Annotated in this window: 53 protein-coding genes and 1 pseudogene (2 of these 54 running past the window's edge); 32 read left to right on the top strand and 22 right to left on the bottom strand. The window is 68.5% G+C overall.

The features are described from left to right. On the bottom strand, window positions 1-43 hold the start of the coding sequence (locus tag CFB47_RS26505) for a DHA2 family efflux MFS transporter permease subunit (RefSeq protein ID WP_089462797.1). The gene continues 1,487 nt to the left of window position 1, outside the view; 43 of the gene's 1,530 nt are visible here — the first part of the coding sequence; its start codon is at window positions 41-43; the stop codon falls past the left edge of the window. Window positions 44-166: 123 nt separating this feature from the next. On the opposite strand from CFB47_RS26505, the gene CFB47_RS26500 reads away from it, so the two are divergent. Then, window positions 167-607: a MarR family winged helix-turn-helix transcriptional regulator gene (locus tag CFB47_RS26500; RefSeq protein ID WP_089458005.1), complete on the top strand. Its 441-nt coding sequence runs from the start codon at window positions 167-169 to the stop codon at window positions 605-607. A 256-nt stretch (window positions 608-863) separates the two neighbouring features. On the opposite strand, the gene CFB47_RS26495 is transcribed toward CFB47_RS26500, so the two are convergent. Continuing rightward, window positions 864-1,361, bottom strand: coding sequence for a DUF2938 domain-containing protein (locus CFB47_RS26495; RefSeq protein WP_089458006.1), 498 nt, complete (start codon window positions 1,359-1,361; stop codon window positions 864-866). 140 nt (window positions 1,362-1,501) lie between these two features. Here CFB47_RS26495 and CFB47_RS26490 point away from each other — a divergent pair, with 140 nt between their 5' ends. Next, window positions 1,502-1,927, top strand: coding sequence for a helix-turn-helix domain-containing protein (locus CFB47_RS26490; protein WP_089442706.1), 426 nt, complete (start codon window positions 1,502-1,504; stop codon window positions 1,925-1,927). Window positions 1,928-2,126: 199 nt separating this feature from the next. Further along, window positions 2,127-2,813 (top strand): hypothetical protein, encoded by a 687-nt coding sequence (locus CFB47_RS26485; protein WP_143330868.1) that lies wholly within the window; start codon window positions 2,127-2,129, stop codon window positions 2,811-2,813. Between the two features lies 1 nt (window position 2,814). On the opposite strand, the gene CFB47_RS26480 is transcribed toward CFB47_RS26485, so the two are convergent. Together CFB47_RS26480 and CFB47_RS26475 are read right to left on the bottom strand one after the other, a co-directional pair. Continuing rightward, entirely contained in the window at window positions 2,815-3,717 is a 903-nt protein-coding gene (locus CFB47_RS26480) for a helix-hairpin-helix domain-containing protein (protein ID WP_089462795.1), read from the bottom strand. Between the two features lie 181 nt (window positions 3,718-3,898). After that, complete coding sequence (locus tag CFB47_RS26475; RefSeq protein ID WP_089462794.1) at window positions 3,899-5,434, bottom strand: sigma-70 family RNA polymerase sigma factor; 1,536 nt, start codon at window positions 5,432-5,434, stop codon at window positions 3,899-3,901. Window positions 5,435-5,730: 296 nt separating this feature from the next. Here CFB47_RS26475 and CFB47_RS26470 point away from each other — a divergent pair, with 296 nt between their 5' ends. Next, a complete protein-coding gene (locus CFB47_RS26470; RefSeq protein ID WP_089462793.1) occupies window positions 5,731-6,159 on the top strand; it encodes a hypothetical protein in 429 nt (142 codons plus the stop codon). 33 nt (window positions 6,160-6,192) lie between these two features. Next, window positions 6,193-7,047 (top strand): SH3 domain-containing protein, encoded by an 855-nt coding sequence (locus tag CFB47_RS40710; RefSeq protein WP_143330867.1) that lies wholly within the window; start codon window positions 6,193-6,195, stop codon window positions 7,045-7,047. A gap of 147 nt (window positions 7,048-7,194) precedes the next feature. On the opposite strand, the gene ilvD is transcribed toward CFB47_RS40710, so the two are convergent. From ilvD to CFB47_RS26440, 5 genes are all read right to left on the bottom strand, one after another. Next, window positions 7,195-9,054, bottom strand: coding sequence for a dihydroxy-acid dehydratase (ilvD, locus tag CFB47_RS26460; RefSeq protein ID WP_089442700.1), 1,860 nt, complete (start codon window positions 9,052-9,054; stop codon window positions 7,195-7,197). A 348-nt stretch (window positions 9,055-9,402) separates the two neighbouring features. Next, window positions 9,403-10,425 (bottom strand): Ldh family oxidoreductase, encoded by a 1,023-nt coding sequence (locus CFB47_RS26455; protein WP_089442699.1) that lies wholly within the window; start codon window positions 10,423-10,425, stop codon window positions 9,403-9,405. Between the two features lies 1 nt (window position 10,426). Next, window positions 10,427-12,010 carry an aldehyde dehydrogenase (NADP(+)) gene (locus CFB47_RS26450; protein ID WP_089462792.1) on the bottom strand — a complete coding sequence of 528 codons (1,584 nt, stop codon included), beginning with the start codon at window positions 12,008-12,010 and terminating at the stop codon, window positions 10,427-10,429. A 75-nt stretch (window positions 12,011-12,085) separates the two neighbouring features. Further along, the gene (locus CFB47_RS26445) at window positions 12,086-13,711 is read right to left on the bottom strand and encodes an APC family permease (protein WP_089442697.1); all 1,626 of its coding nucleotides are present in this window, start codon (window positions 13,709-13,711) and stop codon (window positions 12,086-12,088) included. Window positions 13,712-13,940: 229 nt separating this feature from the next. Next, on the bottom strand, window positions 13,941-14,861 hold the full coding sequence (locus CFB47_RS26440; RefSeq protein WP_006484863.1) for a dihydrodipicolinate synthase family protein: 921 nt from the start codon (window positions 14,859-14,861) through the stop codon (window positions 13,941-13,943). Window positions 14,862-15,112: 251 nt separating this feature from the next. Here CFB47_RS26440 and CFB47_RS26435 point away from each other — a divergent pair, with 251 nt between their 5' ends. The 4 genes from CFB47_RS26435 to CFB47_RS26420 all read left to right on the top strand — a co-directional run bounded on the left by CFB47_RS26435 (window position 15,113) and on the right by CFB47_RS26420 (window position 18,932). Beyond that, on the top strand, window positions 15,113-16,045 hold the full coding sequence (locus CFB47_RS26435) for a 4-hydroxyproline epimerase (RefSeq protein ID WP_089458965.1): 933 nt from the start codon (window positions 15,113-15,115) through the stop codon (window positions 16,043-16,045). Next, window positions 16,042-17,169: an FAD-binding oxidoreductase gene (locus tag CFB47_RS26430; RefSeq protein ID WP_089462791.1), complete on the top strand. Its 1,128-nt coding sequence runs from the start codon at window positions 16,042-16,044 to the stop codon at window positions 17,167-17,169. The genes CFB47_RS26435 and CFB47_RS26430 overlap by 4 nt, the downstream gene beginning before the upstream one ends. 258 nt (window positions 17,170-17,427) lie before the next feature. Next, window positions 17,428-17,661, top strand: coding sequence for a 2Fe-2S iron-sulfur cluster-binding protein (locus CFB47_RS26425; protein WP_089462790.1), 234 nt, complete (start codon window positions 17,428-17,430; stop codon window positions 17,659-17,661). Beyond that, window positions 17,658-18,932, top strand: coding sequence for an FAD/NAD(P)-binding oxidoreductase (locus CFB47_RS26420; protein WP_089462789.1), 1,275 nt, complete (start codon window positions 17,658-17,660; stop codon window positions 18,930-18,932). The genes CFB47_RS26425 and CFB47_RS26420 overlap by 4 nt, the downstream gene beginning before the upstream one ends. Window positions 18,933-19,047: 115 nt before the next feature. On the opposite strand, the gene CFB47_RS26415 is transcribed toward CFB47_RS26420, so the two are convergent. Next, complete coding sequence (locus CFB47_RS26415; protein WP_089462788.1) at window positions 19,048-19,992, bottom strand: LysR family transcriptional regulator; 945 nt, start codon at window positions 19,990-19,992, stop codon at window positions 19,048-19,050. 163 nt (window positions 19,993-20,155) lie between these two features. Here CFB47_RS26415 and gtdA point away from each other — a divergent pair, with 163 nt between their 5' ends. The 9 genes and pseudogenes from gtdA to CFB47_RS26370 form a co-directional block, all read left to right on the top strand. Beyond that, window positions 20,156-21,199, top strand: a complete 1,044-nt coding sequence (gene gtdA, locus CFB47_RS26410; RefSeq protein ID WP_089462787.1) for a gentisate 1,2-dioxygenase — start codon at window positions 20,156-20,158, stop codon at window positions 21,197-21,199. Window positions 21,200-21,296: 97 nt separating this feature from the next. Next, on the top strand, window positions 21,297-21,995 hold the full coding sequence (locus CFB47_RS26405) for a fumarylacetoacetate hydrolase family protein (RefSeq protein WP_089462786.1): 699 nt from the start codon (window positions 21,297-21,299) through the stop codon (window positions 21,993-21,995). A 25-nt stretch (window positions 21,996-22,020) separates the two neighbouring features. After that, a complete protein-coding gene (maiA, locus tag CFB47_RS26400; RefSeq protein ID WP_089462785.1) occupies window positions 22,021-22,662 on the top strand; it encodes a maleylacetoacetate isomerase in 642 nt (213 codons plus the stop codon). A gap of 19 nt (window positions 22,663-22,681) precedes the next feature. Further along, window positions 22,682-23,890, top strand: a complete 1,209-nt coding sequence (locus tag CFB47_RS26395; protein WP_089463559.1) for a 3-hydroxybenzoate 6-monooxygenase — start codon at window positions 22,682-22,684, stop codon at window positions 23,888-23,890. Window positions 23,891-23,969: 79 nt separating this feature from the next. Further along, entirely contained in the window at window positions 23,970-25,334 is a 1,365-nt protein-coding gene (locus CFB47_RS26390) for an aromatic acid/H+ symport family MFS transporter (RefSeq protein ID WP_089462784.1), read from the top strand. A 98-nt stretch (window positions 25,335-25,432) separates the two neighbouring features. Further along, window positions 25,433-25,783, top strand: coding sequence for a helix-turn-helix transcriptional regulator (locus CFB47_RS26385; RefSeq protein WP_089463558.1), 351 nt, complete (start codon window positions 25,433-25,435; stop codon window positions 25,781-25,783). Beyond that, a complete protein-coding gene (locus CFB47_RS26380) occupies window positions 25,773-26,207 on the top strand; it encodes a YeeE/YedE family protein (RefSeq protein WP_089462783.1) in 435 nt (144 codons plus the stop codon). The genes CFB47_RS26385 and CFB47_RS26380 overlap by 11 nt, the downstream gene beginning before the upstream one ends. Window position 26,208: 1 nt before the next feature. Then, the gene (locus CFB47_RS26375; protein ID WP_089442686.1) at window positions 26,209-26,631 is read left to right on the top strand and encodes a DUF6691 family protein; all 423 of its coding nucleotides are present in this window, start codon (window positions 26,209-26,211) and stop codon (window positions 26,629-26,631) included. Between the two features lie 50 nt (window positions 26,632-26,681). Then, a pseudogene (locus tag CFB47_RS26370) lies at window positions 26,682-26,978 on the top strand (PLP-dependent aminotransferase family protein); the annotation flags it as partial. An 81-nt stretch (window positions 26,979-27,059) separates the two neighbouring features. On the opposite strand, the gene CFB47_RS26365 reads toward CFB47_RS26370, so the two are convergent. From CFB47_RS26365 to CFB47_RS26355, 3 genes are all read right to left on the bottom strand, one after another. After that, window positions 27,060-27,335: a hypothetical protein gene (locus CFB47_RS26365; RefSeq protein WP_011355479.1), complete on the bottom strand. Its 276-nt coding sequence runs from the start codon at window positions 27,333-27,335 to the stop codon at window positions 27,060-27,062. A gap of 95 nt (window positions 27,336-27,430) precedes the next feature. Next, on the bottom strand, window positions 27,431-28,768 hold the full coding sequence (locus CFB47_RS26360; RefSeq protein WP_256946797.1) for a cytochrome-c peroxidase: 1,338 nt from the start codon (window positions 28,766-28,768) through the stop codon (window positions 27,431-27,433). Window positions 28,769-28,824: 56 nt separating this feature from the next. Further along, window positions 28,825-30,288, bottom strand: a complete 1,464-nt coding sequence (locus CFB47_RS26355) for a metallophosphoesterase (protein WP_089462782.1) — start codon at window positions 30,286-30,288, stop codon at window positions 28,825-28,827. Between the two features lie 193 nt (window positions 30,289-30,481). On the opposite strand from CFB47_RS26355, the gene CFB47_RS26350 reads away from it, so the two are divergent. Beyond that, window positions 30,482-31,330 carry a class I SAM-dependent methyltransferase gene (locus CFB47_RS26350; protein WP_089462781.1) on the top strand — a complete coding sequence of 283 codons (849 nt, stop codon included), beginning with the start codon at window positions 30,482-30,484 and terminating at the stop codon, window positions 31,328-31,330. Between the two features lie 99 nt (window positions 31,331-31,429). Here CFB47_RS26350 and CFB47_RS26345 read toward each other — a convergent pair whose 3' ends face one another. From CFB47_RS26345 to CFB47_RS26325, 5 genes are all read right to left on the bottom strand, one after another. Further along, window positions 31,430-31,741 carry a hypothetical protein gene (locus CFB47_RS26345; RefSeq protein ID WP_089442683.1) on the bottom strand — a complete coding sequence of 104 codons (312 nt, stop codon included), beginning with the start codon at window positions 31,739-31,741 and terminating at the stop codon, window positions 31,430-31,432. Window positions 31,742-31,793: 52 nt separating this feature from the next. Then, entirely contained in the window at window positions 31,794-33,815 is a 2,022-nt protein-coding gene (locus tag CFB47_RS26340) for a BCCT family transporter (protein WP_089462780.1), read from the bottom strand. Between the two features lie 316 nt (window positions 33,816-34,131). Then, a complete protein-coding gene (locus CFB47_RS26335; protein WP_089462779.1) occupies window positions 34,132-35,319 on the bottom strand; it encodes a porin in 1,188 nt (395 codons plus the stop codon). Window positions 35,320-35,430: 111 nt separating this feature from the next. Then, a complete protein-coding gene (locus CFB47_RS26330) occupies window positions 35,431-37,851 on the bottom strand; it encodes a glycoside hydrolase family 31 protein (RefSeq protein WP_089462778.1) in 2,421 nt (806 codons plus the stop codon). A gap of 27 nt (window positions 37,852-37,878) precedes the next feature. Further along, window positions 37,879-39,150: an MFS transporter gene (locus tag CFB47_RS26325; RefSeq protein ID WP_089442679.1), complete on the bottom strand. Its 1,272-nt coding sequence runs from the start codon at window positions 39,148-39,150 to the stop codon at window positions 37,879-37,881. 468 nt (window positions 39,151-39,618) lie between these two features. Here CFB47_RS26325 and CFB47_RS26320 point away from each other — a divergent pair, with 468 nt between their 5' ends. The 8 genes from CFB47_RS26320 to CFB47_RS26285 all read left to right on the top strand — a co-directional run bounded on the left by CFB47_RS26320 (window position 39,619) and on the right by CFB47_RS26285 (window position 48,963). After that, complete coding sequence (locus CFB47_RS26320) at window positions 39,619-40,563, top strand: MurR/RpiR family transcriptional regulator (RefSeq protein WP_089462777.1); 945 nt, start codon at window positions 39,619-39,621, stop codon at window positions 40,561-40,563. Further along, a complete protein-coding gene (locus CFB47_RS26315) occupies window positions 40,560-41,561 on the top strand; it encodes an isoaspartyl peptidase/L-asparaginase family protein (RefSeq protein WP_089462776.1) in 1,002 nt (333 codons plus the stop codon). Before CFB47_RS26320 ends, CFB47_RS26315 begins: the two co-directional genes overlap by 4 nt. Before the next feature lie 29 nt (window positions 41,562-41,590). Further along, window positions 41,591-43,498 carry a dipeptide ABC transporter ATP-binding protein gene (locus CFB47_RS26310; protein ID WP_089462775.1) on the top strand — a complete coding sequence of 636 codons (1,908 nt, stop codon included), beginning with the start codon at window positions 41,591-41,593 and terminating at the stop codon, window positions 43,496-43,498. Between the two features lie 95 nt (window positions 43,499-43,593). Then, window positions 43,594-45,156, top strand: a complete 1,563-nt coding sequence (gene gsiB, locus CFB47_RS26305; RefSeq protein ID WP_089458027.1) for a glutathione ABC transporter substrate-binding protein GsiB — start codon at window positions 43,594-43,596, stop codon at window positions 45,154-45,156. Window positions 45,157-45,235: 79 nt separating this feature from the next. Beyond that, window positions 45,236-46,156 (top strand): glutathione ABC transporter permease GsiC, encoded by a 921-nt coding sequence (gene gsiC, locus CFB47_RS26300; RefSeq protein ID WP_085037810.1) that lies wholly within the window; start codon window positions 45,236-45,238, stop codon window positions 46,154-46,156. Between the two features lie 7 nt (window positions 46,157-46,163). Continuing rightward, window positions 46,164-47,057, top strand: coding sequence for a glutathione ABC transporter permease GsiD (gene gsiD / locus CFB47_RS26295; RefSeq protein ID WP_089462774.1), 894 nt, complete (start codon window positions 46,164-46,166; stop codon window positions 47,055-47,057). Then, entirely contained in the window at window positions 47,057-48,139 is a 1,083-nt protein-coding gene (locus CFB47_RS26290) for a P1 family peptidase (protein WP_089462773.1), read from the top strand. Before gsiD ends, CFB47_RS26290 begins: the two co-directional genes overlap by 1 nt. Then, window positions 48,136-48,963: a M55 family metallopeptidase gene (locus tag CFB47_RS26285; protein ID WP_089462772.1), complete on the top strand. Its 828-nt coding sequence runs from the start codon at window positions 48,136-48,138 to the stop codon at window positions 48,961-48,963. Before CFB47_RS26290 ends, CFB47_RS26285 begins: the two co-directional genes overlap by 4 nt. A gap of 38 nt (window positions 48,964-49,001) precedes the next feature. Here CFB47_RS26285 and CFB47_RS26280 read toward each other — a convergent pair whose 3' ends face one another. Next, window positions 49,002-49,781 carry an alpha/beta fold hydrolase gene (locus tag CFB47_RS26280; protein WP_089462771.1) on the bottom strand — a complete coding sequence of 260 codons (780 nt, stop codon included), beginning with the start codon at window positions 49,779-49,781 and terminating at the stop codon, window positions 49,002-49,004. 142 nt (window positions 49,782-49,923) lie between these two features. Here CFB47_RS26280 and CFB47_RS26275 point away from each other — a divergent pair, with 142 nt between their 5' ends. After that, window positions 49,924-50,703 (top strand): helix-turn-helix domain-containing protein, encoded by a 780-nt coding sequence (locus CFB47_RS26275; protein WP_089462770.1) that lies wholly within the window; start codon window positions 49,924-49,926, stop codon window positions 50,701-50,703. Window positions 50,704-51,160: 457 nt separating this feature from the next. Here CFB47_RS26275 and pcaG read toward each other — a convergent pair whose 3' ends face one another. The 3 genes from pcaG to CFB47_RS26260 all read right to left on the bottom strand — a co-directional run bounded on the left by pcaG (window position 51,161) and on the right by CFB47_RS26260 (window position 53,305). Further along, window positions 51,161-51,754 (bottom strand): protocatechuate 3,4-dioxygenase subunit alpha, encoded by a 594-nt coding sequence (pcaG, locus tag CFB47_RS26270; RefSeq protein ID WP_089458034.1) that lies wholly within the window; start codon window positions 51,752-51,754, stop codon window positions 51,161-51,163. 3 nt (window positions 51,755-51,757) lie between these two features. Beyond that, window positions 51,758-52,465 carry a protocatechuate 3,4-dioxygenase subunit beta gene (pcaH, locus tag CFB47_RS26265; RefSeq protein WP_089462769.1) on the bottom strand — a complete coding sequence of 236 codons (708 nt, stop codon included), beginning with the start codon at window positions 52,463-52,465 and terminating at the stop codon, window positions 51,758-51,760. Between the two features lie 273 nt (window positions 52,466-52,738). Next, complete coding sequence (locus CFB47_RS26260) at window positions 52,739-53,305, bottom strand: YiiX/YebB-like N1pC/P60 family cysteine hydrolase (RefSeq protein ID WP_089462768.1); 567 nt, start codon at window positions 53,303-53,305, stop codon at window positions 52,739-52,741. A 120-nt stretch (window positions 53,306-53,425) separates the two neighbouring features. Between CFB47_RS26260 and CFB47_RS26255 the strand changes: the two genes are divergently transcribed. From CFB47_RS26255 to CFB47_RS26240, 4 genes are all read left to right on the top strand, one after another. Next, entirely contained in the window at window positions 53,426-54,163 is a 738-nt protein-coding gene (locus CFB47_RS26255) for a helix-turn-helix transcriptional regulator (RefSeq protein WP_089442668.1), read from the top strand. An 84-nt stretch (window positions 54,164-54,247) separates the two neighbouring features. Further along, window positions 54,248-55,234: a pca operon transcription factor PcaQ gene (gene pcaQ, locus CFB47_RS26250; protein ID WP_089462767.1), complete on the top strand. Its 987-nt coding sequence runs from the start codon at window positions 54,248-54,250 to the stop codon at window positions 55,232-55,234. Window positions 55,235-55,344: 110 nt separating this feature from the next. Further along, the gene (locus tag CFB47_RS26245) at window positions 55,345-55,704 is read left to right on the top strand and encodes a type II toxin-antitoxin system RelE/ParE family toxin (protein WP_089442666.1); all 360 of its coding nucleotides are present in this window, start codon (window positions 55,345-55,347) and stop codon (window positions 55,702-55,704) included. Window positions 55,705-55,776: 72 nt separating this feature from the next. Beyond that, a protein-coding gene (locus CFB47_RS26240) for an XRE family transcriptional regulator (protein ID WP_011658604.1) crosses the window boundary here: on the top strand, window positions 55,777-55,855 show its start. It continues 218 nt past the right edge of the window; only the first 79 of its 297 coding nucleotides appear in the window; its start codon is at window positions 55,777-55,779; the stop codon falls past the right edge of the window.

The following is a 55,855-nucleotide window of genomic DNA, read 5'->3' as shown; positions in this document are numbered from 1 at the left end:
GGTTCAGGGCGGGCGAGGCGGGGGCGTCGGCGGCGGGGTTCAAGCGGGGTGTCTCCGTGGGGCGGTCGCCGTGGGCGGCGATCCGGTATGGCTCGAATTATAAGCACGCTTATTATATATCCGCTTATCGCCGAGGCATGGCCGGCTTGACCCCTATAATCGCCGCATGGACAAGACTTACGAGAACCGGATCGGCTATCTGATCGCCGACGTCGCCCGCCTGAACGGACGCCTGTTCGACCGGCGCGCGAAGCGCATCGGGCTGACCCGGGCGCAAAGCCGCGTGCTCGCGTACCTGACGTGGAAGGGCGAGATGAATCAGGCGCGGCTCGCCGAATGGCTCGAGATCGCGCCGATTTCGCTCACGCGGTTGCTCGACCGGATGGAAAGCTACGGCTGGATCGAGCGCGTCGCGAACGACGACGACCGCCGCGCATTCACGATCCGGCTGACCGACAAGTCGCGCGAGATCTTTCCGCAGATGCTCGAAGTGGGTGACACCGTCGCCGACGACGGGCTGCGCGGCTTCACGCCCGACGAGCGCGACACGCTGGTGCGGCTGCTCGGGCGCGTGCGCCACAACCTGATCGATTGCGGCGGGGAGTGAGGTAGGCCGCCATTCGGGCGGGCCGGATGAACGACCTGAAAACACCGGGTGGCAGCGCGCGAGCCCGCCGCGTTTGCGCCCATGCCGGCACGCGGCGTGGTCATTGCCGTTGCGCTGGTGCCGATGTCCGGCGTGGCCTTTGTCCGGCTGGCACGGGACGCGACGCCCGTCAGGCTCGACACAGCGCTTGCGTGGGTGTCGATGTCCGCTCGGTTGAGCCGACGCCAGTTGTCAAGGCCTTGGGGCGTCCATGTGCTCAACGGGCCAGCGCCGCGAGCGTGTACGCCGCAAGATAGAGCCCCACTCCGTACGACAGATGCGCGACGACGCTGCGCCGGCGCGCGACGCCCGGCTGTGGTGTGCGCGACGCCGCGATGCCGAGACCGAACGCCGGCTGCATCACGAAGAACGGGGCGACGACGCTCGCGAGCCCGGCGACGAGGGCCGGCAGCGGCGTCGGTGCGTCGATCCACCCTTGGCCGGCGATCAGGAGAGGCAGTGCAGCGAACGCGATGCCGATCGCGTAATGGGCGACCCAGCCGAGCGCGCGTTCGCCGGGAACGGGTGCCGAGGCGACGATCGACGCATGCCCGAACCGGCCGTGCATCATGTGACCGATCCAGCGGCCGACCAGTGCATAGTCGAGCGACGGAATGCCGAATGCACGCCGCCGGAATAGCGTCCACAGATCCATCACGAGCGTGGCGCCCGTGCCGATCAGCAGCAGGTCGAGCAGGAGGGCGGGCAGGCTCATCGCGTCCCTCCGCAGAGAAGGGAACAGGCTGCGTCGCGCAGCGGAATACAGCGTGGTCTCAACGGTTTCATGGCAGTCGGGGCTTGTCTTCATGGAGTCGAACGACTATCTTGCAACTTCAAGTTCACTTGAGGTCAAGCATGAGCCGGCTGGACATTGCAGAGGTGGCGCGACGCTCGGGATTGCCCGCGTCGACGCTGCGCTATTACGAGGAAAAAGGGCTGATCGTGCCGATCGGCCGCCACGGGCTGCGGCGGCAATACGACGAGTCGGTGCTGGAGCGCCTGGCGCTGATCGCACTGGGCCGCGAGGCCGGTTTTTCGCTCGACGACATCCTCGCGATGGTCGGCACGGACGGCCTGCCTGCGATCGATCGCGCGAAGCTCGACGGCAAGGCCGACGAACTCGATCGCACGATCCGCCGTCTCGGCGCCGTGCGCGATGCGTTGCGGCATGCGGCCGTGTGCCCGGCATCGAACCATCTCGAATGCCCGTCGTTCCAGAAGCTGCTGCGGATCGCCGCGCATCGCCATCCGGCGCGCCGTACGAAGACGGACGGCGCGTAGGCGGCGAGCGGGCTTCGGCGGGTTGGCGTGGCGGCAGGGTGGCGCGCCAAGCCATGCCTTACCGGGCATCTAAAACAGGAACAACAGGGGGGGCCGCGTGTGGATTTGGGTTGTGTTTTGTGTACTTCCGGCTGTGTATGCGGCATCGAAGGTTGGCCCGCATTACGGGTCTCTCGCCAGTTGGGCGACATTGGTCGGCGTGCTGGCGACGCAGACTGCGCTGCTGATGTGGGTGGTGGACCGGGTGACGCGGCGGCTTGGGCTGGCTGGGCAGGCTGACGCGACCGCGCCGTCCGATAGTCTGGATGACGAACCGGTTGACGGGCCCGATGACACGCCTGATGTGCCGCTTCGATACGGAGCGCATGCCCGATTCAAGCAACTGGTTCTGACGGCCGACGTTGAGCGGTCCGAGGTCACGCGCCGCTTCTACGACAAGGCGAAGCAGGCGATCGAAGCGTACGTGGATGTCGAGACGGGGCGCGACGGTTCGGGCGCGGCGATGGTGTCTGCGGACGACCTCGCCGCGGCAGACGGCTTGCCTGCCGCGCCGCCGGACGAAACACTGACAGTCTTCGTGTCGAACGACGGCGCGTGGTCGGGGTTTCGCGTCGGCGACGACAGCTTCCGGTTTCGTCATGGCGCAATCACGAGATTGCGACTCACGCACGTGATGCCGGTTCGCTGGAGCGGCGACTACATGGTGACGTTCTGGTTCGACGTGCCGAAGCGGGAGCACAGGACCGATTACGACGCGTATTCGACCGGGTTCGATCTCGGGGTGAACCGTGCCAGCCGTCATTCGCGCTCGCTCAACCAGGCCTTTCGCCAGATCGCGTCGGTGCTCGACGTCCCGTTCGACATCGACGAAACCGGCGACGACTGACTCAGCCCGCGTAGTACACGCGGCATTCCTGCTCGCGCCCGCGCACGATGCGCTTGCCGACGAGCGAGCCGTACGTTTCGGTGAAGACGGTGCGCTGGTGTTCGCGCTGCAGGGCGTCGTAGAAGTAGAGCGACACCCAGTCCGTCGGGCGGGACGCCTCCGGCGTGCGCATCGCGGCATGCAGGCACAGCGCGGTGAAATGCCAGCCGCCCTTGGTCATGTGCATCACGGGCCGCGGCACGCCGTCGTCCGCATTCGGGCGCCGATGCGCGGTGACGCGTTGCACGAAGCCCGGTGTCGGCAACACGCCGGCGGCGGCCTTGTTGCGGTACAGGCGGTCGATGTAGAGCAGCAGTTCGACGGGCGGCTCGGTGCCGGGGCCGGCGTCCTGCACGTGGCCCTGCCAGCGCCGGCGGCGGCTCAGCACGTCGTCGAGCGCGGCGCGGATGCCGGCCGCGCGCCGCGGGCCGACGCCCGAGATCGTTTCGAGCTGGCCGTTGCGGGCCGCGCGTTCGAGTTCCTCGAGCGTATCGATGTGCAGCAGGTCGTGAATGCGCAGCGCGAGCGCGTGGCCGATGCCCGGCACCGCTTCGAACGCGGAGGTGCGCTCGGCGTCGCCGCACAGCCGGTCGAGCAGGCGCCAGCGCCCCGTCACCAGCAGCTCGGCGATCGCCTGGGCGACGCCCGTGCCGACCTCGGGCAGCATCCCGAGCGCATCGACGCCACCGGATTCGAACAGGGTGCGGATGTCGAGGTCGAGCGCGTCGACCGTTTCGGCCGACGCGCGGTACGCGGCGACCCGGTACGGATTCGCGCCCTGGTCAGCCAGCCGCTGCGCCGCCTCGCGCAGGCAGGCCGCGATATGGCGGTTTTCCTCAAACGTTTGGCTGACGGTCGTCTGCATGGCGAGGGACCCGGGGAAGCACAAACGGAATGGACACGGCGAACGATGCGCCGGTCGGCTTTTCATCATTGTCGCGACACGCGATGAAGAAAACTTGACGTACGTCAATGGCAAACGTAGCACAGGTTCGATGCGCACGGTCGTGCCGGAAAGCGGCACGACCGTGCGTCGCGTGATGCCGTCACGCGTCGAGGAACGACTGCGCGTTCTCGGCCTCGGCGGCCGTGCGCAACGCGGCGAGTGCCCGCTTCTCGATCTGCCGCACGCGTTCGCGCGACATGCCGGCGTCCTGCGCGATCGCGTCGTAGGTGTCCGGCTCGGCGCCGCCGAGCCCGAACCGCCGGCGCAGCACGTCGGCCTCGGCCGGCGTGACCGACCGGAGCAGCGACCTCACGCATTCGCGCATCCGCGTGTCGGCCAGTTGCTCGAACGGGCTGGCCGACGCCTGGTCCTCGATCAGCTCGACGAGGCCGGTATCCGCGTCGGGCAGCGGCGCGTCGAGCGACACGGGCTCGGCAGGCAGCGCGAGCACCGCGCGCAGCTTGTCCTCGTCGAGGCCGGTTTCGGCCGCGAGGTCGGCCGGCGTCGCCCGGCGGCCCGTGCGCTGCCGAAAACGCAGCGCATGCCGCCGCACCCGCTGGTACTGGTCGCCGACGTGCACGGGCACGCGGATCGTGCGGGCGCGATCCGCGACCGCGCGCGCGATCGCCTGGCGGATCCACCAGGTCGCATAGGTCGAGAACTTGAACCCGCGCCGGTATTCGAATTTCTCGATCGCGCGCATCAGGCCGAGACTGCCGTCCTGCACGAGATCGGGCAGGTCGACGCCGCGGTTCATGTACTTGCGCGCGATCGACAGCACGAGCCGCAGGTTCGCCTCGAGCATCGCGCGCGTGGCGTCGCGCACTTTCTGCTGGCCGTCTGCCAGCGCGGCGGCGAGTGCCCGCCGTGCGACCGTGTCGAAGCAGGCGGCTTCGCCCGCGGCGGCGTGTTGCGGCGCGGATGCGAGCGTGCGCACGACGCCGCTCGCGTCGTCGACGGCCGGTGCGACCCACGCGATCGAGCCGAGCAGGGCGGCGACGTGGTTGCGGGCGTCACGGTATTCGTCCGAGCGGTAGCCGTGCGCGTGCAACGCGCCGCGCAAGGCCGTGACGGCCGCCTGCAGCGCGTCGTAGCTGGCCGGCGCAGGCGTGTCGCCGGCGTCGTCGTCGGACGACCCGGCTGCGCCGGTCGAAGCCGTCGCGCGATGACGCGCGAGCAGCGCGTCCACCGCCGCCGGATAGCCGGCGAGCGCGTGCAGGATCTGGTGGCGGCCCGTCTCGATCTCGCGCGCCAGCACGATTTCGCCTTCGCGCGTGAGCAGCGGCACTGCCTGCATGCGGCGCATGTAGAGGGCAAGCGGATCGGTGGACGCGCTCGTGCCGCGTGCGAGGTCGCCGAGCATCGCGCGGCCTTCGTCGAGCGCATCGCGATCGACGTCGACAGGCGCCGAGCCGGCGAACGGCGCAGGCGCGGCCGTCTCGTCGAGCACGGCGATGCCGATGTCGGCGAGCGCGGCGCGCACGACGTCGAGCGCGTCGGGGCTGTCGCTTTCGGGCGGCAGCGCGTCGACGAGGTCGGCGTGGGTCAGATAACCCTGTTCGCCGGCGAGCGCCAGCAACTGGATGATCGGATCGAGCGGCGTGTCCGCCCGGGGAGTGGGGCGTGGCGTAGTCATGTCGATGGCGGCGTGAGCCGCGTTCCTGTCTGGGCGGGCCGAAGTCCGCTGGTTTCGGGCTGCCGGTTGCTCGCGAACCCCGTCCGCGCCGGCCAGCCTGACATCGTTCAAGTTGAGGGCATTTGCGCGAACTTCAACGCGAGCGTGGCAGTCGGGCCAGCACGCGGCATGCCCGCGCCCTGTCCAGTGCAGGAAACAAAAAGTAACCGATCATACCGAGCGGAAATCTGCAGGGGACGTAAGCTAGAGTCAGGCGCGCGCCTGGCGGCGATGCGCGGATTCTGCCGGAGTAACCGATGACCCCGATTCCTGCCGCGAGGTATGCGGTATTCGCATTGACGACGCTGACCCTCGGCGGCTGTTATTACACGAGTCCGTATGGCTATGCGCCGTACTACACGCCGGCGCCGGCCACGCTGACGCAGCGCGAGATCCCCGTCACGCCGGCTGCACCGGCCACCACTTCGCCGGGCCCGGGAGCGGCGGTGGTCGATCCGGCTCCCGTCTACGTCGCGCCGGCCTATCCGCCGCCGTATCCCTATCCCTATCCGTATCCGTACTATGCCCCCGCGTATTACCCGGGCTGGTACGGCTGGGGCGCGCCGGCGATCTCGGTCGGTTTCTGGGGCGGATGGGGCGGCGGCTGGCGTGGACGCGGCGGGTACTGGCATCGTCCGTGGGGCGGCGGCCACTGGGGTGGCGGCTGGGGCGGGCATCGGCATTGACCGGCGCGCGGCGGCACCGCGCGGGAGAGCATCATGAGGAACACGATTGTCCGAAGTCTGTGCGTCGTCCTGCTCGGCCTCGCGGCCGTGCCGGGTATGACACAGGCACAGAGCACCGGCTACACGAATGCGCCGGCCGAACTGTTCGCCGGGCCCGCGCCCGACTATCCGGTCGTCGCGCAGATCCCGCCGGGCACCGCGCTGGACGTGTTCGGCTGCCTGAGCGACTACACGTGGTGCGACGTCGCGCTGCCGGGCGCGCGCGGTTGGATCGACGCGCAACTGATCGACTATCCGTACCAGGGCGGTTACGCGCCGCTGGTCGAATACGGTGCGATCATCGGCGTGCCGATCACGGGGTTCGCGATCGGTGCGTACTGGGATCGCTACTACCGTCACCGGCCGTGGTTCCATGACCGCGATCGGTGGGAACACCGCGCGGAACCGCGGCTCGGCCCCGGCGGCGTGCCGCCGGGACAGGGGCGCCTGCAACCGGGTGGCCCGCCGCAGGCCGCACCGGGCGGCCCGCCCCCCGTGCATGACGCGCGGCCGTCCGCTGCACGCGGCGGCTGGAACGGCGCGATTCGCACGCCACCGCAGCCGGCTGCGCCCGCGCCTGCGCCGATGCCGGGTGCAGCCGGCAATCCGCGTCCGGCAGCGCCGCCGCAGGCCGTCATGCATCCGCCACCGGCTGCCGTCATGCGTCCGCCGCCCGCGCCGGGCGGTGAGGGCCGCTCGATGCCGGTACCGGTGCATCCGGGCGGTGGTGGGGGTGGTGGCGGTGGATACGGTGGCGCGCGACCGCAAGGCGGCGGGAACGGCGGCGGAAGCCACGGCGGTGGTGGTGGCGGAGGTGGCGGCGGCGGTCCGGAAGAATTCCGTCACTGACGATGCCCGGCGCTTTCCACTGGCGCCGGACGAAAAAAAAGCCGCTCCGGAGAGCGGCTTCTGGATCGGGCGAGCGGGCGGTCGTATGGTCCGCAGCCCGACCGGCTAGGTGTTACAAGCAGCCGGCCTTTTGGGTTGTTACCCCGATCAGTCGTCGAGCAGCGACAGGTCGCGCACCGCACCCTTGTCGGCGGACATGACCAGCTTCGCGTAGGCCTTCAGCGCAGCGGACACCTTGCGCGGACGCGGCTGCGCCGGCTTCCAGCCCTTGGCGTTCTGCTCTTCGCGGCGGCGCGCCAGTTCCTCGTCCGACACCAGCACGTTGATCGTGCGGTTCGGGATGTCGATGCGGATCTTGTCGCCGTCGCGCACGAGGCCGATCGCGCCGCCCGCTGCCGCTTCCGGCGAGCAGTGGCCGATCGACAGGCCCGACGTGCCGCCCGAGAAGCGGCCGTCCGTCAGCAGCGCGCATGCCTTGCCGAGGCCCTTCGACTTGATGTAGCTGGTCGGGTAGAGCATTTCCTGCATGCCGGGGCCGCCCTTCGGGCCTTCGTAGCGCACGATCACCACGTCGCCGGCCTTGACCTTGTCGTTCAGGATGTTGTCGACGGCCTCATCTTGCGATTCGGTCACATGTGCGGTGCCTTCGAACACGAGGATGCTCTCGTCGACGCCGGCCGTCTTCACCACGCAGCCGTCGAGCGCGATGTTGCCCGTCAGCACGGCGAGGCCGCCTTCCTTCGAGAACGCATGCTCGTACGAGCGGATGCAGCCTTCGGCGCGATCGAGGTCGAGGCTCGGCCAGCGCGTGTTCTGGCTGAACGCGACCTGCGTCGGGATGCCGGCCGGGCCGGCCTGGTAGAACGTGCGGACCGCGTCGTCCTGCGTGCGGACGATGTCCCACTGGTCGAGCGCGTCCTTCAGCGTCGGCGTGTGCACGGTCGGCACGTCGGTGTGCAGCTTGCCGGCGCGGTCGAGCTCGCCGAGGATCGCCATGATGCCGCCTGCGCGGTGCACGTCCTCGATGTGGTACTTGTTCGTATTCGGCGCGACCTTGCACAGCTGCGGCACGACGCGCGACAGGCGGTCGATGTCCTTCATCGTGAAGTCGATGCCGGCTTCCTGCGCGATCGCCAGCAGGTGCAGGATCGTGTTGGTCGAACCGCCCATCGCGATGTCGAGCGTCATCGCGTTCTCGAACGCCTTGAAGCCCACCGAGCGCGGCAGCACGCGTTCGTCGTCCTGCTCGTAGTGCTGGCGGGTGAGTTCGACGATGCGACGGCCGGCGCGCTTGAACAGTTGCTCGCGGTCGGCGTGGGTGGCCACCACCGTGCCGTTGCCGGGCAGCGACAGGCCGAGCGCTTCGGTCAGGCAGTTCATCGAGTTCGCGGTGAACATGCCCGAGCACGAACCGCAGGTCGGGCAGGCCGAGCGCTCGACTTCGGCGACTTCGGCGTCGGAATACGACGGGTCGACCGCGATCACCATCGCGTCGACGAGGTCGAGCTTCTTCACCTCGATGGCCTTGGTGACCGGGTTCGCGAGGCGCGTCTTGCCCGCTTCCATCGGGCCGCCCGACACGAAGATCACCGGGATGTTGAGGCGCATCGCGGCCATCAGCATCCCCGGCGTGATCTTGTCGCAGTTCGAGATGCAGACCATCGCGTCCGCGCAGTGCGCGTTCACCATGTATTCGACCGAGTCGGCGATGATGTCGCGGCTCGGCAGCGAATACAGCATGCCGTCGTGGCCCATCGCGATGCCGTCGTCGACCGCGATCGTGTTGAATTCCTTCGCGACGCCGCCGGCAGCCTCGATCTCGCGCGCGACCAGTTGGCCGAGATCCTTCAGGTGCACGTGCCCCGGCACGAACTGCGTGAACGAGTTGACGACCGCGATGATCGGCTTCGAGAAATCGTCGTCTTTCATGCCGGTGGCGCGCCAGAGCGAGCGCGCCCCTGCCATGTTGCGGCCAGCGGTGGAGGTTTTGGAACGGTAAGTGGGCATGGTCGTTGCTGAAGAAATATCGCGGGAAAAGGGTGGAGGCACGGGAATAAAGGCCTCTCTCGCGCCCGTGCGAACAACCTCTTGAGCTGCGCCCTGGGCAAACTTCGTGATTATCCCACAGCCGCCGGGCGGGCGGCGCCGGCGGGTAAGGCCGACCGGTGCAGGTGGCGCGCGGCGGGCAGCGCGTGGGCGTACAAGCCGAAAGAACCGAACAAAGCGAACAAAGCGCGACGCGAAGACGGAATGGCAGGAACACGCGAAGCCGGCAGCCGGCCATCGCCAGCGCAGCCCGGCCGCGGCTTCATCGCCCGTCTTGCCGACGACGAAGCCGCGCCGCTCGATCGCGCGTCAGTCGAGCAGCGTCAGGATCTCGTCGTACAGCGCCTTCGGAATCCGCACGCCGTTCGCGAGGCTGCGCGCACGGGCGTCGAAGCGGCGTTGCGACGGCAGCCGCGCACCCTGCGCGACGATCGATTCGAACATCCGTTCGCCGCGCGCGAGCCCCGTGTCGAGATCGTCGCCGAGGAACACCTTCGGGTCGAACGCGATCACGAGCTCGCCATGGCACGGCGTCGCGCCGACGCCTTCGTCGAAGTCCATCGATTCCCGGCTCGTCATGTCGCCGATCAGCGCGCCGCCGAGCAGTTCGACCATCGCCGCGAGCGCCGACCCCTTGTGGCCGCCGAACGTACGCATCGCACCCTGCAGCGCCGCTTTCGGGTCGGTGGTCGGCCGGCCGTCGGCGTCGATCGCCCATTCCGGCGGGATCGCCTTGCCTTGCTTCGCATGCAGCTCGATGTCGCCGCGCGCGATCGCGCTCGTCGCGAAATCGAACACGAACGGCACGCCGCCCGGGCGCGGCCATGCAAACGCGATCGGGTTCGTGCCGAACACCGGCTCCTTGCCGCCTTCCGGTGCAACCCAGCTATGGCTCGGGTTCATCGCGATGCCGACCAGCCCCTCGGCCGCGATGGCCTCGACCTCGGGCCACAGCGCGGAGAAGTGGTAGCAGTGGTTGATCGTCATCGCGGCGATGCCGTGCTGCTTCGCCATCTCGACGAGCACCGGCAGCCCGGTCTCGAAGCTCAGCAGCGAGAAGCCGCGATGGGCGTCGACCGAGACGATCGACGACGACAGCCGGCGCAGCGTCGGCACGGCTTGCGGATCGACCTTGCCCTTCTTCAGCGAACGCACGCAAACGAGCAGCCGGTACACGCCATGCGAATGGCATTCATCGCGCTGGCCTTGCGTGATCACGTTGGCGATGGCACGCGCATGCGCGTCGGACATCCCGTGGTGCGTCAGCACGCGCAGCGCGAGCGCGTGGACTTCATCGAGCGACAGGACGATTTCGTCGGTGGATGCGGTCATCTCACGCCTCCCGCGGCGCGGGCACGCCGTCGATGCGTTGCGGCACGTTCAGCGGATTGCCGTTGCGGATCGCGTCCGGCAGCAGCGCGTCAGGCAGGTCCTGATACGACACCGGACGCAGGAAGCGCTCGATCGCGCGGGCGCCGACGGACGTCGTCCGCGTATCGGACGTGGCCGGGAACGGGCCGCCGTGCACCATCGCATGGCCGACCTCCACACCCGTGCCGAAGCCGTTGACGAGAATGCGGCCGGCCTTGCGCTCGAGCAGCGGGCGCAGCGCGGCGAACAGCGGCGCGTCGCCGTCGGCGAGATGCGCGGCGATCGTCAACTGGCCTTCGAGCGACTTCAGCACGCGATGCAGCGTGTCGGCGTCCGGGCAACGCACGATCAGCGAAGCGGGACCGAACACCTCGTCGCGCAATTCGGGATGCGCGACGAACGCGTCGGCCGAGGTCGCGAGCAGCGCCGCGCGGGCCTGCAGGCGGTTGCCTTCGGCGCCTTGTGCGAGCAGCTCGACGGCCGCGTGATCGCGCAGCGCCGCGACGCCCTGTTCGTAGCTGGCGTGGATGGGCGGCGTCAGCATCGTCTGAGCGGGCGCGGCACGCACCGCGGCGGCGGCCGATTCCTCGAATGCGCGCAGCGCGGGCCCGTCGACGGCGAGCACGAGGCCCGGGTTCGTGCAGAACTGTCCGGCGCCGAGCGTGAGCGACGCGACGAACTGCGGCGCGATCGCATCGTGGCGCGCGTCGAGCGCGGCGGGAAACAGCAGCACGGGATTGATCGAGCTCATTTCCGCATAGACGGGAATCGGCTCGGGGCGCGCGGCCGCGATGTGCATCAGCGCGACGCCGCCGCGGCGCGAGCCGGTGAAGCCGACGGCCTTGATGCGCGGATCGGCGACGAGCGCCTGACCGATCTCGCGCGACGCGTCGAACAGCAGCGAGAACACGCCGGCCGGCATCCCGCATTCACGCGCGGCTTGCTGGATTGCGCGGCCGACGAGTTCCGAGGTACCCGGATGTGCCGAATGCGCCTTGACGATCACCGGGCAGCCGGCCGCGAGCGCCGAGGCGGTATCGCCGCCGGCGACCGAGAACGCGAGCGGGAAGTTCGACGCACCGAACACGGCCACGGGCCCGACCGCGACGTTGCGCAGACGCAGGTCGACGCGCGGCAGCGGCTTGCGCTCGGGGCGCGCCGGATCGATCCGCGCGTCGAGAAAGCCGCCGTCGCGCACGAGCGACGCGAACAGCGCGAGCTGGCCGACCGTGCGGCCGCGCTCGCCTTCGATGCGCGCGCGCGGCAGGCCCGTTTCGATGACGCAGCGCTCGATCAGGTCGTCGCCGAGCGCCATGATGTGGCGGCCGATCGCGTCGAGAAACGCGGCGCGGGCGTCGAGCGACGTTTCGCGATAGGTGTCGAAGGCGTCGTCGGCGAGCGCGCAGGCCGTCTCCAGGTCGTGCAGGCTCGCGCCGCCGAAGGCGGGTTCGAGCCGTTCGCCGGTGGCGGCGGCGATCGCGTGGAGGGTGCCGTTCTGTCCGGCGACGGCGGACGGGCCGATCAGGAGCTGACCTGTGAGTTGCATGGTTTTCCTCGGAAAAAACAGGAGCCGGGCGTGGAGCGCCCGGCCGAAGGGATCATGGAAAAGGTCGCGGATGCGTCAGTCCTCGTCGTCGTCGAGTTGCAGCTTCTCCGAGCGTACGCCGGTATTCGCACCCCAGTAGTAGATGACGAGCGCGACGGCCGCGACGACGACCGTGTCGTAAGGATGCGCAAGCTGGCCCGTGCCGCCGAAGCCGCCGAGATACGACAGCACGATCATCGCGGCATAGAACGCGATCAGCCACGCGGACGAGCGCACCTGCTCGGCGAGGCTCAGGTGCGCGGTCGGCACCCAGCGGCGGCACGCGAGATAGATCACGAACATCACGATCTGCAGGCCGAGCAGCCAGGACACCGTGCTCCAGCCCGACCAGTAGACGATCAGCGCGGCGATCACGAACGACGCGGGGCCGGTGATGCCGAACGCGCTGGCGCGGAACGGCCGGGGCAGGTCGGGTGCGGTGCGGCGCAGCGCGGCGACCGACACCGGTGCGACCGCATAGCTCAGCACCAGCGCGGCCGACACGATGTTGATCAGCGCTTCCCACGACGGGAACGGCAGCGTCCAGAAGATCGCGAGGCCGAACGTGAGCCACAGGCCCGCGCGCGGGATGCCCGACGCTTCGTCGACGCGCGTGAACACCTTGAAGAACGTGCCCGTCTTCGCCCAGCCGTAGACCACGCGCGGCGTCGCGTTCATGTAGATGTTGCCGCAGCCGCTCGGCGAGATCATCGCGTCGGCGACGACCATCACCGCGAGCCAGCCGACGCCGAGCGCCAGCGCGATGTCGCGGTACGGCAGCGAGAACGCCTTGCTCACGTCGTGCCAGCCGGCGGCGAGCATCTGCGTAGGGATGCTGCCGATGAACGCGAGCTGCAGCAGCACGTAGATCAGCGTCGACAGCAGGATCGACAGGATCAGCGCGATCGGGATCGTGCGTTGCGGATTGCGCACCTCGCTCGCGACCGACACGATCGGCGTGAGCCCGAGGTACGCGAAGATGATGCCGCCCGCGGACACCGCCATCTCGATGCCCGGCATGCCGAACGGCGCGAAGCCCTGGATCGTCAGGTTCGCGGGTTTGAAGAACGTGAACAGCACCGCGATCACGGCCAGCGGCACGATGAACTTGAAGATGCTGATGATGTTGTTCGCCTTCGCGAACGTCTTCACGCTCGAATAGTTCAGGTAAAAGAAGAAGCCCAGCAGCGCGGCCTGCACGAGCCAGCCGAGGGTGGTCGGGTCGCTCGATCCTGCGGCGGTCAGGCCCGGAAACCACGCGGCCGCATACTGGCGCGCGGCGACGACTTCGATCGCGATCAGGCTCGAAAAGGCGATCAGCGTGATGAAGCCCATCAGGTAGCCGAGCAGCGGGCCGTGCGAGAACACCGGGTAGCGGACGACGCCGCCCGCGCGCGGCAGCGCGGCGCCGAGTTCGCAGTAGACGATGCCGAGCAGCAGCACCGCGAAGCCGCCGAGCAGCCACGAGAAGATGCCGGCCGGGCCGGCGATCGTCGACACGTGACTCGCGGCGAACAGCCACCCCGAACCGAAAATGGCGCCGAGACCGATGAACGTGAGATCGGTCAGCGACAGCTGTTTCTTGAACTTGCCGTGACCCGCGTCGGGGTGCGCGGAACGGGAAAGCGGGACAGACGGGTGAGCGTTGCCTTGGCCTGGCATGGGCGTGTCTCCTGGAGGAATATCGGCACAGGCTCGAGGTGCGCCGCGCTCCGACGGAGCAGCGGCGCGAGCCTGCCGGCCGGCGTCGCCCGGTTCGAACGACCGGGGCGGGCTGCGGGGCGTTCACGCGCGGCGCGCTCGGGCGCCGGTATGAACGGGCCCGCAGGCCATGCCGGACCGTAGACGGCGGCGTGCAGGGGGAAAGCCCGCGCGCCGCAGGGGGAGTCGATCAGAGACCGACGTCGGGCAGCGCCGGGCGCGTTTCGAGCGCCTTCGCGACGATGGCCTTCACTTCCGCGAGCGTGTCGCCCTGCAGCGCGAGGCGCGGCGGCCGCGTGATCGCGCTTCCGCGGCCGACCAGCTCTTCGCACAGCTTGATGCACTGCACGAGGTCGGGGCGTGCGTCGAGGTGCAGCAGCGGCATGAACCAGCGATACAGCGCGAGCGCTTCGTCGAAGCGCTTCTGCTTCGCGAGGCGGAACAGCGTCTCGCCTTCCTTCGGGAACGCGTTCGACATGCCCGACACCCAGCCTTCGGCGCCGACGGCAATGCTCTCGACCACGACGTCGTCGAGGCCCGCGAACAGCACGAAGCGATCGCCGACCGCGTTGCGCAGGTCGATGAAGCGGCGCGTATCGCCCGACGAATCCTTGAAGCAGACGATGTTCTCGCAATCCTGCAGCGCGATCAGCACGTCGGGCGTCACGTCGTTCTTGTAGATCGGCGGGTTGTTGTAGACCATCACCGGCAGGTCGGTGCTGGTCGCGACCGCGCGGAAGTGCGCGGCGGTTTCGTGCGGCTTCGCCGAGTAGACCAGCGCGGGCATCACCATCACGCCGTCGACACCGACGCGCTGCGCCTCACGCACCGTGTTGCGCGCGAATTCGGTCGTGAATTCGGCGATGCCGGCGATCACCGGAATCTTGCCGCCGGCCGCGTCGCGTGCGGCCTCGATCACCTGGAGCTTCTCGCTCGTCGACAGCGACGTGTTCTCGCCGACCGTGCCGCAGACCACGAGGCCCGATACGCCGTCGTTCACCAGGTTCTTCACCACGCGGTGCGTGGCATCGATGTCGAGGGAAAAGTCCGGCTTGAACTGGGTGCTGACGGCCGGGAAAACCCCGGTCCACTGAATGGCGTTTCGGCTCACTTCAATCTCCTACGTGTTTGTATCGGTCGGCCGACAGGTGTCGGTGTGGCAACCAGTATCGCCGCGCAAATGCCCATCACGCTTGAGTCGTATCGCGGAGCAAAATGACGAAATCGGCACAGCGGCCGGGCCGCGCGGGAAGGGCGCTTCGCGCTATGCCGATTTCGTCGTCGTCCTCATCGAAAAGCCACAAGCGGGCGGACGCGCGACGGAGGAAGCTGTGCTCCTTTCCCCACTTCGGACGGCTCATGATGAAGCGCATCCAGATCATCGATTCGCACACGGGCGGCGAACCCACTCGGCTCGTCGTGTCCGGTTTCCCCGCGCTCGGCAGCGGCACCATGGCCGAGCGCCGCGACGTGCTCGCGCGCGAACACGACCGTTACCGCACCGCCTGCATTCTCGAACCGCGCGGCAGCGACGTGCTGGTCGGCGCGCTGCTGTGCGAACCCGTGTCGCCCGAGGCGGCGGCCGGCGTGATCTTCTTCAACAATAGCGGCTATCTCGGGATGTGCGGGCACGGCACGATCGGCGTCGTGCGCACGCTGCACCATATGGGGCGCATCGCGCCCGGCGTGCACCGGATCGAGACGCCCGTCGGCACCGTCGAGGCGACGCTGCACGACGACCTGTCGGTCAGCGTGCGCAACGTGCCCGCGTATCGCCATGCGAAGGGCGTCGCGCTCGACGTGCCGGGTTACGGCCCCGTGAAGGGCGACATCGCGTGGGGCGGCAACTGGTTCTTCCTGATCAGCGACCATGGGCAGCGCGTGGCCGGCGACAACGTCGCGGCGCTCACCGCGTATGCGTCGGCCGTGCGCGAAGGGCTCGAACGCGCGGGCATCACCGGCGCGAACGGCGGCGAGATCGACCATATCGAGCTGTTCGCCGACGATCCCGAACACGACAGCCGCAGCTTCGTGCTGTGCCCGGGCCTCGCGTACGACCGTTCCCCGTGCGGCACCGGCACGAGCGCGAAGCTCGCGTGCCTCGCGGCCGACGGCAAGCTCGAACCGGGCGCCGTATGGCGGCAGGCGAGCGTGATCGGCAGCGTGTTCCAGGCGAGCTACGAGCCGGCCGACGGCGGCATCGTGCCGACGATTCGCGGCAGCGCGCACCTGAGCGCGGAAGCGACGCTGCTGATCGAGGAAGACGATCCATTCGGCTGGGGTATTGCGCCGTGAGCGACACGAAGACGGATGTCGTCGTGATCGGCGCCGGCATCGTCGGCGCGGCGTGTGCGCACGAACTCGCGCAGCGCGGGCTGCGCGTGCTCGTCGTCGACGACGCGAGCGGCGGGGCAACCGGCGCGGGCATGGGGCACCTCGTCGCGATGGACGACAACGCGGCCGAACTTGCGCTCAGCCATTACTCGATCGAACTGTGGCGCGCGCTGAGCGGCGAGATGCCCGAAGGGTGCGCGTACCGCAACTGCGGCACGTTGTGGCTCGCTGCCGATGCGCACGAAATGGATCTGGCGCGCGCGAAGCAGTCGACGCTGGCCGCGCATGGCGTGGCGGGCGAACTGATCGACGCGGCGACGCTCGCGCGACTGGAGCCAATGCTGCGCGCGGGCCTCGGCGGTGCGCTGAAGATTCCCGGCGACGCGATCCTCTATGCGCCCGTCACCGCGAACTGGCTGCTGCAGCGCGCGCCGCGCATCACGCTCCGGCGCGACCGGGCCGTGGCAGTCGATGGCCCGAGCGTGACGCTCGCGAGCGGCGACACGCTGCGCGCGGAACGGGTGGTCGTCGCGAACGGCGTGGCCGCGCGCACGCTGCTGCCCGAGTTGCCGCTGCGCCCGAAAAAGGGCCATCTGCTGATCACCGACCGCTATCCGGGCCAGGTGTCGCATCAGCTCGTCGAGCTGGGTTACGCCGCGAGCGCGCATGCGAGCGACGGCACGTCGGTCGCGTTCAACGTGCAGCCGCGGCCGACCGGCCAGTTGCTGATCGGGTCGTCGCGCCAGTTCGACACCGAGGACGCGCAAGTCGACCCGCCCGTGCTCGCGCGCATGCTGCGCCGCGCGGTGGGTTACCTGCCGGACCTCGCCGACCTGAACGGGATCCGCGCATGGACGGGGTTCCGTTCCGCGAGCCCCGACGGGCTGCCGCTGCTCGGCGAGCATCCGGCGCGGCCGGGCGTGTGGCTCGCGGTCGGGCACGAAGGGCTCGGCGTGACGACCGCACCGGGCAGCGCGCGGCTGGTCGCTGCGCTGATGGCCGGCGAACGGCCGCCCATCGATATCGAACCGTATTTGCCGGGACGCTTCCTGAGCGCGTCCCTCGTCGCCGGAGCGCTGACATGAAACGACCCCCACGCTCACTTTGCTCGCTGTCGAACGGTGTTGGCGCTTCAGCGCTTGCGCCAGTCCCATGCGCGACGCTTCCCGCGGGGGCGGTTAACCCCGTTCGGGCGGCTCGACGGAGGCTGAGATGAAACGACCCTCACGCTCTCTTCGTTCGCTGTCGACCGGTGTTGGCGCTTCAGCGCTGACTCCGGTCCCATGCACGGCGCCCCCCGTGGGGGTGGTCAGCCTCCTTGGGGCGGCCCGGCGGAGGCTGACATGATCATTCATCTGGACGGCCGCGCGCTGACGGTGGCCGACGGCTCGACCGTCGCGGCCGCCGTCGCGGCGAGCGGCGACGACACGACGCGCGTGTCGTGCACGGGCGCGGCGCGTGCGCCGTTTTGCGGAATGGGCATCTGCCAGGAGTGCAGGATGACGATCGATGGCCGTCGCCGGCTGGCTTGCCAGACACTGTGTCGCGACGGGATGCAGGTGGAGCGCACGCGATGAAACAGGAACGACTGAGCGTCGACGTCGCGATCGTCGGTGCGGGGCCGGCCGGGCTGTCGGCCGCGCGGGCCGCCGCGCGCAGCGGTGCGACGGTTGCGATCGTCGACGACAATCCGCGCGCAGGCGGGCAGATCTGGCGGCAAGGCGCGGCGACGACGCCGACGCCGACGCCGGCCGCCGCCGCGCGGCTCGCCGTGTTGCGGCAGCCGAACGTCACGCATCTCGCGGCGACGCGCATCGTCGCTGAGACGCAGCCGGGCACGCTGCTGCTCGAAGACGACGAGCGCGCGCTGTTGCTCGACTTCCGCACGCTGATTCTGTGTTGCGGCGCACGCGAGTTGCTGTTGCCGTTTCCGGGCTGGACGCTGCCGGGCGTCACCGGTGCGGGCGGTTTGCAGGCGTTGATCAAGTACGGCCTCGACGTGCGCGGGCAGCGCACGGTGATCGCGGGCAGCGGGCCACTGCTGCTGGCGAGCGCGGCGACGGCCCGTCAGGCCGGCGCGCGCGTGTCGCACGTGCTCGAACAGGCCACGTGGGGCGACGTGGCCGGGTTCGGGGCGGGGCTGTGGCGCTGGCCGTCGAAGCTCGCGCAGGCCGCGAAGCTCGTCACCGGCGCCTATCGACCCGATGCGCATGTCGTCGAGGCGTTCGGCGCCAAGCGGCTCGAACGCGTGCGAATTCGTCAGGGCGATCGCGAGTTCGACGTCGACTGCGACCGGCTCGCGTGCGGCTTCGGGCTTGTGCCGAATACCGTGCTGCCGAGTCATCTCGGCTGCCGGATCGATAACGGCGCGGTGGCGGTCGATGTGCACCAGCGCACGAGCCGCGATGGTGTTTTTGCGGCGGGCGAGTGCACGGGCGTCGGCGGCAGCGAACTGGCGATGGTCGAAGGCGAAATCGCCGGTTTGGCGGCGACCGGGCAGACGGCGCAATTGGCTGCGCTGGTTACGCAGCGGGCGCACTGGCAGGCGTTTGCCGATGCCGTACGCGAGCGCTTCGCAATCCGCGAGCCGATCCGCCGGCTCGCGCGGGCCGACACGTTGCTGTGCCGTTGCGAGGACGTGCGTTTCGATGCCGTCGCGCAAGCGCCGGGCTGGACGGCCGCGAAACTGCAATCCCGTTGCGGGATGGGCGCGTGTCAGGGCCGTGTGTGCGGCGCCGCCGCGCAGGCGCTGTTCGGCTGGACGCCGCCGGTGCCGCGCACGCCGCTCGTGCCCGCGCGGGTCGGCACGCTGATGCTGGACGGTACGGCATCCTGCGACGGCGCGTGACGCGTCGCGGCCCCACGGCCCCACGGCCCCACGGCCCCACGGTCCCACGGTCCCACGGTCCCACGGTCCCACGGTCCCACGGTCCCACGGCCCGGTTGACACCGGGCCGTGCCATTCATTCCACCTTCACTTTCTCCCATCCGCCGACCTGCGGTGCCGCACAGGCGCGCAGGCACTCGATCGTCGCGGCCACGGCCGCGCGATTCGCGCTGTCGGGGTGCCAGTACATCGACACCGCGCCCTGGCCCTCGAGCTGCATCGGCAGGATCCGGATCGCGTTCAATTGCGCGAAGCGCTGCGCAGCGCGATGCGACGCCACGCCGAGCAGGTCGGTGTTGTTCAGCAGCGTGAGGTTGAGGATCGACGAATTCGATTCGACACAGTGCGGCGGCCGTACGCGGCCGGCGGCCGACAGCGCGGCCTCCAGCGCGTTGTGCACGGGCGTGCCCGACGGCCACACGATCCACGAATAGGCGAGCACGTCGTCCCAGCCGACCGACGTCGCACCGGCGAGCGCGTGGTCGGGCCGCGCGACGAACACGACCGGATCGACATACAGCGCTTCGGTAAGCAGCAGCGGATCGACGGAGGTCGACCCCGAGCGGCCCACGACGATGTCCAGTTCGCTGCGTGCAAGCTGCGGCATCAGCTGGTTCATCGTGCTCTCGGTCATCCGCACCTGCGCGCGCGGCATCCGTTTCAGCAGCTGCGACACCGCGAGCGGCACGGTATCGGCCGCCGCGACGCCGGACGTGCCGATCGTCACGAGGCCGCTGCCGCCTTCCCGTAGCGCGGCCATGTCGTCGCGCGCGATGTCGAGCTGCGCTTCGACACGGCGCGCATGCTCGATCAGCGCTTCGCCGTACGGCGTCGGCCGCAGGCCGCGCGCATGCCGCTCGAACAGCGGCAGCCCGACGTCTTCTTCCAGTTCCTTCAGCCATTTCGACAGCGCGGGCTGCGTGGTGGCGAGCGCGACCGCCGACTGGCTCAGATTGCCGGTGCCGGCAAGACTCAACAGTACCTGCAGATGCCGCAGTCGCAGCCGGTGGGTCCAGTCCATCGCATGCCTCGTCGCGAGTAGGTATATCCGGAAATATATGGATCAGATGATTTGACCATTTTACCGGGTATGTCTGGGTCGAATATAAATCAGCTAACGGACTGCAGCACCGTCCCGCCCCGACATAGCGCCGACGCCGATCGGCCGACTCCAAGGAGACATCATGACGACCCACCCGGACGCGTCGCGCGCCGCCTACTACGCACGGATCGCCGAGCAACGCCTGGCGCCGCTGTGGGAATCGCTGCACAACCTCGTGCCGAAAACCCCGCAGCCGGCCGCGCAGGCCGCGATCTGGAAGTACGCGCAGGTTCGCGACCTCGTGATGCAGGCCGGCAGCGTGATCAGCGCGGAAGAGGCGGTGCGCCGGGTGCTGGTGCTGGAGAACCCGGGGCTGCCCGGCAAGTCGAGCATGACGCCGACCCTGTACGCGGGCCTGCAGCTGATCCTGCCGGGCGAGATCGCGCCGAGCCACCGGCATACGCAGTCGGCGCTGCGCTTCATCGTCGAAGGGCGTGGCGCGTGGACGGCCGTGAACGGCGAGCGCACGACGATGCATCCGGGCGACTTCATCATCACGCCGTCGTGGGCGTGGCATGACCACGGCAACCCGCCGGAAGAAGCGGGCGGCGAGCCGGTCGTGTGGCTCGACGGGCTCGACATCCCGCTGCTCGCGAACCTCGACGCAGGCTTCGCGGAGAACTACCCGGAGGCCGTGCAGCCCGTGAATCGACCGGAAGGCGACAGCTTCGCGCGCTTCGGTCACAACATGGTGCCGGTGCGGCATCGCGCGAGCGATCCGACGTCGCCGGTATTCAGCTACCCGTATGCCCGCACCCGCGAAGCGCTCGACGCGCTGTACCGGAACGGCGAGCTCGATGCGTGGGACGGCGTGAAGCTGCGCTATGTGAACCCTGCGACGGGCGGCTGGCCGATGCCGACGATCGCCACCTTCATGCAGTTCCTGCCGGCCGGTTTCGACGGCCGCACGTACCGCAGCACCGACGCGACGATCTACTGCGTCGTCGAAGGCCGCGGCACCGCGCATATCGGCGGCCATGCATTCGAATTCGAGCCGCACGACATCTTCGTCGCGCCGTCGTGGGCGCCGGTGCGGCTGTCGGCGTCGTCCGACAGCGTGCTGTTCAGCTATTCCGACCGGCCCGTGCTGTCCGCGCTGAACCTGCTGCGCGAAGCGCGCGACTGACACCGGCCGGTTTCGACGATTCGTTTCCCGTTTCTCGTTTTCCGCGCGTCGCTGCGGCGGCGCGCCCCCTTCATTCGTATTGACGCTGGAGCCATTCATGACTTTCGTTTTCCCGCCCGAAGCGCCCGTGGCGCTCCCCGTCGCCGGCAGCGACGCGCAGTTCGCGGTACGCCGCGTGTATTGCGTCGGTCGCAACTACGCGGCCCATGCACGTGAAATGGGCTTCGATCCGGATCGCGAGCCGCCGTTCTTCTTCTGCAAGCCGGCCGACTCGATCGTGCCGGTCGCGTATGGCGAAACGCTCGATCTCGCGTATCCGTCGCAGACGCAGAACTATCACTATGAAGCCGAGCTCGTCGCGGTGATCGGCAAGGGCGGTTCGGACATCCCGCTCGAGCGCGCGCTCGAACACGTGTGGGGCTACGCGGTCGGCCTCGACATGACGCGCCGCGACCTGCAGATGAAGATGCGCGAGATGGGCCGGCCGTGGGAAATCGGCAAGGCATTCGACCGCTCGGCGCCGATCGGGCCCGTGCATCCGGCGAGCGACGTCGGTCATTTCGAGCAGGGCGGCCTGTGGCTGACCGTCAACGACGCGACGAAGCAGAAGAGCGACGTGTCGCACCTGATCTGGTCGGTCGCGGAAACCGTGGCCGACCTGTCGAAGTTCTTCCGCCTCGAACCGGGCGACGTGATCTTCACGGGCACGCCCGAAGGCGTCGGCGCGGTGGTCGCGGGCGACGTGATGAAGGTCGGCGTCGAACGGCTCGGTGAACTGACCGTGCGCGTGGTCTGACGCATCTTCCTCGAAAGGCGACATCGTGCAACTGCATAGCTTCTTCAATAGTTCGACGTCCTACCGGGTGCGCATCGCGCTCGCGCTGAAAGGGCTGCCGTACGACACGCTGCCGGTGAACATCCGCACCGGCGAGCATCGCGAGGCGGCGTACGTCGCGAACGTGAACCCGTCGGCCGCGGTGCCGGCGCTGGTCGACGGGGATTTTCGTCTCGGGCAGTCGCTCGCGATCCTCGACTACCTCGACCAGATCCAGCCGACGCCTCGACTGATTCCGCTCGAACCGCACCATCGTGCGCGCGTGCTGGAACTCGCGACGCTGATCGCATGCGACATCCATCCGGTCAACAACCTGCGCGTGCTGCGCTATCTCGACGGCGAACTGAAGGTCACGCCGCAGCAGAAGACCGCGTGGTACCGGTACTGGATCGCGGAAGGGATGGCCGGCGTCGAGCGGCTGCTCGCGCGCGCGGACGCGGGCCCGTGGTGCTTCGGCGACACGCCGACGCTCGCCGACGTATGCCTCGTGCCGCAGGTCGCGAACGCGTTGCGGATGGATTGCGACCTGAGCGCGTATCCGCGCAGCCTCGCGGTTTATGAACACGCGCGGCACGAGCCGGCGTTCGACGCGGCACAGCCGCAGCGGCAACCGGATTACGTCGCGTAACACGAAGCAGGAGACAGACATGGGCGAGACACAACACAACGGCCGGCGCGTGCTGGTGATCGGCGGCGGCATCGGCGGGCTCGCGACGGCGCTCGCGCTCGCGCGCCAGGGCATCCGCGTGAAGCTGCTCGAACAGGCCGATCAGATCGGCGAGATCGGCGCGGGGATCCAGCTCGCGGCGAATGCATTCAACGCGCTCGACGCGCTGGGTGTCGGCGAGGCCGCGCGCGGCCGGGCGGTGTTCACCGACTGGCTGCAACTGATGGATGCGGTCGATGCGCGCGAGGTGGCGCGCGTCGATACGGGCGCCGCGTATCGCGAACGCTTCGGCAATCCGTACGCGGTGATTCATCGCGCGGACATTCACCTGTCGATCTACGAGGCGGTCAAGGATCATCCGCTGATCGAATTCCGGACGAGCACGCAGGTGTGCGGCTTCGAGCAGGACGGCAACGGCGTGACCGTGACCGACCAGCACGGCGAGCGTTATCGCGCGGATGCGGTGATCGGCTGCGACGGCGTGAAATCCGCGATCCGTCAAGCGCTGATCGGCGACGCGCATCGCGTGACGGGCCACGTCGTGTATCGCGCGGTGGTCGACGTCGACAACATGCCGCAGGATCTTCAGATCAATGCGCCGGTGGTATGGGCCGGCCCGCATTGCCATCTCGTCCACTACCCGCTGCGCGGTGGACGGCAGTACAACCTCGTCGTCACGTTCCACAGCCGCGAGCAGGAAACCTGGGGCGTGCGCGAAGGCAGCAAGGAGGAAGTGCTGTCGTACTTCGACGGCGTCCATCCGCTGCCGAAGCAGATGCTCGACCGGCCGACCTCGTGGAAGCGCTGGGCGACCGCCGATCGCGATCCGGTCGAACGCTGGAGCGAGGGCCGCGCGACGGTGCTCGGCGACGCCGCGCATCCGATGACGCAATACATCGCGCAGGGCGCGTGCCAGGCGCTCGAGGACGCGGTGACGCTCGGCGCGGCCGTGGCCCGGACCGATGGCGACTTCGAGGCCGCGTTCGCGCTGTACGAACGGGTGCGGATTCCGCGCACCGCGCGCGTGCTGTATTCGGCGCGCGAGATGGGGCGGATCTATCACGCGAAGGGTGTCGAGCGGCAGGTGCGCAACGGGCTCTGGGTCGGCCGCACGCAGGCGCAGTTCTACGACGCGCTCGACTGGCTGCACGGCTGGCGCGCGGAGGATTGCCTGAAGTCCGTCGAGTAACGCGGCGCGGTCAGCCCGATTCCGGCGGCGCATATTCGACGACACGACGCGCGACCGCCTTCCTGGAGGAGACACCATCATGACCGATACGCTGTCCATCGACGTCAGCGAATGGATCGACCGGCATCGCGTGGCGCCGTTTCAGGCCGCGATCGTCGTCCTGTGCTTTTTGATCGTCGCGATCGACGGTTTCGATACCGCATCGATCGGGTTCATCGCCCCCGTCATCCGTGCGGAATGGGGCCTGTCGCCCGCGCAGCTCGCACCGGTGTTCGGCGCGGGCCTCGCGGGGCTGATGGCCGGCGCGCTCGTGTTCGGGCCGTTCGGCGACCGATTCGGCCGCAAGCGGCTGCTGCTCGCGTGCGTGGCGTGCTTCGGCATCGCGAGCGCCGCGTCGGCGAGCGCCGGCGGCCTGACCGAGCTGATCGCGTGGCGCTTCGTGACCGGGCTCGGGCTCGGCGGCGCGATGCCCAACGCGATCACGCTGACGTCCGAATACTGCCCGGCGCGACGCCGCTCGCTGCTGGTGACGACGATGTTCTGCGGCTTCACGATCGGCTCCGCGCTCGGCGGGCTCGCGGCTGCGTCGTTGATCGAACATCACGGCTGGCGCGCGGTGCTCGTCGTCGGCGGCGCCGCGCCGTTGTTGCTGCTGCCGGTGCTCGCGTGGCGGCTGCCGGAATCGGTGCGCTATCTCGTCAATACAGGCGCGGCGCGCGAACGGATCGCGGCGATGCTCGTTCGTATCGCGCCGGATCCGCATCTTGCGAACGCGTCGTTCATCGCGCCTGCCGGCAAGCCGGCCGGGTCGCCGCTCGGCCGCCTGTTCGGCGCCGACCTGCTGCGCGGCACGCTGCTGCTGTGGCTCACGTTCTTCATGAGCCTGCTCGTGATCTACCTGCTGTCGAGCTGGCTGCCGACGCTGCTGCGCACGACCGGCGCGACGCTGCAGACGGCCGCGCGCGTGACCGCGATGTTCCAGGTCGGCGGCACCCTCGGCGCGATCGTCCTCGGCGGGCTGATGGACCGCTTCGATCCGCATCGCGTACTGGCCTGCAGTTATGCGGCGGCCGGCGTATTCGTCGCCGCGATCGGCGTGTTTGCCGCATCGCCGTGGGGCGCCGCGCTCGCCGTGTTCGCGGCCGGCTTCTGCGTGTCGGGTTCGCAGGTCGGCGCGAACGCGCTGTCGGCCGCGTTCTATCCGACCGAGTGCCGCACCACCGGCGTGAGCTGGGCGAACGGGATCGGGCGGGGCGGTTCGGTCGTCGGATCGATGGCGGGCGGCGCGATGCTGGCGATGGGCGTGCCGTTGTCGACTGCGTTTGCCGTCGTCGCGGCGCCGTGCTTGATCGCAGGGATGGCGGTGCTGGCGCTCGGTGTGGTGCGTGCCGATTCGACGCGCGTGACTGCCGCGAAGGCGATGGCGGGCGAGCAGACCACTTGAGCGAAGGAGGCGGTGTAAGGCCGTCTGCCGGCAAACGGCGGGGAGCATCATTATATAAATCAATATAATATTGATGCTTTAATTGTTCCCCTGTGCCGATGAACGACGATCTTTCCGCCGGGTTGCCGGAACCCGACCCGATGCGCGCGGCCGCCGAATCGGCCTGCGCGCTGCTCAAGGTGCTGTCGAATCCCGACCGGCTGCTGCTGCTCTGCGAACTGTCGCAGGGCGAGCGCTGCGTCAGCGATCTCGAGACGGCGCTGGATATCCGCCAGCCGACCCTGTCGCAGCAGCTCGGCGTGTTGCGTGACAACGCGCTGGTTCGCACACGCCGCGAGGGCAAGAACATCCATTATTCGCTCGACAGTCCGGCCGCGATCGCGGTGATGGGCGTGTTGTACGAACAGTTCTGCGGCCCGACCGCGAAGGGGCGGCGCGATGCAGCTTGATGTGCTTCATTTCACGCCGTGGCTGTCGCTGGCCGGCGGCGTGCTGATCGGGCTCGCCGCTGCTTGGCTCGTTGCGTTCAACGGCCGGATTGCCGGCATCAGCGGCATCGTGGGCGGTCTGCTCACGGCACGCGCGGGCGAGCGCGACTGGCGCGCCGCATTCGTCGCCGGGCTGATCGCCGCACCGCTTGTGATGTACGTCGCAGGGAATCGTATGACGCCGCAGGTCGATGCAGGCTGGTTTGACCTGGTGGCGGCCGGGCTGCTGGTCGGCGTCGGCACGCGCTATGCGGGCGGTTGCACGAGCGGCCACGGCGTGTGCGGGATGTCGCGCGGTGCGCTGCGCTCGGTGGTCGCGACGGTGGTCTTCATGGTTGCGGGCTTCGTGACCGTCTTCGTGCGACGGCACGTGCTGGGAGGCTGACATGCAGGCAGGATTCGCGTTTCTGGCGGGGCTGCTGTTCGGCGTCGGTCTCATCGTGTCGGGCATGGCCAATCCGCAGAAGGTGCTCGGTTTTCTCGACCTGGCGGGCCGCTGGGATCCGTCGCTCGCGTTCGTGATGGCCGGCGCGATAGGCGTGGCCGTGTTCGCGTTCGCATGGGCGAAGCGCCGGACGCGGACGTGGCTCGGCTTGCCGATGCAGTTGCCTGCCGCGCGTGCGATCACCGTGCGGCTGGTTGCCGGAAGTGCGGTGTTCGGCATCGGCTGGGGGATCGCCGGGTTCTGCCCGGGGCCCGCGATCGTGTCGATCGGCTTCGGGTCGGCGAAGGGGATCGTGTTCGTCGTCGCGATGCTGGCCGGGATGGCCGTATTCGAATGGGTCGAGCGGCGCAGCAGCGTGCGGTGATGTCGGGGCTGCCGCGTGCCAGGCAGGGTGCGGCGGTTGCGCGTGCAGCGCGACGTGACGCGACGATCGATGCGATTGCGCGGCATTTCCCGGCCGGAACGCGGATGAACCAGCCGCCGCGCGGGATGCTGCTGTGGATCGCGCTGCCGGACGGCGTGCGCCCGGAGCCGCTGTTCGACGCCGCGCTCGCGCACGGAGTCAGGATCGCGCCCGGTTCGATCTTCTCGAATTGCGACCGCTTCGACGGCTATATCCGGCTCGCTTGCACGCGCGTGTTCGATGCGGCGCACGAAGCGGCATTTGAAACGCTCGGCCGCCTCGTACGGGAAGCCACCGCGGCCACGTAAGCACGGTGTCGGCCGGCCGGGCTAGCGAATGCGCAGGCCCACCGGCTTTCCGGGCCACCGACGCGGCGAGCCGCCGCCATTTCATCGGCTGGCCGAGTGCGTGGCGAGGTGCTGGCGGATCAACGACAGGTAACGATCGCCGACCGAGAAATCGCGCGCAGCGCGCGGCCGTTCGGCCTGGCGCAGCGTGGCCGGTGCGCTCATGCCCAGATACCGGCATACGGCGGACGGGAAGGGCTTGCGCGTATGCCCGAGCTGGCGAGCCGCGCGCTCGACGCGGGCATCACCGACCTGAGCGCGGAGCCACGCCAGCACTTGGCGATCGGCTTCGTTGACGATACGGACCAGATGTTCCATCGCGCACCTCACTGTTCATAAATACAGTACTGTAAATATAACCAGTGTTTGCGGCGACCGCAAGCGAGTCCGTCCAGGCTGGCCGTTCGGCCAGGTCAGCGACCCGGTACGGCGGTTCGCGTGATCCGGCCAGCAGGGGCCGCGGGCGCGACAGGAGCAGCAATCTTCGTATAGCGCGCGTCAGTCAGCGTGCCGAGGAACGCGACGATGTCGTCGATTTCCGCGTCGCTCAGCGCGGGCGGCGTGCCGGGCCGGCGGTTCATCGGCGTCGAGTTGACGTTGATGTTGCCGCGGTAGGCGGCCGGCACGTCGTCGAACGTTTTGGCCCCGTGATACCAGAAGCCCGGGTCGGTCGAGCGCGTGTTGTAGAACGCGACCGCGTCGCGCAGCGTCGTGAACACGCCGTTGTGCATGAACGTCTGCTTGACCGCGACGTTGCGCAGCCCCGGCGTGCGCAGGTAGCCGCACCATTGCGTCGGCTCGGGCCAGCGCAGCCGCCTTGCGGTGTCGCACAGCCCGTTGTCGAAATGGCGCGGATCGCGGTTCGCCGGTAGCGCGCGGTTACGGGGCACCGCGATCGCGTCGTAGCCGAAATCAGTGAAGAGCGAACGCTCCGGGCGGCTCGATGTTTCTGACAGCGTATGGCAGCTCATGCAGTTGCCCTTGTCGGGATTCCGGAACAGCGCGAGGCCGCGCATTTCGGCCGGCGCGAGCGGCTTGCGCGTGCGCAGGAACGCATCGAAGCGCGACGTGAACGGCGCCATCTCGTCGCTCTGCAGATAGGCCTCGACGGCCAGGCCCAGCGCACGCATCAGTTGCTCGGGATCGCGCCGCACCGGCGCGCCGAAGCGCGCGGCGAGCTCGGGCGCGAGTTCGGTCGCGTCGACCTTGCGCAGCAGCGCGGCCGGCGACGGGTTGTTCATCTCGTTCGGATCGAACAGCGGCCCGCGGATCTGCTCGGCGAGCGTATCCGCGCGGCCATCGCTGAACAGGCCGCCGAACGGCGACGGCGCGGGCGCGTCGTCATCCTGATAAAAGTGGCGGCGCGGCACGTAACGCACATAGAGCAGCGACGGCGCGTTGCGCTGGCTGAAACGCCCGGGCCGGCTGCCCTCCGGCACGCCGGGCCCCGCGAGCGAGGCGGCCGACAGCGTCGGCGCGAACGCGCGGCCCGGATCGTGGCAGCCCGCGCACGACATGCCGCGCGGCTCGGACAGCCGCGGATCGAAGAAGATCCGGCGGCCGAGTGCGACGAGCGTCGGGTCGGGCGCGAAGCGCGCGGTCGCCGCATCGATCTTGCCTGTCACCTGCGGCGTGCCGTTGCCGATCGTATCGACGACCCGTGACGGCGGCGCACCGGGAAGCAGGACCGTTTCGGCCGGCGCGGCGTGAGCTGCGAGCGCCAGGCCGGAGAATACGGCCGCCGCGGCCAGCGTCCGCAGCGTTTGCAGGCCGCCCGCATGGCGGCCGTCACATCGAACCACTTCACTCACGGCGCAATGAACCCCGTCTTGTCGCAGGCGAGCGTCGTGCCCGACTGGTTGCACGACGCGAGCAGCTTGCCGGCCGCCGAATACGCGTGGAACACCCAGCCGGTCGCCGGTGCGGCGCGGCGTTCCATGATCAGGAAGCCGAAGCTGTTGTTGTGCGACAGCCGCTCGATCACGGCGCCCGGTGCGGGCGTCAGGCCGGCCGGGAACGGGTCGGGCAACGCGACGTCGAGATTGTCGCCGCCGTTGCCGGACACGATCGTCGCCGGATGCCCGGACGAGAAGTTGATCGCCTGGAAATCGTGCACGTGCCCGTGCAGCGCGACGTGCACGCCGGGCGGGTAGCACGCCTGTGCGTTGAGGCTCGACATCACCGACTGCAGCGCGAGGTTGCCCGGCGCGGGCGTGCTGCCGGCGATCGGCGCGAATGCGAGGATCGGATGATGGTTCGTGAAGATCGTCGTGGTCATGCCGGCCTTCGACGCGAGCGCGGCGACCGTCTGGAACTGTTTCTGGTAGATGCCGAATTGCGCGTCGGTCGTCTTGAGCGGCGTGCGGCCGACCTTCGCGGTGTCGAACACGATCACCTGCGAGCCGCCGCCGAGCGACACCGCATAGGGTTCCGAATAGTTCGCGTTGTTGTCGTTGGCCGGATCGTCGCACGAGCGCGCGGCCGAATACGGGCGCGGATCGAGGAAGCGGAACCAGCCTTGGCCCGCCCGCGCGCATTCCTCGTGGTTGCCGCGTACGACGACCCACGGCGCCTTCGCGAACAGCGGCGCGGCCGGGCGGAACAGGTCGGCCTGCCACGTATCCCAGCCATAGCCCCACGGGCTGTCCTTGCAGCCGGCGATGTCCGGTGGGCACGCGTTCTCGCGATAGTGATAGTCGCCGATGTGCATCACGAGATCGGGCGACAGCTTCGCGACGCTGGCCGCGATCGTGTCGAGCGGCCATACCGATGCGTCGTTGCACGCCTGCCACGCGTTGTCGGCCTTCTTCATGCGGCAGCCGGTGTCGGCGATGATCGCGATGCGTTGCGGCGGCGCCTTCGGCAGCGGCAGCGTGCGGCCCGCGACGCTTGCTGACTGCGCGCCGGCCGGCAGCGTCATCTCGCAGACGGACACCGGGAAGCTCGACGGCTTCGAATCGGCCGGATCGCTGGCGGTCGGCCGCTGGGCGAGGGTCGCGGCGCCCGCGCGCAGGGACATGCGCGACAGCTTGCCGTCGACGGTCAGTTGCGGGCACAGCGGATCGCCGTCCGACGCGGGCGTGTAGTTCGTGATGACGCGCGCGATCGCCTGGTTCGACTCGCCGATCTCGACCCATGCGGCCTGGACGTTGACCGACGCACTCGCCGGATCGGCCGGCGAATCGATGTGGTTCGAGCACGCGAACAGCGCGGCGAGGGCAGCAAGGGGAGCGCAGCGCACGAGCAGCGCGCGCGTGAGGAGTCGTCGCATGGGAGGCACCGTAGGAAAGTCGTCAACGATACGCAGCGCGAATGTAAGAAATGTGAAAACACGGGGGCGCTTGCACACGGGCCGGGCATCGACATCGCGATGGGGCAGGTCGCGGCCGGAGGGCCTTGACTTCAAGCCGGCTTGAAGCCGCAAAGTGCGATGCACGATCAACGAACCAGAAGGGGAATCGACGATGGAAACCAGCCGGCCCAATGACGAACAATCCGCGCTGTGGAACGGCCCGTCGGGGCGCGCGTGGGTCGACACGCAGGCGCCGATCGACCGGATGTTCGAACCGCTGGCGCAGTTGCTCGTGGATGCGGCGGCTACGTCGTCCGCGCGCCGCGTGCTCGACGTCGGCTGCGGCACGGGCGCGGTCACGCTTGCGATCGCGCAGCGGCTCGGCGCGGACGCGCAATGCACGGGCATCGATATTTCGGCCCGGATGATCGACGCCGCGCAGGCGCGCGCCGAACGCAGCGGCGTTCACGCCCGTTTCGTGCGTGCGGATGTGCAGACTCACGCGTTCGAGCCCGCGAGCGTCGACCTGATCGTGTCGCGCCTCGGTGTGATGTTCTTCGACGATCCGGTGCGGGCCTTCGCGAATCTGCGGCAAGCGGCACGGCCGAATGCGCAGATGCGGTTCGTCGCATGGCGCAGCGCGGCCGACAATCCGTTCATGACGATCGCCGAGCGGGCCGCCGCGCCGTTGTTGTCGAACCTGCCCGCCCGGCGGCCCGGCGCGCCGGGGCAATTCGCGTTCGGCGACCGGCAGCGCGTTGCGTCGGTGCTGTCGGACAGCGGCTGGGCGGACATCGCGATCGAGCCGGTCGATCTGGCGTGCGCGCTGCCTGCTTCCGCGCTGGACGACTACATCTCGCGGCTGGGCCCGGTCGGGCTGGCATTGCTGGAGGTGGACGAGGCGACCCGGCGGCGCGTGGTCGACACGATGCGTGCCGCGTTCGCGCGTTACGTGGAGGGTGCCGATGTGCGCTTCGACGCGGCATGCTGGCTCGTGACGGCGCGGGCACCGTCCGCGTAACGCGTCGCGGTAAAGAGGCAGGTCAAGGAAGGGGCGGCCGGTTCGCCCCGCGCGTGGCCGTTCGCGCGGGACGAAGCCGGGCCGCGTGACGTACGCGCGTCAGTGTCGCCGCGCGCGCAACATCAACCACGCGCATCCGCCGGCGACCAGCGCGAGACCGAGCAGCACGGCTTCGACGCCGAGCGCAAACCCGGGCGGCATGTTCCCGGTATCCGGCATCGGCGACAGGTTGATGCCCATCGCGATGACGCCGCCGGCGAGCAGCGCCGCGCAGACGATCCAGTAGACCTTGCCGCGGGGTGCCGCGGCCCGGATTCGCCACAGCGCGATGCCGGCGCCGCCGAGGTAGAGCACGGCGAGCGTGCCGAGCGCGATGACGTCGGAGGCGCGGCTTTGCAGGAGTCCGGTCATCGTGCCGCTCCGTCGTGGATGGCGAACCGCCACGGCGTGGCAAGGGCGGCGTTCATTCGGCCTCCGTCGCATGCCCCGGCGCGCGGCTCAGCAGATGTGTGCGCTTGTCGGCCGCGAGCGACACGTAGCGTTCGTACTGGCGCAGCACATCGGCAATCACTTCGTCGCCGCGCAGGTATTCGACGTCGTAGCCGAGCCGCCCGTCCTCGAAGAACGTGACGATCCCGTACACGTGGGCCCGTTCCGCTTCCGGCTCGGCCGCCTCGCGCACCAGGAACGCGGCCGCGGATTTCACCGTCACGCGCACGCCGTATACGAAATCGCGGTGGTCGGCGGTCGGCACGGTGAGCCGCACGGCGTCGTCGTTGTCGCGCTGCACGTTCGCATCGACACCGCTCGCGCGCAGCTCGTCGGCGACCTTGCGCAACGCGGGCTCGACCGTCTCGGCGACGAACTGGCGCGCTTCGGCTTCGGTCGTCTGCCGCAGGATGTGCGTGAGGCGATGGCGCCAGTGCTGGCCGGTCCAGAAGCTCGTCGCGGGCGCGACGTCCTGCGAATAGTGCACGCGGTCGGCCGCGAGCCCGCGCCACAGCCCGTAGCAGAGCGCGATCATGATGATCGCCACCGGCAGCGCGGCGATCAGCGTCATCGCCTGCAATGCGCCGAGCCCGCCGGCGACGAGCAGCACCGCGGCCGTCACGCCGAGCAGCGCGGCCCAGAACAGCCGTTGCCACACCGGGGAGTGGGCATTGCCGCGCGTCGCGATCTGGTCGATCACGAATGCGCCCGAATCGGCGGACGTGACGAAGAACACCGCGATCAGCACGATCGCGACGATCGACAGCCCTTGCGACAGCGGCAGGACGTCGAAGAAGCGGAACAGCAGCGCGTCGACATTGGTGGCCGTCTGCGCGAGCGCGCCGGCCGCGCCGTGCGTATCGAGCCAGATCGCGCTGTTGCCGAACACCGTCATCCACACGAGGTTGAACGCGGTCGGCACGAGCAGCACGCCGATCACGAACTGGCGGATCGTGCGGCCGCGCGAGATGCGCGCGATGAACATGCCGACGAACGGCGACCACGACACCCACCACGCCCAGTAGAGGATCGTCCAGCCGCCGAACCAGCCTTCCTCGCGCGGCGACGCGTACGCATAGGTGCGGAACGACAGGTCGACGAGATGCGACAGGTACTGGCCGATGTTGTCGCCGAGCGCGCGCAGCAGGAACGACGTCGGGCCCGCGACGACCACGAATGCGAGCAGCAGGAACGCGAGCAGCAGGTTCAGCTCGGACAGCCGCCGCACGCCCTTGTCGAGGCCACTCGCGGCGGAAGCACCCGCGAGCAGCACGACCAGCACGACGAGCCCGATGCGGAACGCGTTGCCGCTGGTGTCCCAGCCCACGACCGTGTGCAGGCCGGCGCTGATCTGCATCACGCCGTAGCCGAGCGTCGTCGCGATGCCGGCGACCGTGCCGACCAGCGCGAACGCGTCGACGGTGTGGCCGATCCAGCCGTTGATGCGCTCGCGCAGCACCGGATACAACCCCGAGCGCAGCGTCAGCGGCAGGTTGTAGCGGAAGCCGAAGTACGCGAGCACAAGCCCCATCAGCCCGTAGATCGCCCACGCATGGAAGCCCCAGTGGAAGAAGGTCATCAGCATCGCCTCGCGCGCGGCGGCGGGCGTGCCGGGGTCGACGGTCGGCGGCTTCAAGAAATGCTGCATCGGCTCACCGACGCCGAAATACATGAGGCCGATGCCCATGCCGGCCGCGAACAGCATCGCGGTCCACGACACGAAGCTGAATTCGGGTTCGGCGTCGTCGGGGCCGAGCCGGATGTTGCCGAAGTCGCTGGCGGCGATCAGCACGAGAAACACGAGGAAGCCGGTCACGGCGAGCACGTAGAACCAGTCGAAGCGTGCGATGACCCATTGCTGGCCGGCGGAGAACAGCGCGCCGGCTTCGCTCGGGCGCAGCGCGCAGACGACGAGCAACGCGCCGATGACCGCGAGCGCGGGCAGGACGACCTGCGGCTTGAATGTCGTGCGGGGCGAGGGACGGGAGTCTGGCATGGCTGGCATCCAGTTGTGGGCGCAACGAGGCGCGACGCCGCCCGGCGCGCGTGTCGCGCGTCGGACCCTGATACGGCGTGCGTCGAGTGTACCGCGGTGTCAGGACTGCAAGAAGGGGCATGCAGAAGGGAAAACCTGACGGATTGTAAGGTATTGGCGAGGTCGAGAAAACCCGCGCGGTTCGCGCGGTGGGCGCACGGGCCGCCGAAAACGCTTCGTGGGCCGTGTGCGAGGTGCACGGACGGCACGCATGGAATGCGCGAAATGCGTGTCGCCCGGGGCAGGGGCAGCGCGCCGAAGGCGCTGCCGCGAGGGTTCAGAACGTGACGGCGATCCCGGCCATCCCGACGAACTGGCCATGCGTGGTCGATGGCGTGAGCTGCTGCGAATCGCCGACGATCGGCGCCGCATCGATCACGTGGCCGGCACCTTGCGCACCGAGCGTTTGCCCGCTCGAATGCGTGTACGCCTGCAGCGCATAGAGCGTCGTGCGCTTCGACAGGCTGTACGACTCCTTCAACGAAACCTGCTGGTAGCGGGCCGCACTGTTGATGCCGTTCGCCTTCGACGCGAGCGTGTACGCGAACGCGCCGGCCACCGAGAATGCCGGCGTGAAGCGGTATGCGGCGAGCGCGCCGTAGGTGTTGAACACGGCCGTGTCCGTGAACGCCGAGCCGTTGCCGGGCAGGTACTTCACGTTCGAGTAGTTGAGACCCATCGTCAGGTCGCCGAGCGTGTAGTTGCCGGCCGCCGCGACCTGCTCGACGGCCTTCGCGGTCAGGTAGCCCTGGTTCAGCACGGATACCGCGAAGCTGCCCGACGCGGCGGTTGCCGGATTCAGGAAGCCCGCCGACGAGCCCGAGCTGTTGATGCGCAGGTAGCCGGCCGCGACGCCGATCGGCCCGTTCGCATAACGCAGTGCGGCGCTGAACGTGTTGCCCTTGCCGGTCGCGCCGGCAATGCCGCCGAACGCGTACATCGCGCTGGCGGTTAGCCCGGCGAAGGTCGGTGACGTATAAGTGACCGAGTTGTTCACGCGGATCGTCGTGTCGAGGCCGTCGATGTCGCCCGGATGCGCGCCCGTCGCGCCGGTCAGCCAGCTGCTCGATGCGTACGGGCCGACGAACAGGAAGTACGGTGTGTACTGGCGGCCGGCCGTCATCGTGCCGTAGTGATCGTTGCGCAGGCCGACGAACGCTTGGCGATTGAAGATCAGGCCGGCGGCGGATTGCGCGCCGTTGTTCAGGTTGAAGCCGGATTGCAGGTCGAAGATCGCATGCGTGCCGCCGCCGAGATCCTCGTCGCCGCGCAGCCCGAACTTCGACGCATACAGGTTGCCGTCGCGCATGTAGATGTTCGAGTGGCCCTGCTGGTTGTTCACGTACGCGAGCGAATCGTCGACGACACCGTACAGCGTCACGCTGCTCTGCGCGTGGGCGGCGGTCATGCCAAGCGAGGCGGCCGATAAAATCAGGATTGCATAGCGGTTGACGGGTGCTTTCATTGACGATCTCCAGATCTCTTCATCTTCTCAAGGTGGGCGGGAGGCTCGGTCGCCTCCTCTGTGGCGGGTGGCGGGCCGCGCGAACGGCCCGTCTTGCGTGGGTGATGCGGTTCAGTTGTCGAATGCGACGACGAGGCGGCGCCATGCGCCGTCCTGCGCATCCCGCTCGACGCGCGCGCCGTGCACGGCGAGCGGGCCTTGCAGCGAAGCGGGCAGCAGGATCTCGACGCGATCGGCCGGGCGTGCCGGGCGGCCGTCCCAGCGCACCGATACGCCGAGCGCGCCCGACGCCTCGCGGCCGGTTTCGATGCGCCACAGCCCGTATTCGCCGTCGCGCCATGCTTCCGTCTCGCCGTCGTCCTCGACGCATTCGCCGTAGGCGATGCCGTCCTCGATGCGCGGCGCGACGAGGAAGCCGCGCGTGTCGCCACGCGCGCCGAAATGCTGTTCCGCGACGTTCAGCGGCAGCACGCGGCCTTCACGCAGCAGCATCACCGGCGTGTCGAGCGGCGCGGGCAGCGTCACGCTCGCGCCGCCGTCGAACGCCTGCGCGCTCGCACAGCACATCCAGCGCGCGCCCGACGGCAGGTAGACGGTGCGCGTCGTCAGGCCGGGATCGACGACCGGCGCGACGAGCAGCGCGTCGCCCAGCATCATGTCGTCACATTCGTCGTAGCAGCGGGCGTCGCCGGGGAAATCGGCGAAGGTCGGCCGCAGCACGGGCTCGTAGCGTGTCGTCGACAGCCACAGCAGGTGATAGAGGTAGGGCAGCAGCCGGTAGCGCTGCTTGATCAGCGACGCAATCTGCGCGGTGATCTCCGGGTACATCCACGGTTCGTTGACGGTGCCGTCGTCGTTCCACGAATGGATGCTGAAGCGCGGCATGAAGATGCCGAACTGCACCCAGCGCAGCAGCAGTTCGGGCGACGGCGCGGGCCCGGAGAAGCCGCCGATGTCGTGGCCGATGTTCGACACGCCCGACAGCGCGAGCCCGAGGCCCATCTTCAGGTTGTAGCGCAGCGTTTCCCACGACGTATAGTTGTCGCCGGACCAGGTCTGCACGTAACGCTGCATGCCGGCGCCGCCGGAGCGCGACACGAGGAACGGCCGCCGCGCCGGCGCATGCGCGCGCTGCGCGTCGCGCGACGCGCGCATCATCAGCATCGTCTGCAGCACCTTCGCTTCGCGCGCGGGATACGGCTGGCCGAAGCCGTGCGCGATCGCGTCGGGCGACCAGATCTCGTACTCGTTGTTGTCGTTCCAGGTCGACTCGATCCCGTATTCGAGCAGCGCCGACGTGACCTGCTCGCGCCACCAGCGGTACGCGTCGGGCTGCGTGAAGTCGAGATACGCGCCCACCTCGTCCCAGAACTGCACCCATGCGGGCTCGCCGGACGCCGAGCGGATCAGCAGCCCGCGCGTGGCCGCCTCTTCGAATGCGGGATGGTCGCGCAGCAGGCACGGCTTGATGTTCGCGCACAGGCGGATGCCGTGGTCGCGGTAATGCTTCACGAAGCCCTTCGCGTCGGGAAACTTGTCGCGGTTCCAGTTGAACACGTAGCGCTTCGCGCCGATCGACGTGTAGCCCGACGACAGATGGAACGAATCGCACAGGATGTCGTGCGTGTCGCATTGCTCGACGAACTGGTTCATCTGCTGCTGCGCGTCCGGCGCATCGGTATAGCTCATCGTCGAGCCCGAATAGCCGAGCCCCCATTTCGGCGTGCGCGCGGGGCGCCCGGTGAGCCACGTGAAGCGTCGCGCGGCCGCGAGCGGCGTGTCGGGCGACGCGATGAAGTAGTAGTCGAGATCGCCGTGCTCGGCGACGAAATAGCGGTACGGGCCGTGATAGTTGTCGAGCTCGCGGCCCATGTCGAACGCGCAGTCCGACAGCGTGTCGTAGAACAGCCCGAACCCCTGGCAGGCAGCGGGCGACCACGTGATGTAGAACGGGATGTGCTTGTACAGCGGGTCGGTGTGCTTCGCGCTGTAGCCCATCGCGTCGATGTTGCGCATCTCGAAGCGCGCGCCGGTGCGGTCGAGGTCGCCTGCGCGTTCGCCGAGGCCGAACACCTTGTCGCCGCGCTCGCGGGCGACGTAGTGATACGCACGATCGTCCCACCAGCCGAAGTTGTACGCCTGCGTCGCGCGGTCGGCGAGTGCGACGCGCCACGTACCGTCCGCGCCGCGCATCGACCACGTGCAGTGGCCGCCTTGCCGGCGCACCACGACGCGGATCTGCGCGGTTTCGATGCACGCGGCATCGTCGTCTTCGACGAGCGTATAGGCGGGCAGCGCGAAGCCGTCGAGATCGAGGCGGTCGCGCCCGTCGAGCGGCACGTCGTCGAGGCCCGGCGCGATCGACCACGTGCGCGGGTTGCGCGCCGTCGCGTCGGGCAGCACGCGCACCCGCACGATGTCGTCCTCGAGCACGAAGATTTCAACGGTTGCGCCTGCGTCGGACGCGAGCAGCACACGGTTCGCGTGCTGGCCGGCGACGCGGAACACGGGCGGATGAAGAAGCGAAGTCATGAATGCGATTCCTGGTAAAGGCGAAGGTCAGGCATGCTGGGCGAGCAGGCGTTCCTGCTTCGACTGCCCGCGGATCAGCACCGCGAGCAGCGTGACGCCGATGATGTCGAACAGGCCGAGGCACGCGAACAGCGGCGCGTAGCCGATCTTGTCGGCGAGCGCGCCGACCAGCAGCGAGAAACCGAGCCCGCCGATCCACGCGGCCATCCCGGCGAAGCCGCTCGCGGTGCCGACTTCCTCGGGATCGAACACGTCGGCCGACAGCGTGTTGACGAGTGCGGAGATCATCTGGTGCGCGAAGCCGCCGACGCAGAACAGCGCGATGGCCATGTACGGCGACGCCACGAGCCCGATCATCGCGGGACCGAGCATCAGCACCGCGCCGAGCGCGACGCCGGCAACGCGCGACCACACGAGCGGCAGCTTGAACCGTTTCGCGAGATACGGCGACAGGTAGCCGCCCGCGATGCCGCCGAGGTCGGCCGCGAGAAACGGCATCCACGCGAAGATCGCGATCTGCTTGAGCTCCATGTGGCGCTCGGTCGCGAGATACAGCGGAATCCAGAAGCTGAAGGTCTGCCACGCGGGCTCGGCGAAGAAGCGCGGCAGCGCGATGGCCCAGAAGCGCCGCGCGGTGACGACGTCGCGAATGCGGCGCTTCGACACGGGCGGCATCGTCGCCTGGCCGTCGCGAATCAACGCGCGCTCCTGCGGCGTGATGCGCGGATGGTCGGCCGGCGACCGGTACTGCGCGTACCAGAGCGCGGCCCACACGAAGCCGAGCGCGCCGGTGGCCATGAACGCGGCCTGCCAGCCGAACCGCATCGACAGGAACACGACGAGCGGCGGCGCGATCGCGGCGCCGAGCGACGTGCCCGCGTTGAAATAGCCGACCGCGACGGATTTCTCGCGATCGGGAAACCATTCGGCGACCGCCTTCATCCCGGACGGAATCGCGGCGGCTTCGAACAGCCCGAGAAAGCCGCGCAGGATGCCGAGCGACAGCCAGCCCGACGCGAAGCCGTGCGCGACGCCGACGATCGACCACAGCATCGCGAACAGCGCGAACCCGAGCCGCAGCCCGATCAGGTCGACGACGAAGCCGCACACGGGCTGCATGATCGTGTAACCGATCTGGAACGCGCCGACGATATACGAATACTGCTGCGTCGAGATCGAAAAGACCTGCTTCAGCTCGGGGGCGAGCACCGCGAGGGAGTTCCGTGCGAGGTAGTTGAGGATCGTGCCGAGACATACGAGCACGATGATCCACCAGCGCAACGCCTTGACTGTCTTCACTGCTGTCTCCTGTCAGAGGGGCGGGCGCACGGCGGCCGCCGATCCGTAAGGGCCATCCGCGCGGGATGGCTTATTCGTTTTATTCGTACGATGTCCGATCTTGATGCGAGCGGATCACACCCGCTTATATCGAAAATACGGTATTCGAACGAACATTTCGTCGTCATCGAGTTGCGATGTTATCTGACGACTGATCATTTTCGAGCATCCTATGTTCGAATTCGAATCCGGTCAACGTGAAAATGCATTCGAACGAACTTGCTCGGGGTTTTCCCGAGGAGCGCGGTCACGCGGCGGAGTGGGCAACGCACGGTCATCACGCGCCAAGGGCCGAGCGGCGGGGCTGTGCGAGCGTCGGGTGAGCGAAAGGCGTGGGATCGGGCGTGACAAACCCTGATGAAAATTTATTTCTTTTCGAGACGGGAGTTGTGTAAATTCATTTTCATCATCCTTGCAACAACCCTTCGCATGACGCCTCTCGTTCCGCCTGACGCCAGTCCCGACGAACCCGCGATCGCCGAGCGGATCGCGTCGGCGATGCCATTGATGACGCCGATCCACCGCCGCATGGGCGAGTTCGTGCTCGCGAATCCGTTCCGCGCGGCGACGATGCGCATCGACGAACTCGCGCAAGCCGTGAACGCGTCGATCGCGACCGCGAACCGCTTCGCGAAGGCGCTCGGTTTCGACGGCTATCCGGCGATGCGCGCGGCGCTCGTGCGCGGCTTCGAGGCGACGCTCGGGCCGGTCGAGCGGCTGCGTTCCGCGCAGGAGCAGGAGCCGGGCGTGCGCGGTGCCGCCTGGATCGACGCGGTATTCGACCAGGCCGTCGCGAACATCGAGAACACGCGTGCGCAACTGGACGCAGCCGATGTCGAGGCCGCGGTCGAGGCGATCGTCGGCGCACGGCGCGTGCTGATCCTCGGCGCGGGGTCGAGCGCGTTTCTCACCGGGCTGATGGAGCACGGGCTGTCCGTCTGTCACGACAACGTGCAGTCGCTCGCGCTGCTCGGCGGCCCGTCGCACGCGGCGCGGCGGCTGTATACGGCCGACTCGCGCGATCTCGTGATCGCGCTCGCGTTTCCGCGCTACGTGAAGGACACCATCGAACTGGCCCGCCGCGCGGCGGCGCGCGGGGCGCGCGTGCTGGGCATCTCCGACGGCCCGCAATCGCCGCTTGCGCCGATCGCGTCGCTGAACCTGTACGTCAAGGCCGAGCGGCGCTTCGCGGCGACGTCGGAAGCGGCCGTGCTCGCGATGATCGAGGCGCTGATCGACGCGGTCGCGCTGCGCACGCACCGGTCCGCGAAATCCGCGGCCGAGATGACCGAATTCCTGCTGCCGTGGCTCATCCAGCCGCAAGCGACGCCGCCGGCCGCCAACCCTTCTACTCACCGTCCGAAAAAAACATGACTTCACCCGCGATCGTGGCGATTCACGGCGGCGCAGGCACGATCCTGCGCGAGGCGATGGATTCCGACACCGAACGTCAGTACCGTGCCGAACTGACCGCCATCCTGACGGCCGCGCAGCAGGTGCTGGCCGATGGCGGCAGCGCGCTCGATGCCGTCACCGTCGCGGTGCGGATGCTCGAGGATTGCCCGCTGTTCAACGCAGGACGCGGCGCCGTCTATACGGCGGAAGGCAAGCACGAACTTGACGCGGCGGTGATGGATGGCGCGACGCTCGGCGCCGGCGCGATCTGCTGCGCGACGCGTGTGCGCAATCCCGTGCTGGCCGCGCGGCGCGTGATGGAAGTCAGCGAGCACGTGCTGTTCGCCGGTGAGGGCGCCGATGCGTTCGCAGCCGCGCAGGGGCTCGAACTCGCGGAACCGGGCTACTTCGATACCGAGGCGCGTCACGCGCAATGGGTCAAGGCGCGCGCAGCGGCCGGTGTGATGCTCGACCACGACGCGGCGACGTTCACGTTCGGCGCTCCGCAAGCGCAGCAGCAACCGGCCGAACCGCTCGACCCGGATCGCAAGCACGGCACGGTCGGCGCGGTTGCGTGCGACCAGCATGGCCACATTGCAGCGGCGACGTCGACGGGCGGCATCACGAACAAGCAGCCGGGGCGTGTCGGCGATTCGCCGATCATCGGCGCGGGCTGCTATGCGGACGACGCGACCTGCGCCGTATCCGCGACGGGCACCGGCGAGATGTTCATCCGGCTCGCGACCGCGCATGACGTGGCCGCGCAGATCGCGTATCGCGGCGCGTCGCTCGCCGATGCCGCGCACGACGTCGTGATGAACAAGCTGCCGCGCCTCGCGGGTCGCGGCGGGATCATCGCGGTCGATGCGCACGGCAACGTCGCGATGCCGTTCAACACCGAAGGGATGTACCGCGGCTATGCGCGCGTCGATGAAGCGCCGGTGGTCGGCATCTATCGCGACGACGACACGGCCTGATTCCCGACCGCACGAGAAGGAGACCCACGATGACTTCGAGCCGTAACCCGTCCGGCCTGGTGCTGCCCGAGCAGCGCGTGGTGGCCGTCGACGACCTGTCGGTCACGTTCCGCCGCGAAGGCGCGACGTTCGACGCGGTACGCAATGTGTCGTTTCACGTCGATCGCGGCGAGACGCTCGCGATCGTTGGCGAATCGGGCTCGGGCAAGTCGGTCACGTCGCTCGCGCTGATGCGGCTCGTCGAGCACGGCGGCGGCGCGATCACGAACGGCCGGATCGCGTTCCGTCGGCGTGGCGGTGCGATCGTCGATCTCGCGCAGGCCAGCGGCGCGACGATGCGCGGCATTCGTGGCGCGGATATCGCAATGATCTTCCAGGAGCCGATGACGTCGCTGAACCCGGTGTTCACGGTCGGCGACCAGATCAGCGAGGCGATCGCGCTGCACCAGTCGAAAAGCCTGTCGGAAGCGCGCGCGGAAACGCTGCGGCTGCTCGAGCTCGTGCGCATCCCCGAGGCGCGCCGCGTGTTCGCGCGCTATCCGCACCAGTTGTCGGGCGGGATGCGGCAGCGCGTGATGATCGCGATGGCGCTGTCGTGCCGGCCGTCGCTGCTGATCGCCGACGAGCCGACCACCGCGCTCGACGTGACGATCCAGGCGCAGATCCTGCAGCTGGTGCGCGGGTTGCAGGACGAAATGAACATGGGCGTGATCTTCATCACGCACGACATGGGCGTGGTGGCCGAAGTGGCCGACCGCGTGCTCGTGATGTATCGCGGCGAGAAGGTCGAGGAGGGCGAATCGGATCGCATCTTCGCGGCGCCTGAGCATCGCTACACGCGCGCGTTGCTCGCGGCCGTGCCGAAACTCGGCTCGATGCAGGGCACCGATGCACCCGAGAAATTCCCGCTGCTGAAGGTTGACGGCGCAAACGCGGCAACCCCGGCGGCGTCGCCCGCACCCGCGGCGAACGACGTTGCGCAGCCGCCCGTCGACCCGTCCGCGTCGCCGATCCTGCGCGTGCGCGATCTCGTGACGCGCTTCCCGGTGAAGAGCGGCGTGTTCGGCCGCGTGTCGCAATACGTGCACGCGGTGGAACGCGTGAGCTTCGAACTGCGCGCGGGCGAGACGCTCGCGCTGGTCGGCGAATCGGGCTGCGGCAAGTCGACCACCGGCCGCTCGCTGCTGCGCCTCGTCGAATCGCAGAGCGGCTCGATCGAATTCGACGGCCGCGACATCAGCGCGATGAAGGGCGCGGACCTGCAGGCGCTGCGCCGGAACATCCAGTTCATCTTCCAGGATCCGTTCGCGTCGCTGAACCCGCGCCTGACCGTCGGCTTCTCGATCATGGAGCCGCTGCTCGTGCACGGCGTCGCGAGCGGCCGCGAAGCGCAGGCGCGCGTCGACTGGCTGCTCGACAAGGTCGGCCTGCCGCCCGAGGCCGCGCGCCGCTATCCGCACGAATTCTCGGGCGGCCAGCGCCAGCGGATCGCGATCGCGCGCGCGCTCGCGCTGAACCCGAAGGTCGTGATCGCCGACGAATCGGTGTCGGCGCTCGACGTGTCGGTGCAGGCGCAGATCGTCAACCTGATGCTCGACCTGCAGCGCGAGCTCGGCGTCGCGTACCTGTTCATCTCGCACGACATGGCGGTGGTCGAGCGCATCAGCCATCGCGTCGCGGTGATGTATCTCGGCCAGATCGTCGAGATCGGCCCGCGCCGCGCGGTGTTCGAGGCGCCGCAGCATCCGTACACGAAGAAGCTGATGAGCGCGGTGCCGGTGGCCGATCCGGCACGCCGGCACGCGCCGCGCCAGCTGGCGGCGGACGAAATCCCGAGCCCGATCCGTGCGATCGGCGACGACCCGGTCGTCGCGCCGCTCGTCGCGGTCGGCCCCGATCATTACGTCGCGACGCATCGCGTCGGCGGCGCGTACTGAAGCAATGCGTCGCCACGGCGATGCGCGAGCGTGCAGGAAGTCGAAACCGAAACGCCCGTGAGGCGTCACCGATTCACCGATAGGAGCCCAGCAACATGACCAAGCAGCATCCGTTCCCGATGTTTCGTCCGCGCGCGTGTTTCGTCGCGCTTGCCGGCGCGTTCGCGCTGTCGGCCGCGGTGCCCGCGTTCGCGCAGCAGACCGCGGTGATGGCGGTGGATTCGACGTTCACGACGATGGACCCGTACGACGCGAACGACACGGTGTCGCAGGCCGTCGTCAAGTCGTTCTACCAGGGGCTGTTCGGCTTCGACAAGGACATGAAGCTCGTCAACGTGCTGGCGACGAGCTACGACGCGAGCCCCGATGCAAAGGTCTACACGATCAAGCTGCGCCAGGGCGTGAAGTTTCACGACGGCACCGATTTCAACGCGGCGGCCGTGAAGGCGAACTTCGACCGCGTGACCGATCCCGCGAACCACCTGAAGCGCTACAACATGTTCCGCGTGATCGAGAAGACCGAAGTGGTCGATCCGTACACGGTGAAGATCACGCTGCGCGAGCCGTTCTCGGCGCTGATCAACACGCTCGCGCACCCGTCGGCCGTGATGATCTCGCCGGCCGCGCTGAAGAAGTGGGGCCGCGACATCGCGCTGCATCCGGTCGGCACCGGCCCGTTCGAGTTCGTCGAATGGAAGCAGACCGACGACCTGAAGGTGAAGAAGTTCGCCGGCTACTGGAAGAAGGGCTATCCGAAGATCGACGCGATCGACTGGAAGCCGGTGGTCGACAACAATACGCGTGCGGCACTGATCAAGACGGGCGAGGCCGATTTCGCGTTCCGCATTCCGTTCGAGCAGGCGGCCGACCTGAAGGGCAACCCGAAGGTCGACATCGTGGAGCGGCCGTCGATCGTGCAGCGCTACGTGTCGCTGAACATGCTGCAGAAGCCGTTCGACAACCCGAAGGTGCGCCAGGCGCTGAACTACGCGGTGAACAAGGAAGCGCTCGCGAAGGTCGCGTTCTCCGGCTTCGCGACGCCGTCCACCGGCGTGGTGCCGCAAGGCGTCGACTATGCGACGAAGCTGGGCCCGTGGCCGTACGACCCGGCGAAGGCGCGCGCGCTGCTGAAGGAGGCCGGCTATCCGAACGGCTTCGAGACGACGCTGTGGTCCGCGTATAACAACTCGACGTCGCAGAAGGCGATCCAGTTCGTGCAGCAGCAGCTCGCGCAGGTCGGCGTGAAGGTGCAGGTGCAGGCGCTGGAGGCCGGCGAGCGCGTCGCGAAGGTCGAGAGCGCGCCGGATCCGGCGAAGGCGCCGGTGCGGATGTACTACATCGGCTGGTCGTCGTCGACGGGTGAAGCGAACTGGGCGATCACGCCGCTGCTCGCCGGCGCGTCGGCGCCGCCGAAGCTCGTCAACACCGCGTACTACAAGAACGACACGGTCGACGGCGATCTGACGAAGGCGCTCGAGACGGTCGATCGCGCGAAGAAGACCGACCTCTACGCCGATGCACAGAAGCAGATCTGGACCGATGCCCCGTGGATCTTCCTCGTGCAGGAGAAGATCGTGTATGCGCGCAGCAAGCGGCTGCAGGGCGCGTACGTGATGCCGGACGGCTCGTTCAACTTCGACGAAATCTCGCTGAAATGACAGTGGTGATGACGGCGGTTCGTCCGCCACGCGGTGCCGGCGGCGTGAGCCGCCGGCACGCTGAATCGATCGGTGCCCCATGCTGAATTTTCTCGTCAAACGCCTGTTCGGCCTGCTGCCCACGCTCGCGATCGTCGCGGTGCTGGTGTTCCTGTTCGTCCACCTGCTGCCGGGCGACCCGGCGCGGCTCGCGGCCGGCCCCGAAGCCGACGACGCGACGGTCGCGCTCGTGCGTGCCGATCTCGGGCTCGACCGGCCGCTGCCCGCGCAGTTCGTGAACTTCTTCACGAAGATCGCGCACGGCGACTTCGGCATGTCGACACGCAGCAAGCGGCCGGTCTCGACCGAGATCGGCGAGCGCTTCATGCCGACGCTGATGCTGACGCTCGTCAGCATGGTGTGGGCGACGGCCTTCGGGATGGCGATCGGCATCGCGTCGGCGGTGTGGCGCAACCGCTGGCCCGACCGACTCGGCATGACGCTCGCGGTGTCGGGCATCTCGTTTCCCGCGTTCGCGCTCGGGATGCTGCTGATGGAAGTCTTCTCGGTGAAGCTCGGCTGGCTGCCGGTCGTGCCGGACGGCTCGTGGAAGAGCTACGTGCTGCCGTCGCTGACGCTCGGCGCCGCGGTCGCGGCCGTGATGGCGCGCTTCACGCGCGCGTCGTTCGTCGAGGTGCTGAACGAGGATTTCGTGCGCACCGCGCGCGCGAAGGGCGTGCACGAGCCGATGGTGGTGCTCAAGCACTGCCTGCGCAACGCGATGATCCCGGTGGTCACGATGATGGGGCTGCAGTTCGGCTTCCTGCTCGGCGGCTCGATCGTCGTCGAGGTCGTGTTCAACTGGCCGGGGCTCGGCCGCCTGCTCGTCGACGCGGTGACGATGCGCGACTACCCGGTGATCCAGGCGATCGTGTTGCTGTTTTCGCTCGAGTTCATCCTGATCAACCTGACCGTCGACGTGCTGTACGCGGTCATCAACCCGACCATCCGGTTCAAGTGAGGCGCGCATGAATGCGACAGTCCAGACCGCGGCGCCGGCCGCACCCGCCGCGATCCGCACGCCGTGGCGCGAATTCTGGCGCAAGTTCCGCAAGCAGACCGTCGCGCTCGTCGCGGGCGGCTTCGTGCTGGCGCTCGTCGTGCTGGCGTTCGTCGGCCCGCACGTCGTGCCGTTCGATCCGGAGAACTATTTCGACTACGACGCGCTGAACGCGGGGCCGTCGGTCGTGCACTGGTTCGGCGTCGATTCGCTCGGCCGCGACATCTTCAGCCGGATCGTCGCGGGCACGCGCATCTCGCTCGCGGCCGGCTTCTTCTCGGTCGCGCTCGGCGCGGTGATCGGCACGTTCTTCGGGCTGCTCGCCGGCTACTACGAAGGCTGGTGGGACCGCATCACGATGCGTGTGGCCGACGTGCTGTTCGCGTTCCCGGGCATCCTGCTCGCGATCGGCGTGGTGGCGATCCTCGGCAACGGGATGGTCAACGTGATCTGTGCGGTCGCGATCTTCAGCATCCCGGCGTTCGCGCGGCTCGTGCGCGGCAACACGCTGATGCTCAAGCACATGACCTATGTCGAGGCCGCGCGCAGCATCGGCGCGTCGGACTGGACGATCATCATGCGGCACATCCTGCCGGGCACCGTGTCGTCGGTCGTCGTCTACTTCACGATGCGGATCGGCACGTCGATCATCACGGCCGCGAGCCTGTCGTTCCTCGGGCTCGGCGCGCAACCGCCGACGCCGGAGTGGGGTGCGATGCTCAACGAGGCGCGCGCGGACATGGTGACGGCGCCGCACATCGCGATCTTCCCGAGCCTGGCGATCTTCCTGACCGTGCTCGCGTTCAACCTGCTCGGCGACGGGCTGCGCGACGCGCTCGATCCGAAACTGGAGCGCCGCTGATGCGCCATGCTCCGATGTGGACGGCGACGCTGCCGGCCGGGCCGCGCGGCACGATCGCCGACGTGCCGGGCGTGACGGTCGGCCATTGCACGCTCGATGCGGGCAACGTGCAGACGGGCGTGACGGTCGTGAAGCCGCATCCGGGCGACGTGTACCGCAGCAAGGTGCCGGCGGGGGCCGCGGTGATCAACGGCTTCGGCAAGAGTGTCGGGCTCGTGCAGGTCGACGAGCTCGGCACGCTCGAGACGCCGATCGCGCTGACCAATACGTTCGGCGTCGGCGCGCTCGCGCAGGCGCAGATCCGCGCGGCGATCGCGGCGAATCCGCAGATCGGCCGCGACTGGTCGACCGTCAACCCGCTCGTGTTCGAGTGCAACGACGGCTATCTGAACGATATCCAGGCGTTCGCGGTCACGCCCGAGCATTACGACGACGCGTGCCGCGCGGCATCGCGTGACGTCGCACGCGGCGCGGTGGGCGCGGGGCGCGGGATGTCGAGCTTCGACCTGAAGGGCGGGATCGGTTCGGCATCGCGCGTCGCCGTTGCGGCCGGGCGGCCCTATACGGTCGGCGCGCTCGTGCTCGCGAATTTCGGCCGGCTGCCGATGCTGACGCTCGGCGGCGTGCCGCTCGGGCGCATCGTCGCGCAACGGCGTGCGGCCGAGGCCGCGCATGCGGCGGCGCCGGAGCAGGGCTCGATCATCCTGCTGCTGGCGACCGATGCGCCGCTCGATGCGCGGCAACTGTCGCGGCTCGCGCGCCGAGCCGGTGCGGGGCTGGCCCGCACGGGCTCGGTCTACGGGCACGGCAGCGGCGACATCGCGCTCGCCTTCTCCACCGCCTACACGATCGCGCACGACGCATCGACTCTCGCGCTGCCGGCCCTCGTCGCCGATGCGGCGCTCGATCCGCTGTTCATGGCCGCGGCCGAAAGCGTCGAGCATGCGATCGCTGACGCGTTGCTGCAGGCCGTGACGGTGGCCGGGCGCGACGGCCACGTGCGGCAATCGCTGCGCGATGCGGTGCCCGATCTCGATCGCCTGTTCAACGAAGGCCACGAAGGACGTCTTACCCAGTCATGAAAATCCTGATTTCGACCGACATCGAAGGTGTCGCCGGCGTATTCGCCATCGAGCAGACGCGTGCCGGTAATCCGGAATACGAGCGTGCGCGCCGCTGGATGACCGCCGAGGCGAACGCGGCGATCGAAGGCGCGTTCATGGGCGGCGCGCAGGCGGTGTGGGTCAACGATTCGCACGGCGGTTTCCGCAACCTGCTGCCCGACGGGCTCGATGCGCGTGCGCGTGTCGTGCTCGGCAAGCCGCGCATGCTCGGGATGATGACGGGCGTCGAGCAGCAGCCCGATCTCGTGTTCATGATCGGCTATCACGCGAAATCGCAGACGCGCGGCGTGCTCGCGCACACGATCAACAGCTTTGCGTTCACGCAGGTCTGGCTGAACGGCGTCGAACTCGGCGAAGCCGGGCTGTACGGTGCGCTGGCGCGCGAATACGGCGCGCACGTCGCGCTGGCCACGGGCGACGACGTGTTCGCGGCGGAAACGCGGCCGCAGTTTCCGGATGCGCATTTCGAGACGGTCAAGACGGCCGGCGGCGCATCGAGCGGCGATACGCTCACGCCCGCCGCGTCATGTGCGCGGATCGCCACGGCTGCGCGCGAAGCGGTTGCGCGCGCATTGTCGGCAGGCGTGCGCGCCGGCGCCCATCGGCCCGCGCCGGCCGCGTGCACGCTGCGCGTGCAGACGGCGGCGCTGGCCGACCTGTTCTGCGTGCTGCCGTCGCTGGAGCGCGTCGATGCGGTGACGCTGCGCTTCGACGGGCCTTCGGTCGAGCATGTGGTGCGCACGCTGAACAGCTTGTCGGCGATGTCGTTCATGCTGCGGTGATGCGCATGACCGCCATGCTCGTTGCGCGCCGCGCGTCGTCAGGGGTTGCCGACGGGGTTCGCCGTCACGGCGAGCAGGAACGCTTCCATCGCGGCGACAAGCGCGAGCGGCGTCTCGTTCATCGGGTAGTGGCCCGCGTTGCGCAGCACGTCGACGGTGGCGAGCGGATAGCGCCGCAGGTAGGTGCGGGCCATCAGTGCCGCGTCGAACGCCGGATCGTGCTCGCCGATCAGTACTTTCACCGGATGGGTGCCGACGATCTCGTCGCCGAAATCCGTATCGGCCCACGCGCGGAAGTACGCGCCGAACGCCGGCGACGACGAACGGGCTGCCGAATACGCCGCTTTCCACTCGACCCAGGCGGCGGGCAGGCGGCCGCCGGTGCTGCGATCGATGATGGTCCGGCGATCGGCGACGTGGTCGGCGGCACGTTCGAATAGCGCACGTTTTTCGGCATCGAACGGCAGGCCGCCGCACGGCACGGGCGTGACCGGCACCAGCGCGCGCACGCGTTCGGGCGCGATGACGGCGATTTTCTCGGCCGCCATCGCGCCCATCGAATGGCCGACGATGCTGAAGGTCGCGAAATCGAGCGTGTCGGCCAGCGCGAGCGCGTCGGCGGCGATCTCGTCGATCGTGTAGTGGCCCGCTGCGTCGCGCATGCGGCCGTAACCTCGGTAGTCCATGAATACATAGCTGAAGTGTTCACACGACAGCCACGCTTCGACGGGTTCGAACGCGTGGGCGTCGCCGAACCAGCCGGGCAGTACAAGAACAGGGTGGGGGCCGTCCCCCACGCGATGAAACGTATTCGGCATGTCCGCTCCGATGCAGTGGTAATCCGGCCGATCAGGCCGACGGGGCTTGCGGCCGCGAGGTCGCGCAAGGGTGGAGCGGATCGTAGATCGCGCGAAGGAGACCCGCCTTCGATATCGGGTCATTGATGATGGAATTCGGGCCGTGAGAAATACGCTGCTAGATCCCTACGAAAACATTCCGCGAAGCGTGGTCGTGACCGCGAACGACTATGCGGCAGGCACGACGTTTCCGGAACACGCGCACGGGCGCGGGCAATTCGCGTTCGCGTCGCGCGGCACGATCAGCGTGTCGACGCCACACGGGCGCTGGCTGGTGCCGCCGCAGCGCGCGTGCTGGGTGCCGGCCGGCGTGCGGCACGAAATGACGATGACCGGGCCGGTCACGATGCTCAACACGTTCGTGTCCGGCGACGCCGCGCTTGAGGCGGGCCTGCCCGACCAGTGCGGTGTGTATGGCGTATCGGCGCTGCTGCGGCAACTGATCGACGATGCGATCGACTTGCCGGCCCTGTACGACGTCGACGGGCGCGCGGGCAAGCTGATGGCGCTGCTGGTCGCGGAAATCGCGACGATGCCGCGCCTGTCGCTGCATGCGCCGCTGCCGGCCGACGCACGGCTGGCGAAGGTGTGCCGGCACTTGCTTGCGTCGCCGTCGATCGCGGCCGATCTCGACCAGGTCGCCGCGGACGCGGGCTTGAGCCGCCGCACGTTCACGCGGCAGTTTCGTGCGCAGACGGGCGTGAGTTTTGCCGTATGGCGCCAGCAGGTGTGCATGCTCGCGGCGATCGCGCGCCTGAGCGACCGGCAGCCGGTCACGCGGGTCGCGCTCGATCTCGGGTATGCGAGCGCCAGCGCGTTCACGTCGGCGTTTCGCCGCATTCTGGGCGATACGCCGAGCCGCTATCTGGAGATTCGGCGTTGACCGGAACGAAGTGACGCACGCCACGCCGGTGTGCCGCTCGCCGCAAAAAATACGCGCCTGCCAACTTCGGTCAGACGCGTTTCAAGGCACCCGGTCAGAAAAAATGCGCGCACGGCCTGTCGGGCGGTGTCGCGCATGACATGTGTAATTGTTTCCTGTTCCGATTCAATCTCGTTGAAGCGTTGCGGATAGTGAAGAATACGCCGCGTAACGCGCAAACGATATCGTGTCGGACGAACGACTTGTGTGCTGTCGCAGCATGCGTTTCAACCGTGCGTTCGATGCGGGGGCGGAAGGCCCGTCGCAAGGCCGTCGGCACCCGTGACGGGGCTCGATGCACTGCAGCATCGAATGATGGAGACGGACCAGGAAAAACGCCGCGTGGCGCGATGCCTGTCGGTATCGCGCCACGCGGCGGTACGGTAGCGGGCGAAGCCGGCGTGCGCCGGCCCGCGCGTCACACGTCGAAGAACACGGTTTCGTCCGGCCCCTGCATGCGGATGTCGAAGCGGTAGACCACCGGGCGGCCCGGCTGCGCGTCGCGTTTCGCGACGAGCGTCGCGCGGCGTTCGGCCGGCACGGCGTTCAGCACGGGGTCGGCTGCGTTCGCGGCGGCTTCGTCGTCGAAGTACACGCGCGTGAACGCGTGGGTGAGGATCCCGCGCATCATCACGGTCACGTTGATGTGCGGCGCTTCGCCGGCGGCGAGGCGGCCCGGCTTCACCGTCTCGACGACGAAGCGCTGCTGCGCATCGGTGCCGGTGCCGACCCGCGCGAAGCCCGTGAAGCCGGATTTCGCGATGTCGTCGCGCGAGGCGGGGTAGCGGCCCGCGCTGTCCACCTGCGTGAATTCGAGCACCGCGTCGCCGACGACGTTGCCGTCACCGTCGAACACCTGGCCGACCAGCAGCACGTGTTCGCCTTCGGCGTGCGCCGCGGCGATCGTCGGCGTGAACAGGCTCTTCAGGTCGTAGTCGTATTGCTGCGGGCACAGGCCGTACGCGAAATACGGGCCGACCGTCTGCGAAGGGGTTTGCTTCAGCGTCGTCATGGTTCAGCGCTCCATCGGGGTAGCGTCACGGCCGCGCAGCACGATGTCGAATTCGTAGCCGAGCGCATAGCCTTCTTCGGTGATGTCCATCGAGAAGCGCGAGATCAGGCGCTCGCGCGCGGCCTCGGGCGTGCCCTGGAAGATCGGGTCGTACGCGAGCAGCGGGTCGCCGGGGAAGTACATCTGCGTGACGAGACGCGAGCCGAAGTAATCGCCGAACAGCGAGAAGTGGATGTGATTCGGGCGCCACGCGTTCGGATGGTTGTCCCACGGGTATGCGCCGGGCTTGATCGTCAGGAAGCGGTAGCGGCCTTCGTCGTCGGTCAGGCAACGGCCTGCGCCGAGGAAGTTCGGGTCGAGCGGCGCGTCGTGCTGGTCGACCTTGTGCACGTAGCGGCCGGCTGCGTTCGCCTGCCACACCTCGACGAGCGTGTTGCGCACGGGCTTGCCGCCTTCGTCGAGCACGCGGCCCGTGACGACCATGCGCTCGCCGAGCGGCTCGCCGTTCTTCACGGCGTTCTTCGTCAGGTCATGGTCGAGTGCGCCCAGATCTTCGGCGCCGTAGACGGGCGCGTACTGGTCGCGGAGCTTCTCCTTCAGCGGGATCAGCGGGCGCGTCGGGCCGCGCTTCACCGACGAACGGTACTCGGGGTGGATATAGGCCGGATGCGACGGCCAGTCGCGCGGCGTGAGGATCGTGGGGGAATCCATCGGGCGTCTCCTGATAGGTCTTTCGCGAAGTGGATGGCACGACTGTAGCCAATCCGGAAAGTTATGCAAAATGACCTTTTTTAGCGAATCGCATAACCGTTCGTTATGTCTGACGCGCCAATGAAAATTCCGCCGGACAGGATGCCTGTCCGGCGGAAAAAGCGATCGGGCTTCGCGTCGTCGGTGACGACCCCGTGCACGGCCCTCCAGCCAGCCCGTCACTGCTTTTTTATGGTGTCGTTCTTGTTGTTATCCGGTCTCCCTGAGCGCCTGTCATGACGGGCGGCCGGGATCGAACACGATCCCGTCGAATTCGAGTGACAGCGTGCCGCTGCGCAGCAGCGCGGCCGGCGTCGCATCCCGGTCGGCACCGAGCACGTCGCTCACGTAGCGCGCGCAGAACCCGCGCCGCGTCCGCAGGTTGAAGCGGTTGCCGAGCAGGGCGTCGATCCGTTGTTCGGCGATTGCATGCACCTGGCGCTGCGCATCGGCGCTCGGCGCCGCGACGCGCCGGGCCAGCGCGATGCGTCCGCCGCCGGTCCGGGCGACGAAGCGCGACAGCGGCGTGAGCTTCGTCCACGCCAACGCCGATTCGGCGATCACGGGCTCGTCGCCCGACGTGTCGACGACGATGCCGAAGCGATTGGCCCACGCACCCGTCGCGCCTGCCGCGTCGCGCGGCGCATTCGCCGGCACGCGGATGAACACGAGATCCCCGACGTGCGCGCTGGCGGCCAGCGTGCGGACCGTGGCGAGCGGCATCGAGCGATCGGTGTCGCGGGCATCGCGCGGGGCGGGGTGATGCGATTCGTAGGCAGCGGTGTCGGTTCGGGTGGTCATGTCGGCTCCGTCGTTCGGTGACAGCACGGAGCGGATTATGCAGACAAGTATCCGAATGTGTTCGTCGGTGCGCGCAGGTAGCCTAATATCTGACCTCGAGCATCACTTTTCGATACCAAAATGACCGAAACCGCCCAACTCATCGACATGCTGAAGCGCCAGCTGAAGGCGCAGGGCATGACCTACCGCGACGTCGCACGTGCGCTCGACGTTTCCGAGACCAGCGTGAAGCGGCTGTTCGCCAGCGGCCGCTTCACGCTGGAGCGCGTCGTGGAGATCTCCCAGCTGCTCGGCTATACGCTGGCCGAGCTCGTGCAGGAGGCGTCCGCGTCGGCGCCGAGGCTGCACGTGCTGACCGAGCAGCAGGAGGCGCTGCTCGTGTCCGACGACAAGCTGCTGCTGGTCGCCGTCTGCGCGATCAACTACTGGACGGTGCAGGACATCGTGTCGGCCTATCAGGTGACGAAGGCCGAGTGCGTGAAATACCTGTTGATGCTCGACCGGATGAACGTCATCGCGCTGTTGCCGGGCGACCGGATTCGCGTGCGCGTCGCGCGCGATTTCGACTGGCTGCCGGGCGGGCCGATCCGCCGTTACTTCCATGCGCATGCGCTCGGCGATTTCCTCGACAGCCGCTTCGACGGCGAAGGCGAGACGATGACGTTCTCGCAGGGGATGCTGACGGAGGCTGCTTCCGCCGAGCTCGAACTGGAGTTGCGCCGGCTGCGCAGCAAGGCGGCCGCGCTGCATGCGGAATCGTCTTCCGCGCCACTCGCGCAGAAGCGCGGCACCAGCTTGCTGATCGCGAAGCGGATGTGGGAGCCGGCCGGTTTCCAGGCACTGCGGCGCAACGCGTGACGCGTGACGTATCGTCGAGCGCTTGGGACTATCCGGAAAGTTATGCAAAATGGCATTTCATCGTCAATCGCATAACCACCCGTTATGAATAACCGTATCGCCGACGGCCGCGTCAAGTTTCGGCACCTGCAGTGCTTTCTCGCGGTCGCCCAGTCGGGCGGCGTGCAGAAGGCAGCCGAAAGCCTGTCGATCACGCAGCCGGCCGTGTCGAAGACGATCGCCGAGCTGGAGGCGATCCTCGGCGTGAAGCTGTTCGAGCGCGGCCGGCAGGGCGCGCAGCCGACCCGCGAGGCGCAACTGTTCATGCCGCACGCGAACGCGTGCGTGCTGGCGCTGCGGCAAGGTGTCGGGCTGCTCGCGCGCGAAGGCGGGGCCGCCGCGGCGACGCTGGAAATCGGCATGCTGCCGACCGTCGCGGCATCGCTCGCGCCCGCGTTGATGAAGGCGCTCGCGGCGCGCTGGCCGCGCGTCGTCGTGCGGATCGCGACGGCCGCGAACGCCGATCTGCTCGAGCGCCTGAAGTCCGGCGCGATCGAGTGCGCGATCGGGCGGCTGTCGGAGCCGGAGCGGATGATCGGGCTCGCGTTCGAGCAGTTGTACAACGAGCCGCTCGTCGCCGTCGTGCGCGCTGGGCATCCGCTGCTCTCGCATGCGGCGCCGGCGGCCGAGCTTGCGCGCTATCCGGTCGTGCTGCCGCCGTTCGGCACGCTGATCCGCCAGTCGGCCGAGCAGCTGCTTGGCGCGTGCGGCGTGCCGCCGCTGGATGCGTTCATCGAGGTGTTGTCGGTATCGGTCGCGCGTGCGCTGGCACTCGAAAACGACGCGGTCTGGTTCGTGCCGCTCTATGCGGCCGAATACGACCTGTCGGCCGGGGCGCTGGCACGCTTGCCGCTGCCTTCGGCAGGCACCGATGAGCCGGTCGGGCTGGTGCTGCGCACCGATGCGCAGCCGTCGCCGGTCGCGCGGACGCTGATCGATGCCGTGCGCGACATCGCGCGGTCGCGGTTCGGCGAGACGCGTGAACGCGGGACGTCACGCGCGGCGCGCAAGCCGGCTCGTCGCGACGATTGAGCCGGCGGGCCGCCTCCCGTTCCCGGCTGCCGGATTGGCCATCCGGTCAGTAGCCGCCCTCATGGTGCTTGGCATATCGTACCAATTTTGGTACGATTGGTGTCAGGACGATGACGAGAGAGCAGATCCAGGTCACGCTCGGCGTGCGGTTCTTCCAGACGGCCCGTGGCAACGAGCCGGTGCGCGAATGGCTGAAGGCGCTCGGGCAAGCGGAGCGAAGGGCGATCGGCGAAGAGATCAAGACCGTTCAACTCGGCTGGCCGCTCGGCATGCCGCTGGTCCGGAAGATGGCGCAGGATCTGTGGGAGATCCGCGTGATGTTGCCGGGGCGAAGCGCCCGCGTGCTGTTTACGGTCGTCGGCGACACGATGGTGCTGCTGCACGGCTTCTTCAAGCAGTCGCGGGCCACGCCGTCGGACGATCTCGATGTCACCGTCGCGCGCCTGAAAGCGCTGATGCGCGCCATCTGAATTCCCCGGTTGCGCCGGAACGCACCGTCTTCGACGGTCAGGCCGCCGGCAACGCCATGCACTGGAGTACCCATGACGACCACGAACAATCCGCATATCGGCAGCGATTTCGATACCTTCCTCGAGGAGGACGGCAATCTCGAAGCGGCCA

Origin of the sequence: Burkholderia sp. AU27893, from assembly GCF_002223205.1 — a bacterium.
GTDB lineage: Bacteria > Pseudomonadota > Gammaproteobacteria > Burkholderiales > Burkholderiaceae > Burkholderia.
This window is presented reverse-complemented; position numbering and strand designations above follow the sequence as displayed.

What these genes read in the sequence shown, in the direction of transcription:
- CFB47_RS26500 (WP_089458005.1), top strand. Translation starts at nt 167, where the DNA reads ATGGACAAGACTTACGAGAACCGGATCGGCTATCTGATCGCCGACGTC.
- CFB47_RS26495 (WP_089458006.1), bottom strand. Translation starts at nt 1,361, where the DNA reads ATGAGCCTGCCCGCCCTCCTGCTCGACCTGCTGCTGATCGGCACGGGC.
- CFB47_RS26490 (WP_089442706.1), top strand. Translation starts at nt 1,502, where the DNA reads ATGAGCCGGCTGGACATTGCAGAGGTGGCGCGACGCTCGGGATTGCCC.
- CFB47_RS26480 (WP_089462795.1), bottom strand. Translation starts at nt 3,717, where the DNA reads ATGCAGACGACCGTCAGCCAAACGTTTGAGGAAAACCGCCATATCGCG.
- CFB47_RS26475 (WP_089462794.1), bottom strand. Translation starts at nt 5,434, where the DNA reads ATGACTACGCCACGCCCCACTCCCCGGGCGGACACGCCGCTCGATCCG.
- CFB47_RS26470 (WP_089462793.1), top strand. Translation starts at nt 5,731, where the DNA reads ATGACCCCGATTCCTGCCGCGAGGTATGCGGTATTCGCATTGACGACG.
- CFB47_RS40710 (WP_143330867.1), top strand. Translation starts at nt 6,193, where the DNA reads ATGAGGAACACGATTGTCCGAAGTCTGTGCGTCGTCCTGCTCGGCCTC.
- ilvD (WP_089442700.1), bottom strand. Translation starts at nt 9,054, where the DNA reads ATGCCCACTTACCGTTCCAAAACCTCCACCGCTGGCCGCAACATGGCA.
- CFB47_RS26455 (WP_089442699.1), bottom strand. Translation starts at nt 10,425, where the DNA reads ATGACCGCATCCACCGACGAAATCGTCCTGTCGCTCGATGAAGTCCAC.
- CFB47_RS26450 (WP_089462792.1), bottom strand. Translation starts at nt 12,010, where the DNA reads ATGCAACTCACAGGTCAGCTCCTGATCGGCCCGTCCGCCGTCGCCGGA.
- CFB47_RS26445 (WP_089442697.1), bottom strand. Translation starts at nt 13,711, where the DNA reads ATGCCAGGCCAAGGCAACGCTCACCCGTCTGTCCCGCTTTCCCGTTCC.
- CFB47_RS26435 (WP_089458965.1), top strand. Translation starts at nt 15,113, where the DNA reads ATGAAGCGCATCCAGATCATCGATTCGCACACGGGCGGCGAACCCACT.
- CFB47_RS26425 (WP_089462790.1), top strand. Translation starts at nt 17,428, where the DNA reads ATGATCATTCATCTGGACGGCCGCGCGCTGACGGTGGCCGACGGCTCG.
- CFB47_RS26420 (WP_089462789.1), top strand. Translation starts at nt 17,658, where the DNA reads ATGAAACAGGAACGACTGAGCGTCGACGTCGCGATCGTCGGTGCGGGG.
- CFB47_RS26415 (WP_089462788.1), bottom strand. Translation starts at nt 19,992, where the DNA reads ATGGACTGGACCCACCGGCTGCGACTGCGGCATCTGCAGGTACTGTTG.
- gtdA (WP_089462787.1), top strand. Translation starts at nt 20,156, where the DNA reads ATGACGACCCACCCGGACGCGTCGCGCGCCGCCTACTACGCACGGATC.
- CFB47_RS26405 (WP_089462786.1), top strand. Translation starts at nt 21,297, where the DNA reads ATGACTTTCGTTTTCCCGCCCGAAGCGCCCGTGGCGCTCCCCGTCGCC.
- CFB47_RS26395 (WP_089463559.1), top strand. Translation starts at nt 22,682, where the DNA reads ATGGGCGAGACACAACACAACGGCCGGCGCGTGCTGGTGATCGGCGGC.
- CFB47_RS26390 (WP_089462784.1), top strand. Translation starts at nt 23,970, where the DNA reads ATGACCGATACGCTGTCCATCGACGTCAGCGAATGGATCGACCGGCAT.
- CFB47_RS26385 (WP_089463558.1), top strand. Translation starts at nt 25,433, where the DNA reads ATGAACGACGATCTTTCCGCCGGGTTGCCGGAACCCGACCCGATGCGC.
- CFB47_RS26380 (WP_089462783.1), top strand. Translation starts at nt 25,773, where the DNA reads ATGCAGCTTGATGTGCTTCATTTCACGCCGTGGCTGTCGCTGGCCGGC.
- CFB47_RS26375 (WP_089442686.1), top strand. Translation starts at nt 26,209, where the DNA reads ATGCAGGCAGGATTCGCGTTTCTGGCGGGGCTGCTGTTCGGCGTCGGT.
- CFB47_RS26365 (WP_011355479.1), bottom strand. Translation starts at nt 27,335, where the DNA reads ATGGAACATCTGGTCCGTATCGTCAACGAAGCCGATCGCCAAGTGCTG.
- CFB47_RS26355 (WP_089462782.1), bottom strand. Translation starts at nt 30,288, where the DNA reads ATGCGACGACTCCTCACGCGCGCGCTGCTCGTGCGCTGCGCTCCCCTT.
- CFB47_RS26350 (WP_089462781.1), top strand. Translation starts at nt 30,482, where the DNA reads ATGGAAACCAGCCGGCCCAATGACGAACAATCCGCGCTGTGGAACGGC.
- CFB47_RS26345 (WP_089442683.1), bottom strand. Translation starts at nt 31,741, where the DNA reads ATGACCGGACTCCTGCAAAGCCGCGCCTCCGACGTCATCGCGCTCGGC.
- CFB47_RS26340 (WP_089462780.1), bottom strand. Translation starts at nt 33,815, where the DNA reads ATGCCAGACTCCCGTCCCTCGCCCCGCACGACATTCAAGCCGCAGGTC.
- CFB47_RS26335 (WP_089462779.1), bottom strand. Translation starts at nt 35,319, where the DNA reads ATGAAAGCACCCGTCAACCGCTATGCAATCCTGATTTTATCGGCCGCC.
- CFB47_RS26330 (WP_089462778.1), bottom strand. Translation starts at nt 37,851, where the DNA reads ATGACTTCGCTTCTTCATCCGCCCGTGTTCCGCGTCGCCGGCCAGCAC.
- CFB47_RS26320 (WP_089462777.1), top strand. Translation starts at nt 39,619, where the DNA reads ATGACGCCTCTCGTTCCGCCTGACGCCAGTCCCGACGAACCCGCGATC.
- CFB47_RS26315 (WP_089462776.1), top strand. Translation starts at nt 40,560, where the DNA reads ATGACTTCACCCGCGATCGTGGCGATTCACGGCGGCGCAGGCACGATC.
- CFB47_RS26310 (WP_089462775.1), top strand. Translation starts at nt 41,591, where the DNA reads ATGACTTCGAGCCGTAACCCGTCCGGCCTGGTGCTGCCCGAGCAGCGC.
- gsiB (WP_089458027.1), top strand. Translation starts at nt 43,594, where the DNA reads ATGACCAAGCAGCATCCGTTCCCGATGTTTCGTCCGCGCGCGTGTTTC.
- gsiC (WP_085037810.1), top strand. Translation starts at nt 45,236, where the DNA reads ATGCTGAATTTTCTCGTCAAACGCCTGTTCGGCCTGCTGCCCACGCTC.
- gsiD (WP_089462774.1), top strand. Translation starts at nt 46,164, where the DNA reads ATGAATGCGACAGTCCAGACCGCGGCGCCGGCCGCACCCGCCGCGATC.
- CFB47_RS26290 (WP_089462773.1), top strand. Translation starts at nt 47,057, where the DNA reads ATGCGCCATGCTCCGATGTGGACGGCGACGCTGCCGGCCGGGCCGCGC.
- CFB47_RS26285 (WP_089462772.1), top strand. Translation starts at nt 48,136, where the DNA reads ATGAAAATCCTGATTTCGACCGACATCGAAGGTGTCGCCGGCGTATTC.
- CFB47_RS26280 (WP_089462771.1), bottom strand. Translation starts at nt 49,781, where the DNA reads ATGCCGAATACGTTTCATCGCGTGGGGGACGGCCCCCACCCTGTTCTT.
- pcaG (WP_089458034.1), bottom strand. Translation starts at nt 51,754, where the DNA reads ATGACGACGCTGAAGCAAACCCCTTCGCAGACGGTCGGCCCGTATTTC.
- pcaH (WP_089462769.1), bottom strand. Translation starts at nt 52,465, where the DNA reads ATGGATTCCCCCACGATCCTCACGCCGCGCGACTGGCCGTCGCATCCG.
- CFB47_RS26260 (WP_089462768.1), bottom strand. Translation starts at nt 53,305, where the DNA reads ATGACCACCCGAACCGACACCGCTGCCTACGAATCGCATCACCCCGCC.
- CFB47_RS26255 (WP_089442668.1), top strand. Translation starts at nt 53,426, where the DNA reads ATGACCGAAACCGCCCAACTCATCGACATGCTGAAGCGCCAGCTGAAG.
- pcaQ (WP_089462767.1), top strand. Translation starts at nt 54,248, where the DNA reads ATGAATAACCGTATCGCCGACGGCCGCGTCAAGTTTCGGCACCTGCAG.
- CFB47_RS26245 (WP_089442666.1), top strand. Translation starts at nt 55,345, where the DNA reads ATGACGAGAGAGCAGATCCAGGTCACGCTCGGCGTGCGGTTCTTCCAG.